Genomic DNA, 54,418 nt, shown 5'->3' on the forward strand with positions numbered 1-54,418 from the left:
GCCCGGGGTGCGGGACGGCGCGGTGGTCTGCGCCGAGCTCGCGGGGCAGAGCACGCATCTGATCGCCTTCTACACGGGCGAGGAGCGGGACGCGCACACGCTGCGCGAGGAGCTGGCCGATGTCCTGCCCGCGTACATGGTCCCCTCGGCGTTCCACTGGCGGCCCGAGCTGCCGCTGACCGGCAACGGCAAGATCGACCGCAAGGCGCTCACCCGGCTCGCCGAGGAGACCGCTCGGCCGGTGCGGACGCTGGCGGGGGACGGCGGCGCCGAGCAGGACGGCGGCCCGCTCACGCCGACCGAGCGGAAGCTGGCCGCCGCCTGGGCGCAGGTGCTGGGCGTCCCCGAGGACGGCGTCGGCCGCACGGACCACTTCTTCGACTCCGGTGGCACCTCCCTGTCGGCGGTCAGGCTCACCATCGCCCTGGACCGCGCGGTGTCCCTGAAGGACATCACCCGGCATCCGGTCCTCTCCGACCTGGCCGCCCTCCTCGACGGCACCCGGCGCCAGCCCGCGGAGCTGCTCCAGCCGCTGTCGGCGGCGGGCGACGCGACGGCGTCCGCGCTGGTGTGCTTCCCCTACGCGGGCGGGAACGCCGTCAACTACCAGCCGATGGCGAGCGAGTTGGCGGGCAACGGTCTGACGGTCCTCGCGGTGGACCTGCCCGGTCACGACCTGGCGAGCGACCACGAGCCGTTCGCCTCGATCGAGGAGGTCGCCGGACGGGTCGCCGCCGAGATCGGCGCACGGGGCCTGACCCGGGTGATGCTCTGGGGTCACTCGTCGGGCACCGCCCTGGCCATCGAGACGGCCAGGCGGCTCAAGGACCACGGCGTGGACGTGACGCGGGTGTTCCTCGCCGCGGAACTGCTCGGCACCGCCGCCCAGCGCAGCGCCGCGATCGGCCGGCTGACGAGGCTCGGCAACGCCGAGATCGCGGGGCAGCTGACCGAGGACAGCGGTTACACCGAACTCGCGGAACTGAACGCGGACCACGCCGAGCACATCGGTGCCGCCTACCGGCACGACTGCGTGTCCGCGCACCGCTACCTCCGCGACGTCCTGGAGACCCCGGCGCAGAAGCTGTCCGCGCCGGTCTCGGTGGTCGTCGCCGCCGACGACCCGCACACGGCCGGCCACGCCCAGCGCCACCGCGACTGGCTGCTCCTGACCGACCACGTGGACCTTCACGAACTCCCCGACGGGGGCCACTACTTCACGCGCACCCGCCCGGCCGAGGCAGCACGGGCCGTCCTCGGTGTCGTGGCCCCGCTCGCCTCCTCCTGACCCCCTGACCCTCCTGACCCCCTGACCCCACACCGCCTCCATACGGGCAACCGAAGGGAAACCGAGATGTCCTCCTCACCTCTGGCAGCACCGCTCGACGTGGAGCTGCGGCCGGACAAACCCGCGATCCTGCACGTCGACTCCCCCGGGGACGTGGCGAGTTGGGCGGCCCAGAACCGCGAGTCGCTGCACGCGCGGGTCGCCGAGCACGGGGCGCTGCTGGTCCGCGGCCTGGGCCTGCGGGACGCCGGCCAGATCGGTGCCGTCTTCGCGGGCCTCACCGACACTCTGATGACGGAGCGGGAGGCCTTCGCGCCGCGTCAGGTGTACGGGCCCGGCCTGTACGCCTCCACGCCCTGGCCGGCGAACCAACCGATGTGCATGCACCACGAACTGAGCTACGCGCTGGACGTTCCCGCTCTGATGCTGTTCGCGTGTCCGACCGCGCCCGGCGAGGGCGGCGCGACCGCGCTGGCCGACGCCGAAGAGGTCCTCACGGCGCTGCCCGCGGGGCTGCGGGAGCGGTTCGAGCGCGAGGGCTGGCTGCTGACCCGCAGCTACAACGACGAGATCGGCGCGTCTCTGGAGGAGTCGTTCGGCACCGCCGACCGCGCCGAGATCGAGCGCTACTGCCGCGACCACGCCATCGACTTCACCTGGCGGCCCGACGGCTCGCTGCGCACCGAGCAGCGCCGCAGCGCGGTGGTCCGGCACCCGGTCACCGGCAGGAGCTGCTGGTTCAACCAGATCGCGTTCCTCAACGAGTGGACGCTCGCCCCCGAGGTCCGCGAGTACCTGGTCGACGAGTACGGCCCGGACGGGCTGCCGTTCAACACCCGCTACGGCGACGGCACTCCGATCGGCGAGGACGTCGTACAGCTCCTCAACACGACCTACGAGCAGCACACCCGGCGCGAGCCCTGGCAGTCCGGCGACCTGATGCTCGTCGACAACATCCGTACCGCGCACAGCAGAGAGCCCTTCACCGGAGAACGGCAGGTCCTGGTCGGCATGGCCGAACCGCGCCGGCTGGCCGACCGCCGCCCGAACGACGAGGCAGGCCGGCGATGACCCAGATGCTCTCCACCGCCACGAAGCGGGCCGAGACCGGCGCGGGTTCGGCGCCGACGTTCTCGGTGATCTCCGGCGAACAGGTGCAGAAGGCACTCGGCGGGCACGAGAAGGAGATCGTGGACCTGATCGAGGCGACGTACAAGCTGCACGGCGCCGGGGACACGGTCAACCCGCCCTCGTACTTCCTGCGTTTCCCCGACCGTCCCACCGCGCGGATCATCGCGCTGCCGGCGTCCGTCGGCGGCTCCGACCGGGTGGACGGCCTGAAGTGGATCTCCAGCTTCCCCGAGAACGTGGACTCCGGGCTGCCGCGCGCCTCCGCGGTCCTCATCCTCAACGACCCGGACACCGGCTACCCGTTCGCCTGTCTGGAGAGTTCCATCATCAGCGCGACCAGGACCGCGGCCTCCGCCGCGCTGGCCGCCGACTGGCTCAGCCGGACCCGGACCCGTCCGACCCGCGTCGGTTTCTTCGGCACCGGCCTGATCGCCCGCTACATCCACACCTTCCTGGCCGGCACCGGCTGGACGTTCGACGCGATCGGCGTGCACGACGTGTCCGCCGACAGCACCAGCGGCTTCCGCGGCTACCTGGAGCAGTCCGGCACCGGTGCGAAGGTCACCGTCCACGACACCGCCGAGGACCTGATCCGCTCCAGCGACCTGGTCGTCTTCGCCACCGTCGCCGGCACCCCGCACGTCACGTCCCCGGCCTGGTTCGACCACAACCCCGTGGTCCTGCACATCTCACTGCGCGACCTGTCCCCCGAAGTCCTGCTGCAGGCGGCCAACTTCGTGGACGACGTCGAGCACTGCCTGAAGGCGGACACCTCCCCGCATCTGGTCGAACAGCGCACCGGCAACCGTGACTTCCTCAACGGAACCCTCAACGACGTGATCCTCGGACGCGCCGCCCCCCCGGCCGACCGGCCCGTCGTCTTCTCCCCCTTCGGACTCGGCGTCCTCGACCTCGCCGTCGGCAAGTACGTCTACGACCAGGCGGCCGAGACCGGGAACCTCCGCGTCATCGACGACTTCTTCCACGATCTGCGGCGCTACGGCTGAGACCGCCGAGACCGTCGCCCCGCCCTCGGCCCTGGCACCAGGAGGCCCACCGTGCCTGTCATATCCGCTCCGCATGACTTCAACGAAGGCCGGCTCTTCGTCGACCTGAAGTCGATCTTCGGACACCCCCTCTACCTGAAGTGCGAGGGGTTCAACTTCGCCGGCTCCATCAAGCTGAAGGCCGCGAACGAGATGGTGGAAGCGGCCGAGCGGGACGGGGTCCTCACCAAGGACTCCGTCCTCGTCGAATCCTCGTCCGGGAACCTGGGAGTGGCGCTCAGCATGATCGCCGCCAGCAAGGGCTACCAGTTCCTGTGCGTGACGGACTCCCGTTGCAACCTGTCGACCAGACTCCTGATGGAAGCCCTCGGCAGCCAGGTGCACATCGTCGCCGACCTGGACACCAACGGCGGCTTCCTGGGCACGCGCATCGAATACGTCCGCTCGCTGTGCGAGTCCGACAAGAAGTACGTGTGGCTCAGCCAGTACACCAACGCCGGGAACTGGCGGGCCCACCACCGCACGACGGCCCGGGAGATCGCCCGGCACTTCCCGCGCCTGGACGTGCTGTTCGTCGGCACGGGCACCGCGGGCACCCTGATGGGCTGCGCGCGCTACTTCCGGGAGTGGCACCGCCCGGTGCGGATCGTCGCGGTCGACAGCGTGGGCTCGGTGGCCTTCGGCGGCAAGCCCGGCCGCCGGATGATCCCGGGCCTCGGCATGAGCATGGTGCCGCCGCTGCTCGACCAGTCCTATGTGGACGAGGTGATCCAGGTGGAGGAGGCGGACACCATCCGCACCTGTCACCGCCTGGCCCGCCGCGGCTTCCTGTTCGGCGGCTCCACGGGGACGGTCGTCAGCGGCGCCACGGACTGGCTGGCCCGCCACGACACCCGCGGTCTCACCGCGGTGGCCATCGCGCCCGACCTCGGCGAGCGCTACCTCGACACCATCTACCAGACCAACTGGCTGCAGGATCTGTACGGCGACCAGATCCTCGACCCCGACCGGGTGAGCGCCGCGCCCCGCGAGGAGAAGCCCGGGTCACGGGAGTCCGGGGCACGGGAGCACGCGTCAAGTGAGCACGCGTCGCGTGAGCACGAGTCACGGGAGCACGAGCACCGGCCGGGTTCGTAGCGAGCCGGATCCCTCTCCCCCTCCTCCGGCGCGCCGCGCCCCGGTGCCATGCGCTCCCGACCTGCCCGACAGGGCGGTTCGGGAGCGTCGGCCGTCTACAGGAAGGCGTCGGAGGACCCCTCCTCGATAGGGTCGGGGACCGGAATCAGCCCTGGTGGGGGTCGGGCTTCAGCACGGCGAACAGCGCCTCGTCCGGATCGGCCAGCCACGCCACCCGCCCGCCGTCGGGCACGTCCACGGCCGGCATGACCACCGACCCGCCGTTGCCCTGGACCGAGGCGACGACGGCGTCGACGTCCACGACCGCGAAGTAGGGCACCCAGCGCGCCCCCTCCCGCTCACCCTGCGACGCGCCCACGCCACCGAACGATCCGTCCCCCTGATCGCCGCCCCCGACACTGAGCACCCAGTACGTCATGCCGGGTGCCCGCAGTTCCTCGGAGCGCCAGCCGAAGAGCTGCTCGTAGAAGCGGAGGACCGCCTGCGGCTGCGGGACGTGCAGTTCCACCCACACGAGCGCGCCGTTGTCGGACACCGCCTCCAGGCCCCTCGTGGACTGCAGGACGGCGAACCGGGCGCCCTGGGGATCCGTGAACTGGGCCAGCCGCCCCTCCCCCAGGCTCAGTGGCTCCACGCGCACGCTGCCGCCACCGGCGACCACGTCACGGGCGGTGCGCTCGATGTCGTCGCTGCGGAAGTACGTCATCCAGGCCGGCCGGGCGCCGTCCTCGGTCAGCCGTCCCATCGCGGCGACCGTCCGTCCGCCCTTCTGGAAGAGGCCGTATCCGCCCGCGTCCGGCCCCGCGGACACGAACTCCCATCCGAAGACGGCGCCGTAGAACGCGGCAGCCGCGTCCGTGTCCGGGCTGCCGAGGTCGATCCACATGGGTGACCCGGTCGGGAAGTCGGTGCCGATCATGGGAATCTCCTGCGCGTCCGGTGCGGGGACCGCCACTATGCCGACCCCGCCCCCACGGCCCGGCACACCGCCCCGGCCGGACCGGGGCGTTTCACCCTGGCGGGGACCGCCCTGCTCCGCACGGCGACCCCGGCGTCGGGGCGCGGGCCCTGCCGCACGCGCTTACGATCCAACCGTGGCAGACATACCGGACAGCCTCATCGCCCTGGAACGGTTCGCCGAGCTCGAACGCGCCAAGCTGGCCGGCCTCACCGGCGCCGAGTACGACGCGCAGCGAGGTCGCTGGTGCGCGGCCTACGAGGCCGTACAGACGGCGATCACCGCGCGGGCGGAAGCGACCGGCGAGGACCGGGACGAGGTGCGGCACGCCCTCAAGGACGCGATGCGGTGCGCGGAGGAGGACCCCACCGTGGAGTAACCGGGCATGCGCCCTTCGCCGCCCCGGTCCACGCTCGGCTCATGACCCCTGCGCTGCCCGTCGTGATCTATCCGCCCGCCGCGGACGGCGGCCGACGCGTGCGCGCCGGGGACCGGTTCGTGGGGATGGCGTACACGCTGCTGGACGTCGCCGAGTTCCTGAACCGGGCCGGGATGGAGGGGGTCGAGGCGTCCGACGTCGCCGCCGCGGAGTGGATCGAGTGGCGGGGCGGCGGCCCTCGCGTGTGGGAGCCCTGACGTGCGGGGGACCTGAAGGGATCTCCGGGATCCCCCGTCCGCGCACCGGTCGCCGACCGCACGCGCCCGGCCGCGGCAGGTAGATTGTGCGGCGGCGGAAAGGGGGCACGTGTGCCTGAGCGCACCATCGGGTTCGGCACGTTCGGTGCCCGTGGGATCAAGGGGCACGAGGCGGTCGCTCGCCGGCTCGACTCACTGGCCGGGTTCGTCACCACGCCGGTCACCGCGCGCCGGGGGCTGCTCGCTCGGCTGCACTACCTGACGCGCACCGACCACGCCCGCCACGCGGCACGCGAGGCGGGCCTGACGGTCACCGACCGCACCCTGAAGGCATGGCTGGAGGGCCGGCGCAGCCCCTCACGCAGGAACCTCGAACACGTCGAGACGGCCTACCGCACCGTGCGCCGCCACAACGTCGCCCGCTACCTCCTGGCACGCCTCAACCGCGAAGGCCGCGGCACCCGCGTCGAGTTCCACCCCCTCAACCAGTCCCAGGTCGACCGGCCGCACCAGCGCGTCATCACCTACCGCACGCTGAACGTGAGGCACTGGGACCGCATCGTCGAGGCCTGGTCCACCGGCGACACCCAGGCCCTGGACGACGCCTGGGTCACCGACGCCGTGGTCGACCTCGGATCCGAGTGGGGCCAGTACGAGTACGGCACCACCATCGGCTTCGCCGCCTAGGACACCGCGCGCGGGGCGCGGCCGGCCCATGCGGGGGCCTCGCGTACGACAGCCGTCATGCGAGGGAACCGGCCTCGTCGGCGTCCGGAGCGATGTCGGAGCCGACCGCGTACACGTCCTTCACCTTCACCTCGGTCACGCCACGCCCCTCGGGGAACACGGCACGCCAGTCGCCGACGACGTGCAGTTCGTCGGTTCCCATGGCGCGGACGACCATGAGGCCCTCTCGTAGGCCCGGTGGGCCTTCCACCACAGGTTCACGAAGGCCTGGGAGCGGATGAGGTGCATCCAGTCGGTGCGGTACAGCTCCCGGTTGTAGTTCGACTCCCCCATCGTGGAGACGAACTTGGAGTACATGGCCTTGACGTACTCCAGCGTCACCTCGTCGCCCTCGGCGATCGCCCGGTCGCGGGCATCCTTGAGAGCGACACGGAACTTCTCCAGCAGGCTCTCCGTGGCTCCCGAGGTCCAGGACTCATGGATCTCGGGCGGGTCGCACAGCGCGTACTTCGGGCCCGACACCCGCAGCAGCAGACGCAGCGTCGGCTCGGTCACCCACAGCGGACCCGGCTCGTCCCGGTTGCCGAGAGGGTGGGGCAGGTAGGCGTCGTGGTCCCAGTCGGGCGGGGTGATCAGGTGGACGCCGGCGCGGCGGCGGTCGTGGTGATTACCGGTGGAGTGTTCCAACTGGCCGATCGGCAGATGGGTCTTGAGCGCGGAGAGGTAGGCGCCGTTGACGTCGAGCGCGGTCACCTCGTGGGCGCCGGGCGGAAGCGCGGACCTGGCCCACTTGGGGCGGGCCTCCCAGATCTGGTCGGCGCCGCGGGCGGTCTGCTTGCGCAGGATGTCGGGCAGCCACGGGTGGGCGACGACGTCGTACCGCCCGCCCTTGCGGGTCTCGTCCAGCAGCGCCATCGCGTCCGGGATGGCGCGCTTCACGAGCGCCGCGGTCGCCGCCTCGACGTCGCCGGAGTGCTGAGCGAGGGCGGCGGTGACGGCGGAGCCGATCGGGTCCGGGATGTCGGCGGTCTTCAGCCGGCGGCCGACGGGTACGACCTTCACCCCGGGCGACTCCTGCGGTGCGGGTGCGGGCGCCGGCGTGGGCGCGGCTGTGCCGCACTCGGCCGGGTCCAAGTGCTGTGGGAATCCGGCGACTTGATGACGGGCGGGCTGACCGCACAGCACGCAGGGCCGGGGGGGGCGGGAAGGGCCTCGACGTCGTCCTGGCCGAGGTGATCACCGGGTTCCGCGGGACTGCCGGGCGTGGGACTGCCGGCCGTGACACTGTCGGCCGAGGTTGTTGACGAGGATGTCCACCTGCGGCAGCGCCCTCAGCACCCGCGCCGCGCCCTCCTCGCTCGACACGTCCGCGGCGACCGGTACCAGGTCGGCGCCGGGCGCCTGTTCGGCCAGCAGGCGGACGCTCTCGGCCACTCTCCGCTCGTCGCGCCCGTTGACCGCCACGCGGGCACCGGCGCGGGCGAGCCCGTGGCGATGGCCGCGCCGATTCCCTGGGTCGAACCGGTCACCAGGGCGGTGCGTCCCGTCAGATCGATGTGCATGGGCAAGAACGTTCCCTTCACGTGCGTGCGCATCCGCACGGTCCACTCGTCCGGGCTACACGGGCAGGGCCTGTCTTCCGCCGTCACCGCAGGACCCGCGCGCCGACCGCGGGCGAATGCGTCACCGCACGCATTCGCTTGATTACCCTTTGCGCCCATGAGGGTCGGCCCGGTTCACCGCGACGGCCGCACCGTGTCACGTACCGGTGCGGCGATCCTGGTGCTCCTCGCCGCCCTCTTGCATCTCCTGGCCTGCGCCCACGGCCCGGCACCGGTGTCCGGGGCCGGCTTCGGCACTCTGCCGACCGGCCCCGCGGCCGTGGCCGTCGTCACCGCGGACGCCGGTTCCGGGCACGACCCCGAGCAGCACTGCTGCCACGCGGAAGAGCCGACGGTCCAGGCACCGCGTGACGCGGACCTGGTGCTGCCGTCGGCGCACCTGGCCGCGTCCGGCGACGGTGCCGCAAAGGGCTTCGTACCCGCGCCGGGACCCGGACGCTCACCGGCTCCTGCGGCCCGGGGCCGGTCCGTCGGCCGGTCCTTGGCCCTGCTGGGCGTGTGGCGGACCTGATCGCCGCTCGGCCGCGCCCCTCGGTTCTCCCCAAGCGGGTCCCCCCGGGCCGGTTCTCGCCGTGCCGGTTCTCCCCCGGCGGGTTCTCCCCCGGCGCGGCAACCGGTCGTCACCGCCTTCCTAGCCCACGGCCGGCAGCCGTCCGCTGACCGGTCGCAGGAGAAGCACGCCATGAAGAACGCCATGAAACACCCCTCCGCCCTCCCTCTTTCCGTCACCCCCGACCTTTCCGTCACCCCCGACGCGCCGCCGAACGGCGTCCGGCGGCCGATGCGTACGCCGGCCGGGCTGGTCGGCGACACCCCCGTCCTCTGGATCGGGGAACCCTTCGCGGCCACCGGGCGCGGCTTCTGGGCCAAGCTCGAAGGGCACAACCCCGGCGGTCTCAAGGACCGCGCGGCCCTGCACATGGTGCACGCGGCGCGTGCGCGTGGGCAGTTGCGGCCCGGCGCCCGGATCGTCGAGTCCAGTTCGGGGACGCTCGGCCTCGGTCTGGCCCTGGCCGGGGCCGCGTTCGGTCATCCTGTGACCGTCGTCACCGACCCGGGCATGGAGCCGTTGATGAGCGGCCTGCTGAGCGCCCATGGCGCCGAGGTCGACACGGTCCCCGCGCCGCACCCGGCCGGCGGCTGGCAGCAGGCCCGACGGCAGCGCGTGCGAGAACTCCTCGCCGCGCACCCCGGCGCCTGGCACCCGGACCAGTACGACAACCCCGACAACATCGCCGCGTACGCCCCGCTCGCCCGTGAGCTGGCCTCTCAACTCGACCGGGTCGACGTCCTCGTGGTCTCCGTCGGCACTGGAGGTCACTCCGCCGGTATCGCCTCCGTCCTGCGCGAACGCTGTCCCCGTCTGCGGGTCGTCGGGGTCGACGCGACCGGCTCGACCATCTTCGGCCAGCCGGCCGCGCCCCGTCTGATGCGCGGACTGGGCAGCAGCATCCACCCCCGCAACGTCGCCTACGACCTCTTCGACGAGGTCCACTGGGTGGCGCCCGCGGAAGCGGTCTGGGCCGCTCGGCGCCTCGCCCGTGACCACTACGCGACCGGCGGCTGGAGCGTCGGGGCCGTCGCCCTCGTCGGGCGCTGGCTGGCCCGCACCCTGCCCGCCGGCGAACGCATCGTCGCCGTCTTCCCGGACGGGCCCCAGCGCTACGTCGGGACGGTCTACGACGACACGTACTGCCGTACGCACGGCCTGCTGGACCACCCGCCCGCCGACGACCCCGACGAGATCGGCTGTCCCGGCGAGCGGACCGTCACCCGCTGGACGCGCTGCCTCCATGTCACCGACCCGCTCGCCCGCGACATCGCGCCGAGGCCGAGGGGCGCGGCCCGGTGACCGGCCTGTGGCGGCAGACCCGCTCCTTCTCCGGACCCGCACGGCTGCTGATGGCCAACCAGTTCGCCATCAACCTCGCGTTCTACATGCTCATGCCCTACCTCGCCGCGCATCTGTCCCGGGGGCTCGGTCTGGCGGCCTGGGCCGTGGGACTGGTGCTCGGCGTACGCACCTTCTCCCAGCAGGGGATGTTCCTCATCGGCGGCACCCTCGCCGACCGCTTCGGCTACAAGGCCCCGATCATGACGGGCTGCCTGCTGCGCACGGCCGGCTTCGCCCTGCTCGGCTGGGTGGACAACCTGCCCGCGCTGATCGTGGCCTCGGCGGCGACGGGCTTCGCGGGTGCGCTGTTCAACCCGTCCGTCCGCGCCTACCTGGCCGAGGCGGCGGGCGAGCGGCGCGTGGACGCCTTCGCCGTGTTCAACGTCCATTACCAGGCGGGCATGTTGCTCGGACCGCTCGTCGGACTCGCCCTGCTGGCGGCCGACTTCCGGCTGGTGTGCACGACGGCGGCGGCCGTGTTCGCCCTCCTCACCCTGCTCCAGTGGCGCGCGCTGCCGGACCGCCACGGCCGGACGCCGGGCGCGGCGGCGGGCGGTGTGGTCGCGCAGTGGCGGACCGTCGTCGCGAACCGGCCCTTCCTGCTGTTCGCCACGGCGATGATCGGCTCGTACGTGCTCACGTTCCAGGTCTATCTGGCGCTGCCGCTGGCCGCGGCCGACGCGCTCGGTGCGCAGGGCACGGCCGTCACCAGCGGGCTGTTCGTGGTGTCGGCCGCGGTCGCCGTCGTGGGTCAACTGCGGCTGACGGGCTGGGCGAAAAAACGGTGGCGCTCCGAGCAGGCGCTGGTGCGGGGCCTGGCCGCGATGGGGTCGGCGTTCCTGCCGCTGGCGCTCGCTCCTCCCGGGTCGCGCCCCTCGGTGCTGTTCTCCCTGGTGGTCGCGGTGGTGCTGCTGGCGGCGGGGTCCGCGGTGGTCTATCCCTTCGAGATGGACACCATCGTCGCGTTGTCCGGCGACCGCCTGGTCGCCACGCACTACGGCCTGTACAACACCGTCTCGGGGCTGGGCATCACCCTCGGCAACCTCGTCATCGGCGCCCTGTGGGACTTCGCGCTGCGGCACGACGCCGTCTGGCTGACCTGGTCGGTGCTCACGGCGACAGGTCTGGGCTGCGCCGCCTCCGTGGCCGTACTCGCGCAGCGGGGGCGCCTGGCCGTCCGCCGGCCGCAGCCCGTGGCGACGTAGGCCCGCGGCAGTGCTCACTCCTCGCCGAGTGACATCCCGCGCGCCCGGCGCGCTGTAAGGGATGGCCTCCCGACGAGGTCCGCGGCTCCCCCTGTCGCCCTGGTTTCCGGGCGGGGCGCCGCGTGCCGGGGCAGGCAGGTTCACTCCCCCGTCACCTGCCTGCCCCGTGCCCTTCTCCTCTTCGCCACCTTCTCTTTCGCGCGACCGACTAGCTACACCAGCTCCGGGCGCCTCGTGGAGTTGCGCTCGCGCGTATACGGCACGCTGGGGCAAAAAGTCCGCGCCCACAGATCAGAGCCGTCGGCGCGGCTCGCCTACGTTGGCGGCTGAGCCCTGGTGTCTCAGGGCAGGTCAGAGAGGTGGGCCCGCAGTGGACGACACTGATCTCATGGGCCGGCAGGACCTCAGGTCCCTGCTGCGCGACGCGCTCGACCGTGCGCTCGGGGAGGGCCCCGGGGACAGCGTGGGGACGGCTGTCCTCCTGCGCGGCGAAGCCGGCGTCGGCAAGACGGCGTTGCTGGGGTGGATGGCGGCCGAGGCGCGGGGTCGGGGGTGTCTCGTCCTGCGTGTATCGGGGGCGGAGTCCGAGGAGAAGTTGGCCTTCGGGGCGTTGCACCAGGTGTTCGGGCCGCTGCTGCGACAGTTGCCCGACGCTCTGGCACCGCACCAGCGGCAGACTCTGGAGTCGGCCCTCGGACTGCGTGACGCACGGCCGCAGGGCGACTTCCTGATCGGTGCGGCGGCGCTGACCCTGCTGGCCGCGGCGGCGCGGAAGCGGCCTGTGGTGATGCTTCTGGACGATGTGCAGTGGATGGACCCGTCCAGTGCGGCCGTCCTCGGCTTTCTGCACCGGCGGTTGTCCGGGCTGCCGGTGCTGATCGTGAGTGGGGGCAGGCCGCGCGGAGCGGCCACCGACGGATGGACCGCCCGCTGGGTGGACGTGCCGCCGCTGTGCCCCGACGAGGCCGCCGCGCTGCTGCGCCGGCACCATCCCGGGCTGGCGCCGCCGGCACAGCAGCGCGTGCTGGCGCAGGCGGACGGCAACCCGCTGGCCCTGGTCGAGCTTCCGCGCCATCGCATCGGCGATCCGCTCGACGCCACGGCGGCGTGGGAGACGGCCGCCGATCCGGGCCATCGGCTGGAGCGCCTCTTCGACCAGCGGTTCCGGCGGCTCCCGCCCGCCGCCCTGCGGGTGCTCCTGCTGGTCGCGCTGGGCGGTGAGGCCGCCGCGTGGAACGCCACTGTGTGGCTCTGGCGTGAAGCCGGAGCCGGGGGCGCGGCCGGGGACGCGGCCTGGGACGGAACCGAGGGTGTGCTCGACGCGATCGAGTCCAGCGGGCTCGCGCACCTGGATTCCACGGGCAGGCTGTGTTTCCGGCACCCGCTCGTGCGCAGCGCCGTCATCTCCCGTGCCTCACGCGAGGAGCTGCGCCGGGCGCACATCGACCTGGCGAGGTCGCTGGGCCACGACGACCCGCGCCGGCTTCTGCACGAGGCCGCGGCGGCCAGGGCGACGGACGAGGATCTCGCCGTACGGCTGGAGGCCGCGGGCCAGCGCGTCGCGGGGCGCGGTGGTGACGCCGAGGGTGCCGTGCTGCTGGACCGGGCGGCGGCCCTCAGCGGGGACGCCCGGAGCCGGGCCGGGCGGCTGGCCCGTGCCGCGACGATGGCGGCACGCGGCGGGCGGCTGCAGCACGCGGCCCGGCTGGTGGAGGCGGTGCGCGGCCAGCCCGTCCCGCCCGAGGTCGCGCCGCTGGCCGCCTTCGCGCAGGTGTACGTCGACCAGAGCCACCTGGTCGACTTCGAGTCCTCGTTCACCCTGCTCCCCCGGATCCTGAGCGATCTGGAGAGCGCCGGGGAGGACGCCTGCCCCGGACTTGCCGAGCAGGCGTATTTCAAGCTGGTGCTGGCGACGGCGTACACGGACGACCCACGGGGCCGGGTGGCGCTGGAGCGGCACCGGTCCGCGGCGTCGCCGCTGGCCCGGCTGTGCCATCAGGCGTGGGTGGACCCGGCGCGTACGGCGCACGGCGTGGCGGACCGGCTGCACGAGCTGGTCGCGGGCATGGGCGCGCGGGAGGAGGCCGGGGCGGCCTGGCTCGTGCTGTGGACGGCCGCCGCCGTGGACGTGGCGGACGCGAGGCTGTGGCGGCGCTTCGCGGAGCAGCACGCCTACGCCACCCAGGGCACCATCGCGAAGGCCAGGAGCTACCAGCACTACCTGAAGGGGCGCTGGGACCAGGCCGAGGCCTGTCTGCGGGAGGCCGAGGCGGCGGACGAACTCGGTTACCACAGCAACGCGTTGCTCTTCCGGCACTACTACGCCCACTTCCTGGCCGGGCGCGGCGACGAGGAGGGGCTGCGCGCGGTGGACGCGTCGGTCAGACCGGTGGCGAGCCGGGCGGGGATGACGTTCGTCGAGGGCAATCTGGATCGTCTCGCCGGCCTCGTGGCGCTGGCGCACGGCCGGTCCGAGGAGGCGTACCGGCGGCTCGCGGTGCTCACGCCGCCCGGGGTGCTGCCGCGGGGGACGGCGTCGTTCCATCTGGCGCTCTTCGACTTCGTGGAGGCCGCCGTGCAGACGGGGCGGCTCGCCGAGGCGCGGGCGCATATGGCCGCCGCCCGGTCCGCGCGCATGGCGGAGATCTCGCCGCACCACGCGTTGCTGTTCGCCGCGGCGGCTGCCATGGCGGCGCCGGACGAGGAGGCGGACGCCTTGTTCCAGGCGGCGTGCGGGGTGCCGGGGGCCGAGGAGTGGATGTTCCCGATGGCGCGGTTGCGGCTGGCGCACGGGAGCAGGCTGCGTCTGCGGCGTGCGGCTCAGGCCAGGGACGTGCTGCTCACCGCGCTGCACACCTTCCGTTCGCTGGGCGCCGTGCCGTGGGTGGCGCGGGCGGAGCGGGAGTTGCGGGCGGCGGGGACCTCGGCGGGTTTGCCGGCGGGCGGTGCGGAGGTGCTCACGGCGCAGCAGCTGCGTATCGCGCGGCTCGCCGCGGACGGTCTGACGAACAAGGAGATCGGTGAGGTGCTGCGGGTGTCCTCACGGACGGTCTCCGACCACCTGTACCGGATCTACCCGAAGCTCGGGATCACGTCGCGGGCGGCACTCGCGCGGGTGCTGGGCGCGGCCGGACAGAAGTGAACCGGGGCACCGGCGCCCGCACATGGCGGGTTCCGGTGCCCCGGGGCAGGTCGCTGTGCGCGCCTCGTGGCCGTGTCAGCCGGTGAAGCGCTGGACGAACGTGAGGGCGGTGTCGGCGACTTCGCGCCATCCGCTGTCGATGGTGAGGGCGTGGCCCCGGCCCGGCATCTCGTGGATCTCGGTCACCGCGTGCTCGTTGCGCTCCTGCTTCTTGAAGGAGGCGTTGGCGATCGCCCAGGGCACGGTGTGGTCCTTCTCGCCCGAGATGATCAGGAGGGGACCGCGCTCGGCGGACAGCGTGTCGACCTTCACCTCGCTCCACGGGTTGAAGTTCGCGACCGCGGCCTGGAACAGCGGCTCTCCCGGCGCCGGCACGGCGAACTGCTCGTACAGCTCCTTGGCCTCCTCCTCGCTGACCGCGTTGGCGAAGGAGTAGCGGAACTGCTCGTAGGTGAGCGGGACGGCCCGGTTGAAGTTGGCGGGGTTGCCCAGCACCGGCCTGGCGGCGCGGAGCGAGGAGATCGGCAGCGGCAGCACGCCCTGGAAGGGGGCGGGGTCGATGGCGACGGAGGCGGTGGACAGACCACGGCCGGCGAGCATCTGGGTGATCAGGCCTCCGAAGGAGTGCCCGATGACGATCGGCTTGCGCTTGAGCCGCCCGATGATGTCGGCGAAGTGGTCCGCCACCTGACCCACGCTCTTGCCCGCGAACACCTCGGGGTGGGCGTTGGCCTCGGCGACGGTCTCCGGGTCGTCCGGCCAGCCGGGCGTGAGGGAGGCGAATCCCGCCTCGTCGAAGACCGACGCCCACCGGTCCCAGCTGCTGGGCAGCAGCCACAGACCGTGGACGAACACGACGGGGGTGCGGTCGTCCGCGTTGATGCGGGCGATGTTCTCGAGTTCTGCTTCAGTTGCCATGACGAAGTCCTTGTCGGCAGGGGCGGGGTGGTTCGGTGACGTAGGGGTGGACGGCCGGCGGTTCAGCGCCCGACGCTGCGGGCGGCGGCCTTGATGAGGTCGCTGACGGCACCGGGGTGGCTGTACAGGGCCAGGTGCGAGCTCGCGACCTCGACCGTGCGGGAACCCGCCCGCTGGGCCTGGAAGCGCTGCAGCTCCGGCGGGATGACCTGGTCGCGGGTCGACACGAGGTTCCAGGACGGGATGGTCCGCCAGGCCGCCGCGGGGGCCGTGTCGGTGAACGACGAGGCGCTCAGGGGCCGCTGGACGGACGCCAGCGTCCGGGCGGTGGCGGCGGGCACGTCCTGCGCGAAGACACCCGGGAAGAGGTCGTCCCTGATGTACAGGTCGAGGCCCTGGGAGCCGTCGGCCGCGGGGGCGGGTATGGCGGTCAGGGCGGGCTGCAGCTGCGAACCGGGGTAACGGGCCGACAGTTCGCCCAGCACCTCGCCCTCGTCGGGGACGAAGGCGGCCACGTACACCAGGGCCTTGACCTGGGGGATCCCGGCCGCCGCCGCGGTGATCACGGCACCGCCGTAGGAGTGTCCGGCGAGGACGACGGGCCCGGTGATCGAGGTGAGGACACTGCGCACGTAGGCGGCGTCCGTCGTGAGGCCCCGCAGCGGGTTGGCCACGGACCGCACCGTGTACCCGGCGCACTGCAGTCGCTCGATGACCGGCGACCAGCTGGAACCGTCGGCGAACGCGCCGTGCACCAGGACGATGGTGGGCTTGGCGGCGCTGTCGCCGGCCGTGGTCGTGTTCGAGGCGGCGTGCGCGGGAATTCCGGTGACGCCTGCGGCGACGACGGCGGCGGCGCCGGCCGCCACCAGTCTGCGGCGGCTCATCGGCCGGGGAGCGCTCATGAGGTGTTCCTCCTGGGGAGAGTCTGTTCGCCTGGACCGTACGGCCGCCGTCACCGCCGTACATGACCGCGCGCGCACGCCGATGTGCCGCGCACGCACGGCCCTGGGGCCCGGGTCAGCCGGGCCAGGGATGGAGCGCCACGTGGAGGGTGTCCATGGCCTGGGTGCGCGCGGCCCTGGAGGTGTCGGTGCCGCGCAGCGCGTCGAAGAGGACGAAGCCGTGGACGGTGCCGTGGTAGCGGACGGACACGACGGAGACCCCGGCGCGGCGCAGCCGGGCCGCGTAGTTCTCGCCCTCGTCGCGGAGCACGTCGGCCTCCGCGGTGATGATGAGCGCACGGGGCAGCCCGGCGAGGTCCGCGTCGGTGGCGCGCAGCGGGGACACGGTGGCCCTGCGCCGGTCCTCGGGGTCGGGCACGTACTGGTCCCAGAAGTGCCGCATGGCCTCCCGGCCGAGGAAGAAGCCCTCGCCGAAGTCCCGGTAGCTCGGGGTGTCCATGGCGGCGTCCGTGACGGGACACAGCAGGACCTGGTGGACGAAGCGCACTCCGCCGCGTTCCTTCGCCAGCAAGGTGAGCGCGGCGGCCAGATTGGCCCCGGCGGCCGCGCCGACGACGGCTATCCGCTCCCCGTCCAGTCGCTGCTCGGCCCCGTGCTCGGCGACCCACCGCGCGACCGTGTACGCCTGTTCGACGGCCACCGGATAGCGCGCCTCGGGAACCCTGTCGTACTCCGGCACGACGACGGCGGCGTCCGCGCCGAGGGCGAAGTCGGCGAGCAGCAGGTCGTGTTCGGACGCGTCGGTGAGCATCCAGCCGAGCCCGTGCAGGAAGAGGACGACGGGCAGGGGTTCACGGGCGCCGGCGGGGCGCAGGATCCGGACCCTGATCCGGCTGTCCCCGTATCCGGGCAGGGCGAGCCACTCCTCGTCGAGGTCCGCGTGCTGTCCGTGCCCCGGGAGCAGGGGCGCGATCCACTTCCGTGCCGGCTCCGGATCCGCGTCCCGGGGCACGACCGGGCACGTGTACCGGTGGACGAACTCTGCGGCCTCCCGCTCCAGTGCGGGCGGCCAGGTCGGTGACGCTTCGTCGGGGCACACGCGATCTCCTGCTGAGTGGGGGTGATCGTGCCCGCGACTCTAGAGGGAAGCGCGCCACCGGGTGCGCGAACGCGCGCACGGCACGATGCGCATCCGTGCACGATGTATGACCGGCTCTGCACAAGCGGCATATTGCGGTTCGGAACCCGTCAGATGACCTAACCGCCCTGGCCTGCGCGGTCACAGAATCGGCGTGCGGGAAGGCGTCGCCTCGGCCCGTCCGCCCCGCCGATTGGCAGCCCGGACCCAGGAGTTGATGTGCGCCCCGTGATGATGACGGCGTCAGTGCCGGACGCGGACAGGAACAGGGTGTGGGAGAACGGCGTGCGGCAGTGGCTGTCCCCACTGCGGGTCGTCCCGCAGCAGCCGGAGGAGCCCTACGACGGGACGATGTGGGCCCGCGACCTCGGGTACGTGCGTGTGCTCTCCGTGGAAGCGGATCCGCTGCGGCTCAGCCGCACCCCGAGACTGGCCGCGTCGGCTCCCGACCCGCGCCTGGCGCTGGCCCTCCAGATCTCCGGTACCGCGGCGTTCCACCAGGACGGCCGCAGCGCCAGTCTGCAGCCGGGTGAGCTGGCGGTGATCGACCTGCGACGCCCCTTCTCGCTGGAGCAGCGAAGACGGTTCCGGATGCACTTGGTCCGGGTGCCCTCCAGGGCGCTCGGCCCGTCCTGGGCGCGCGTCGGACAGGTGACGGGGCGCGCGCTGCGCACCGAGAGCGGGGTGGCGGCGCTCCTGGGCCCGGTTCTGCTCGGGCTGGCGCGCGAGGGTGATCCGGCGCCGGCCCGGGTCGGGGACCGGCTGGCCGGGAACGTCGCCGACCTCCTCGCCACCCTCATCGACGAGCAGGCCATGGGTACCCCCGCGGGGCCGGTCGACGCCCGCGGCGAGCTGATCACGCGGATCCGCAGCCACATCGACGACAACCTGCGCGATCCCGACCTGTCCCCGACGGGGATCGCCGAGGCACACCGTGTCTCGCTGCGCTATCTGCACCTTCTCTTCGAGGCCGAGGACACGACGGTCCGCAAGCTGATCCAGCGGCGTCGTGTCGAGGAGTGCGCCCGCGAACTCGCCCGGCGTCGCAGCGTGGCCCCGACGATCTCGGCCGTCGCGCGCGGCTGGGGATTTCGCAACGCGGCCCACTTCAGCCGCTCGTTCAAGTCGGTGTTCGGCCAGTCGCCCCGCGACTGGCGCGCCGCCGGCGGTCACGGCGCGGGCGGTCACGGCGCAGGTCACAGCGCGGGCGGTCACAGCGCGGCTCCTGGGGCGTTCGGTCCGTCGCCGGACCCGTCCTCGGTCGTACCTGCCTGACCGGCCTGCGGCCCACGCAGGGCGTCGTCGCCCGACGCCGTACGGATGCGGTGCCATTCACTGGGCGACATGCCGTACGCGGCGCGGAAACTGCGGCTGAAGTGCGCGGAGTTGGCGAATCCCCAGCGTCGTGCCACCGCCGCGAAGGAAGGTGCGGGATCGGTGGGGCCGAGGCGGGCCAGCTCGCGCCGGCACTCCTCCAGCCGACGCCGGCGGATCCACCGGCTGAGCGTCGTGCCCTCGTCGGCGAAGACCTTGTGCACGTACCGCACGGAGACGTGGTGCCGGGCGGCGATCAGCTCGGGACTCAGCTCGGGGTCGTCGAGGTTCTCGTTCACGAAGTGCCTGATCCGCCAGAGCATCGCACGCCGTCCACCGCTCTCATCCGGTTCGGCAGCCGGTTGCCCGGCGGCGGACGCGGCCAGGGTGCCGAGCAGGTCGGCGACATGTCCGGCGAGGTCCCGGGCGACCCGTTCGGGGTATGCGGCGGCGGAGTCGGCGATCGTCGTGAGGAACGGCGCCAGGATCCGTGTGACCGAGTCGTCGGTGTGCCCGTGCACGCCCTGCGCGGCGCGCAGTTCGTCCGCGGACGCGCTGACCGCCCGCCGGGGGATCCGGAAGAGGTGGAGCCGGTAGGGGTCCGACTGGCGCAGCTCCCACGGCTCGGCCATGTCCACGAGGAACACGTCGCCGGTCGCGCAGGGCATGCTGCGACGCGGGTCCGTGAGGACGGCCGTGCCCCGGCTCTGGGTGCCGACGGCGACGAACGCCTCGTGGAGCGCCTCATGGTCGGCATCTAAAGCCGGATCATGGCGCAGCAGACTGCCGGCCGCGCCCCGGTACGTGGACACCGTCGCGGCACCGAGGGGTGTCGACGTGGCGTGGGGGGCCGAAGTGGCTCGCGGATCGGCGGAGTCGGCGAGGTTGATCACGCGCTCCGGGCCGCCGCCGGTCGGCGTCATGTCGTCCGTCCAGGGTGCAGGGCGCGGGCGACCCCGGCTCGCGTCGTCACGTTCAGTTTCGGGTAGATCCGGTAGAGGTGGCCCGCGACGGTCCTCGGTGACAGCCCCAGCCGGGCTCCGATGTCCCGGTTGGTGAGCCCGGCGGCCACCAGTTCGGCGATCCGCTGCTCCTGCGGGGTCAGCCGTGCCCCGGATCCGTCCTGTGGGACGCTCGGCCCTGGTTCGTCACAGACCCGCAGCTCCTGGAGTGTCCGCTGCCGCCAGGGTTCGGCCTCCAGCACGGCGAACGCGCGCTGCGCGGACTCCAGTTGGCAGCGTGCCTCGACACGGCGCCCGCGCCGGCGCAGCCAGGCTCCGTGGTGGCGTCGTACCCGTGCCAGTTCGAAGGGCCACGCGCCGGCGTGGGGCGAGGTGTGTACGGACGCGTACGCCGTGTCGGCGTCGTCGCTGGTCATCGCCTCGGCGGCGAGCAGCAGGAAGGTGTGACGGGGCGAGATGCGGTGCATGCCCGCCGCCCGGCCGGCGGTGACGTGGTGGCGGGCCTCGGTGGTGCGGCCGGTGTGCAGGGCCGACTCGACGAGGTCGAGGAAGACCAGGTGGAACTGGCCGGCGGTGGCGGGCAGGACGCCCGGGGGCGTGAGCATGGTGGCGTGTCTGTAGGCGCTCTCGTAGTCGCCGACGGCGAGGGCGGAGGCGGCCTGCAGCGCGTCGAGACGGTGGACGAGGAAGGTGAGTCCACGCGCGACCGCCCAGGGGCGCAGCCTGTCGACGAGTTCCGCCACGGCTTCCCGCTCGCCGCGAGCGGCACTGACGTAGGCCGCGGTGCACGCGTACACGGCCGCGTCGAGATCGCTGCCCCGGGCCCGTGCGAGGGCCTCCGCCGACTTCATGCGCGCGAGGCAGCGGCCCCAGTGACCGCGCAGATTGTCGTCGTGGGCGAGGGCCGCGTCGGCCAGGGCCTGTGTGGCGGTCGGGTACCGGTCGGCCATCCGGTGCCACCGCTGCGCGTGGTCTCCTACGGCGTCGAGGCCCGCGGCCGCCCACAGTTCCACCCGTGCCTCGGCCGTCCGGGCGTCGCCGGGCGCCAGGCGCAGCGCCGCGGCCAGCCGTTCGTGTCCGCCCTTGGCGTGGCGGATCGGGGCGTTCCAGGCGTCGAGGCCCACGCGGTAGATCTCCGGGGTTCCCGCCATGTGACACTCCACCGCCTTCCACGCCTCCGGTTCCGCGGTGAGGCCGGCGGCCAGCATGAGCAGGAACAGCGCCGGGAGGCGCAGTCCGCGCTCCTCGGCCGGCAGGCGGTCGAGGAGTGCGGGCAGCAGGTCGACGGCGGGACCGGGGTCGCCGTCGGCGTGCAGGCGTACGAGGGCCCGGGTGTAGTCGAGGACGTTGCGGCTGTATGCGGGCACTCCGTGCGCGATCGCCTGGTCGAGCAGTCGGGCCGCGAGTGCGATGTGGTGGCCGCGGGCGGCGGCGCGGGCCGCCGTGACGAGACGTGTGCCCCGCTGCTCGGCGCCGCCGCTGAACGCGGCGGCGCGGGCGAGGAGGCAGGCCGCGTCGACGTCGTGGCCGCGCGTCTGCGCCACCCAGGCCGCTGCCACGAGCGCGGCGGCGACCGCCTCGTCGGGGGCGTGGGCGGCCTCGGCACGGTGGGTGACCTGGCGCGGCTCGCCCTGCGGCAGCACGCCGGCCCAGGCCGCGTGGGCGCGGCGGCGTTCGCCGGCCTCCGCCGTCTGGACGAGGCAGGAGGCGATCAGCGGATGCCGGAACCGTACCCGGTGGCGGTCGTCGACGTGGATCAGGCCGTGCTCGCGGGCCGCCCGCAGATGGCTCCCGGCCTCGGTGACGCCCGCCTCGCGGGCGGCGTCGGCGACGTGACGGATCTGATCACCGGCGTCGGCGATGTTCCGGACCTGATCACCGGCGTCGTCGTCCGTGTCCGCGTCGGCATGGGCGCCGGCGTCCGCGTCGGCCAGCGCGCACAGCAGCAGCGTGAACCTCGCCTCGGGGCCGAGTGCCTCGAAGTGCCGTGAGAAGGAACGCTCCAGCCTCTCCCCCAGCGGCAGGTGGTCGGGAAGCGGCAGCCGGCCCTGTCGTTCCGGTTCGCAGAGCTCGGCCGGCAGTTCGACGAGGGCGAGAGGGTTGCCGGCGGCCTCGCGGAGCACGCGCGCGCGTGTCGTGGCGGACAGGCCGGGCCACGACTCGGTCAGGAGCAGCTCCGCGTACTCGTCGGACAGCGGGTCGATGGCGAGGACCTGCGGGCCGGCGAGGTCGATCGCGGTGAGCGCCTCGTCCCCCACCGTGGCCACCAGGAGCAGCGGGGCCGCGCCGGCGCGCCGGCGCAGGAAGCACAGGACCGCCACACTGGCGGCGTCCACCCGGTGCAGGTCATCGATCGCGACGAGCAGCGGGCGGTCCCGGGCCACCTTGTCGAGCAGTTCCATGGTGGCCGCGGTGACCGTGGGGGCGAGCGGCGGCCCGCTCTGCTCGGTCTCCAGCACCCGGCGGAGCACGGCACGCGCCACGGCGGAGATCCTGTGCATGTGGTCGCTCAGGGGCCACAGCAGTTGGTGCAGTGCCGCGTAGGGGATGGCGCTCTCGGCCCGCGCGCCGTTCACCCTGAGGACGCGAAGGCCCCGCCCCTCGGCGAACTGGTGTGCCTGATCCAGCAGCACCGTCTTGCCGGTGCCCGGTTCGCCGCGGAGCCAGAGGGCACCGCCCGCCTCGGCCACGTTCTCGATCGCCGTGCGCAGGAACGCCCACTGGGTGCCACGACCGAGTCGCTCCGCGTCGAGCAGAACGGGCGTCACCGACGTCCCGTGCTCCATGAACCGCCCTCCCCTTTCTGACCGCCGCCCGGACGACGGCGTCGTCCGGCCCCCACCATGCTGAGCGGTCGCGGCGGTGCGTCCGGCGTGCTGACGTGGTCACTGCACGCTTGGGCAAGATTTCCTCGCGAGGGGTCAACTGCCTGAACGGCTCGTGTCGGATGGGGTCTGCCCCAGCCAGGGCACCTCCATGTGCGCGCGCCGCCGCCAGTCCCGCGGGGTGAGCCCGTAGGCCTCGTGGAAGCGGCGGCTGAAGTGGCTGGCGCTGCTGAAGCCGCACTGCGCGGCGACGGCGGCCACCGTGAACCCCTGGTGGGACGGCGCGGCGAGCATCGTGCGGGCCACTTCGAGCCGCTCGCTGATGAGCCACTGCTCCAGGCTGACCCCGGCCCGGCCGAGCACCGTGTAGAGCTGGCGTTTGGAGATGGCGTGGTGTGCGGCGATCCGTTCGGGGGTCAGGTCGCGGTCGGTCAGGTGGTGCCGCAGGTACGACAGGATCCGGGTGACGAGGGTGTCGTCCAGGGCCGCCCGGACCTGCGGTTCTCCCGCGTCGTGGGCGGCCGAGACGAGCAGTGCGCGCACGAGGTCGGTCGTCGCGTTCGCCAGGGCGGTCGCGCCGGGGTCGATCTCGATACGGGCCGGGGCACGCCACAGTTCGCGCAGGTGCGTGAGCACGAGGTCGTACAGCGGGCTGGCCCGGAGCCGGCAGGACGCGGTCAGCACGGTCTCGACCGGCAGGGCGAGGCGTTCCGCGTCGATGATGACGGCCTGGGAGGCGCCCACACCGGACCAGCCGTAGGTCCGCGCGGACACTTCGTGCAGCACGGATATGTCGTCGGCGCGGAAGAGCTGCTGACGCTGTCCGGCCACTTCGACGCGCCCGGTGGACCGGGTCTGCAACGTCACGGAGACGACGGGCCGTTCGCGCAGCTGCCGCAGGTGTTTCTCGGTGCGGCGGACCTGGAACCCGGTGCTGTGCACCTCGAAGAGCTCCAGGGCGCCGACCCGCCACAGTTCGAAACGGGCCCTGACGCCTGCTTCCACGTCCTCGTGGGCGACGTCGTTGGGCACCGAGAAGTCCAGCGCGTGCTGGAAGGCGTCCACACGCTCGTTCGGTGCGAACATATCGAGATCCAACAGCAACACAACAACCCCCTGTCCGAATCCCAGGTGCACATCTTGCACCAGCTTTCCGGGATCCGGGCACCGGCCGGGCATCGAACTCGGCCGGTCAGGAGGGGGGTTGCGTCACCGTGCGCCTGCCGGGCCGTGCCCGCGTGCGGCGTGCGCGGGGGGGGTGCCCGGCGGCGGTCAGTGCACCGGGGCCGAGATCTCCCGCTTGAGGATCTTCCCGCTCGGGCCCAGGGGAAGGGCGTCCATCAGCCAGACGTGGCGCGGGTACTTGTAGGCGGCGACCCGCTCGCGCACGTACTCCTGGAGTTCCCCGGCGCTCACCTCGGCGCCCGGACGCAGGACGACGGCGGCCGCCACCTCCTCGCCGAGCCTCTCGTCGGGGATGCCGAGGACGGCGGCGAGGGCGACGGCGGGGTGCTCGTGCAGGACCTCCTCGATCTCGCGCGGGTAGACGTTGTAGCCGCCGCGGATGACGAGGTCCTTCTTCCGGTCGACGATGTACAGGTAGCCGTCCTCGTCCCGGCGGGCCAGGTCGCCGCTGCGCAGCCAGCCGTCGGGGATGGCGGCGGCGGTCTCCTCCGGGCGGTTCCAGTAGCCCTTCATCACGTTCGGTCCGCGTACCGCGAGCTCACCGACCTCGCCCTCGGCCACGTCCTTGCCGTCGTCGTCGAGCAGGCGCACCTCGACGTCCCGGATCGGGGTGCCGATGGAGCCCGCCTTGCGCGGCCGGTCGGGGTGGTTGAAGGAGACGACGGGGCTGGTCTCGGACATGCCGAAGCCTTCGAGCACCATGCAGCCGAAGCGCGACTCGAACCCGTGCAGGACCTCCACGGGCAGGGACGCGCCGCCGGAGGCGCACATGCGCAGCGTGGACACGTCGGCGTCCTCGGCACCCGGGTGCTGGAGCAGTGCCGCGTACATGGTGGGCACGCCCTCGAAGATGGTGGCGCGCTCGCGGGCGATGGCGTCGAGCACGGTCCGCGGGTCGAAGCGGGGCACCAGGACGAGCGTGGCACCGCCGCGCACGGCGGCGTTCATCGTGCACGTCTGCCCGAAGATGTGGAACAGCGGGAGACAGCCCACGATGACGTCCTCGGACGTCATCCGCAGCACATGGTGCGCGGTGACCTCCGTGTTGTGGCGCAGTCCGGCGTGGGTGAGCGCGGCGCCCTTGGGGTGGCCGGTGGTGCCGGAGGTGTAGAGCAGCACGGCGACATCGTCGTGGGCGACGGGGGCGATCTCCCGGTACGGCTCCAGCCGGGCCAGCTCGGCGGCGAAGGCGGCGGGCTCGACCGGGATGTGCCGCACCCCGGCCGCGGTCGCGCCCTGGGCGCCCCCGCCGGGTGCCTGGTGCCATTCGAAGAGCAGCACCGCCCCGGAGTCCCGCAGGTGGTACTCGGTCTCCCGCTCCTTGAGCAGCGGGTTCATCGGTACGACGATGCCGCCGGCGCGCAGGATGCCGTAGTACAGGACGACGAACTCGGGCGTGTTCGGCAGCATCAGGGCGACCCGGTCACCGGCGCGCAGGCCCTCGGTGCGCAGGAGTGCGGCGGCCTGGGCGCTCAGCCGGTCCAGATCGGCGTAGGTGAAGGTCGCCGGGCCCAGCCGCAGCGCGGCGCTCTCGGGCCGGTCGGCCGCCGCCCGCGCCAGGAAATCCGCCAGGTTGGCCATGATGCCTCCTTGCATGCATGATCGCTGCGCCGGACGCCCCTGCCGACGCTCTCCGCATGTTCACCTCCTGGCCGCGGGGGATCCATGGCCGGGCGAACAGCACACGCGCCCGTGGATTGTTTCCGGGAACAAAGACCACGCCGTACGCTGCGGGAATGAGTCTCTCCGATGTGAGCGCGGCCCTGCGGGTACGGCTGCCGGACCTGGGTGAGCGGATGGCGCGGCGCATCCGCGCCGAGGTCGAGTCCTACGCCGACGAGTCACTGATCCCCTTCGCGTCGCTGGACGAGTCCTGTACGGCCAACGCCGAGCATCTGCTCGGGCGCTTCGCGATCGACGCGGAGCCCGATGTGCGGCCGGCGGAGGAGACCGGCCGGCTGCGGGCCGAACAGGGGGTGCCGCTCGCGGACACGCTGCGCGCCTACCGGATCGGCTTCGAGTACCTGTGGTCGCAGCTGGTCGACGAGGCCCAGCGGCATCCGGAGGTGACGGACGCCCACCTGGTGGCGGGGTCCTCGGAGATCTGGGCGCAGTTCGGCCGCTACGCGGAGGCCGTCGCCGCCGCCTACCGCGAGGCCAGCGCCGAGCTGGCCCTGCAGCGTGAGGTGCGGCGCTCGGCCCTGGTGGAGGCGCTGTTCACGGGCGCCCTCGCGGACCGGACGACACTGTGGGAGACGGCACGCCAGCTCGGCCTGCCGGAGCGGGGCCCGTACGCGGTCGTGGCCGCCTCCGTACCGGATCCGGGAAGCGAGCCGCTGCCCGGCATCGAGGCGGACCTGCGCCGTACGGGTGTCCCGTCGGCCTGGCGGCTGCTGCCCGACCAGCAGATCGGGCTGCTCGCGCTGACCCGTCCCGACGCCGAGACGGTGAGCCAGCGGGCGCTGCTGCCCCATCGGGCCCGGGTGGGCGTCAGCCCCCGCTTCGAGTCGCTGCGCGACACACCGCAGGCGCTGCGCTTCGCCCGGCTGGCGCTGAGCGGGCTGCCGGGCGACGGTCCCGGCGTGGCGCTCTTCGACGACAGCCCCCTGGCCATGCTGGTCGCCGCCGCCCCCACCGAGGCGGCTCGCCTGGTCGAGGTCGTGCTGGGCCCGGTCCTTCAACTCCCGGCGCCCGAGCGGGCCCGGCTGCTGCAGACGCTCGGGCACTGGTTCACCGCGAAGGGCGTCGCCGCCGACGCGGCCCGCCAGCTGTACATCCACCCGAACACCGTCCGCTACCGGCTGCGCCGGATCGAGGAACTGACGGAACGCTCCCTGACCGACCCCACCGCCGTCGCGGACCTCGGCACGGCGCTGCACGCGTTGCGGCTGGGCAGGAAACGGTCGTAGATTCGCAGAGCGGATTCACGGCGCCGGATCCGCAGCGCTGGATTCACGGCGCCGGATCCGCAGCGCTGAGCTCACATCCACAGATTCACAGCCACAGGTTCTCAACGGCCAACCACACATCGAGACTTCTGCCCGGTGACGGAGTCGGTGCGGAGCGCGTGTCCCCTCTCCGCGCCAGCACTGGACGGTTCCAGGCGGCAACCACAGGTCGGTACGTCCGGGCACCGACGACCGAGGTGGCCCGCCCCGCCGGGCGGCGAAATGGACTCGCCGTGCCCTCGGCGAACTACCGTGCCCTGCTGCGTACTCCGGGCGCGGCGGCCTTCTTCCTTCCGGCGTCGCTCGGACGCGTCGGCATCGCGATGACCGGCCTCGGCATCGTCTGGCTCGTGCACAGCCGGACCGGCACCTTCGCCGCGGCCGGCCTGGTCACCGGCGCGTTCGCGGTGACCGAGGCGCTGGTGGCGCCACAACTGGCCCGGCTCGTGGACCGGTTCGGGCAGACCCGCGTCCTGCCGCCCTCCCTGCTGGCCCACGCCGTCGCGGTCGCCGTCCTGCTGTCCCTGACCGCCACCGACGCCCCCGATCCGCTGCTCGCCCTGGGCGGTGCGCTGGTCGGGGCGAGCGTTCCCCAGCTCGGTGCGATGTCCGCGGCGCGCTGGGCGGGGCTGCTGCGCACTGGCCGGTCAGCGGAACTGCCCACCGCGTTCGCGCTGGAGTCCCTCGGCAACGCGGTGGGCTACCTCGTGGGCCCGGCGTCGGTCAGCGCACTGGCCGCGGCCGGACATCCCGTGGCCGGCACGGTGCTGGCCGCTTCCTTGACGGTGACCGGCGGTCTGCTCCTCGCGGCGCAGCGCGGCAGCGCGCCGCCGCCGGCGGTCACGGGCTCCCTGCACGTCCGTGCGGACCGGTTGTTGCTGCGCGGTGACGTCCTCGTGCTGATGGGCCTCAATCTCGCCCTCGGCGTCTTCTTCGGAGCGATGCAGGTGTCGGTGACCGCGTTCGTGGTGGAACACGGCGCACCCGATGCCGGGGGCCCGGTCTTCGCCGTCTCCAACTGCGGCGGCCTGCTGGCCGGATGGCTGTACGGGCTGCGCCGGTGGCGGACCGCACCCCCAGTGCAACTGTTGACGGCGACCAGTGCGCTGACGCTCGGCACGCTGCTGCTCTTCGAGGTCGGTTCCCCCCTCGGGCTCGGACTGGTCGTCATCCTGACCGGCGTCACGATCCCGCCCCTCCTGGTGCTCCTCTCCGTCCTCACCGAGTCGACCGTCCACCGGGCCGTCCTGACCCAGACGTTCTCCTGGCTCGGCTCGGCGAGCGCGGCAGGCTCAGCGGCGGCAACGGCGCTCTCCGGCTGGGCGATCGACTCCCTCGGCCCACACGGCGGCTTCACCGTCACCACCACGGCAGCCGCAGCAATGACCCTCCAGAGCCTCGCCGGCCTCCGTGTGCTGCGCACACCAAAGGGACGGTCGAACCGGACGGAACCCACGCGAAATTGACGCCTGGCCGGCAACGCCCCAAAGGGGCGCGGGGAACTGCGCGACCAACCACGACGAACCCGCAGGCATCGCACTGGCCACCCAGCGGAGCGCCAACGTGTCGCCGAACAGCCGGAAACGCGGCCCACAAACGCACACCAAACGGCACGTGAACCAGACCGATCCCACACGCAATTGACGCCTGACAGGCAACACCCCCAAGGGGCGCGAGGAACTGCGCGAACAGCCACGACGGACCCGCAGACATTGCACCTGCCGCCCAGCGGAGCGATTACGTGTCGCTGAGCAGCCGCTGCATCGTCGCCAAGTCATCCTCGCCCACCTCGTGCCGGGTGCGTGGGCCGCAGGCGCGCAGGAGGCGGGCGAAGTCGGCAGCGGCGGAGTTGATGCGTTCTGCGAGGGCCGAGCCGGTCCGGGTGCCGAAGTCGCTGGTCGCGGCGTAGACGGGCCGTGGGGAGACGATCGCGTGCAGGTAGGAAAACATCGGTCGCAGTGCGTGTTCCAGGACGAGGGAGTGGCGTTCGGTCCCGCCGGTCGCGCCGATGAGGACGGGCATGTCGGCGAGGGTCTGTTCCGGCAGGACGTCGAAGAACGACTTGAACAGTCCACTGAAGGAGGCGTTGAAGGCGGGGGTGACGGCGATGACGCCGTCCGCGCTCGCGACCTCCTCGAACGCCTTCTCCAGTGCCTCCCCGGTGAACCCGGTCAGCATCGTGTCCATGATGGGGTGGGCCAGTGGGCGCAGTTCCACGACGGACGGGACGGCCGGATCGCCGAGTTGGTCGAATTCCCGGGTCACGGCCGCTGCCAGCCGGTCGGCGAGGAGGCGTGTCGAGGACGGCTCGCGCAGGCCGCCGCTGATGATGGTGAGTTTCATCGTTCTCCCGGATCCTCTTCGTTCTCGCCCGTGGAGTCCGCCTTCGCGTGCTCCGTCCGGGCGCGCAGCAGCGACTGGTGGGTCGGCGCCGCCGGGACGTCGGCCGGCCTGCCGACGGCGAACTCCCTGCGGAGCACCGGTACGACCTCCTCGCCGAGCAGGTCGAGTTGTTCCAGTACGGTCTTGACCGGGAGCCCCGCGTGGTCCATCAGGAACAGCTGCCGCTGGTAGTCACCGGCGTAGGCGCGGAAGTTCAGGGTCTTCTCGATGACCTGGGCCGGTGATCCGACGGTCAGCGGGGTCAGTTCGGTGAACTCCTCCAGCGAGGGGCCGTGTCCGTAGACCGGGGCGTTGTCGAAGTAGGGGCGGAACTCGTCCACGGCGTCCTGGCTGTTGGGCCGGATGAACACCTGTCCGCCCAGGCCCACGACGGCCTGTTCCGGCGTGCCGTGGCCGTAGTGCGCGAACCTGCGGCGGTACAGCTGCACCATCCGCTGTGTGTGGGTGGCGGGCCAGAAGATGTGGTTGGCGAAGAACCCGTCCCCGAAGTAGGCCGCCAGTTCGGCCACTTCGGGTGTACGGATGGAGGCGTGCCACACGTAGGGTGGGATGTCGTCCAGGGGGCGCGGCGCGAGGGTGAAACCCTGCAGCGCGGAACGGAACTTGCCCTCCCAGTCCACCGTCTCCTCGCGCCACAGGCGGCGCAGCAGGTCGTAGTGCTCGACGGTCAGCGGGATCGCCTCGCGGATGTCCTGTCCGAACCACGGATAGACGGGGCCGGTGTTCCCACGCCCGAGCATGACGTCGCTGCGCCCGCCGGACAGGTGCTGCAGCACGCTGAAGTCCTCGGCGATCTTGACCGGGTCGTTGGTCGTGATCAGGGTGGTCGAGGTCGACAGGATGATCCGCCGGGTCTGCGCGGCGATGTAGGCGAGCAGGGTGGTCGGCGAGGACGGCACGAAGGGCGGGTTGTGGTGCTCACCGGTGGCGAAGACGTCAAGGCCGACCTCCTCGGCCTTGCGCGCGATGGCCACGGTGTCGCGGATACGCTCCGCCTCGGTGGGTGTACGCCCCGTGGTGGGATCGGTGGTGACGTCACCGACGGTGAAGATGCCGAACTGCATCCCGGACATCCCAGACATACCGGACCCGCCGCCGGGTCCGTCCGTGCCGGTGGTTTCGGGCGACGCCATGCTGAGCCCCTTCCGCCCGGGGGGAGTTCGCGCCGGCGGGCACCCTGAGGCACGGGCCGCCGTACCGCTTCGAAGGCTTCGTACCGCCCCGTACCGCCTCGTACCGCTCCGTACCTCTTCGCGGGACACGCCCCAGCCGCTGATACGGATTCTCACCAGGTACCGGCACCGCTCGCGGCGCCTTCGCACCATCGTTCCACGGGCGCCGCGATCCGGCAGAACATGCCCTCCCACGGGCCCCGGGCGAGAATGAGGAGGCGGTCGCACGTCGCGGCCGAGGCCGATCCGTCGCCGCCCGGTCTCCGGGACGAGGCGCGGGCCTCCCGCTCACGCCGCTGCGGCCGGTCCCTCGACACACTGGGAGGCTTTCCGTGAGCGAACGTCTGGACGTGTGGCCGGCACTGGTCCACGACGACCTGGCTCCCATGGTCGACTACGTGAACCGCGTGGTACAGGTCGCGGGCAAGTACACCCTCGACGCACCCTTCGAGGCGGGGTGGGGAAACATCGTCCTGGAGGTGACGCCCCGAGGGCTGAGCACGCCCACGTTCCGGCAGCGGGGCACGGCCTTCCGGGTGCACTACCGCCTGCTCGACGGCGACGTCGTCATCGAGACCGACAGCGAGACGCGGACGCTGCCCCTGACCGGGCAGTCGGTCGCCTCGTTCTTCTCGGCGTTCTGCGCGGCGGTGTCCGACCTCGGCATCCGCCGCCCGCGCACCTCGCTGATCTGCGAGATCCCGGGCGCCCCGGCGACCTTCGAGGACGACCGGGCCGTCCGCACGTGGGACGCCCCGGCGGCCCGGCTGATGTGGGAGGCGATGAGCCGCGCCGCCGACGGGCTCGAAGCGTGGCAGGCACCCTTCCTCGGACACCGGCCCCGGGTCGGGGTGATGTGGGGCGGGTTCGACCTGTCCGCCACCCGGCACCGGGCACTGCACACCGCGCCGCCGCCGCACGGCCCGCCGTTCATGCAGAACGCCCAGCTCAACGCGTATGTCTCGGTGGGGTTCTCCTTCGACAACACGAAGATGAACAACGCCCCGGTGCCCCCCATCGGCATGTACGCGTACATCTGGCCCCAGCCGGAGGGCCTGGAGGGCCGGTCGTACGGTGTCGAGGGTGCGGACTGGTATCCGCAGGCCGGTCTGATGCTGCTGCCGTGGGACTCGCTGAGGCGGCTGCCGGACCCGCGGCAGGCCATCGTGAAGTTCGGCGACGCCGTGTACCAGGCCGCCGTCGAGACGGCGGGCTGGCCGGCCGACGTGTTCGTGCCCCGGGCCGACGGGTGGTACGTGAGCAGGACCCCGGCCTCCGCCCTCGAGCAACAGGAGGCCTGACCCCGGGGACAGGAGGTCCGGTCTCAGGGACAGGAGGTCCGGCCCCAGGGACAGGAGGTCCGGTCTCAGGAACTGGAGGTCTGATCTCAGGAACAGCACGCCTGGTCCGGAACCGGAACGGACCGAGATTCTTCGCGGGCGCAATCATTGCGCCCGCACCCATGGCCGCGTCAGCGAGCCGCCCGCCCGCTCGTCGGCCGCGCCAGGCCTCTCAAACCCTCAGACCTCTCAAACCCTCAGGCCCCTCAAACCCCTCAGGCCCCCAGCCCTCTCAGTCCTCGATCTCGTCCCTCCGGCGTTTGCGCCGGCTGATGACGTACAGAGCGAGGGGCCCGGTGATCATCGAGACGACCGGGACCAGGGCCCACCACGCCATGGATCCTCCACTGAGTGTGCTGGTGCGGGACATGCCGACGTACTTCACCGGGAGCGTAGGGCCCCGGCGTCCCGCGCGCCAACACCGCACCCTCGCCGGGCTCCGGTGATCCAACACGTAACTCGTTGTTTCACGCCAACCTCTGGACGCCACGGCCCGATCGAATCTAAGTTCCCCTCTCGGTAGCGGACATGTGCACACGCCACACACACGGCGTGCACAACACCGTTGCTGGGTACGGCAGTTGATGCACCACCTCGTGCGACACCCCACCGTGCGATGCGAAAGGCTGTGGTGAAGACCGGTGCTCCCGCGCCCGACGGCGCCCTCCCCGAGACGTTACCCGTCGCAGCAGCCGCCGGCCGCCCCCGGTTCCTGGTTCTCGGCCTGCTCGCCATCACCGACGGCAGCGAGACCGTGGTGCTGCAGCCCTCACGACCCACCTCCCTGCTCGCCGCCCTGCTGCTCCACCCCGGCGCCGTCGTCTCCGCCGACCTGCTCCAGCGCGTGGTCTGGGGCAACCGGCCCCCGGCGGGCGGGCGTTCGGCGCTGCACACCTGCGTCCTGCGGTTGCGCAGGCTCTTCTCGAAGTACGGCGTCGCCGACCGGGCGATCGAGGCCGTACCCGGGGGCTACCGGCTGCACGCCGACGCCGACACCCTCGACCTGCTCCAGTTCCGCGGCCTGCTCACCCGCGCGGGCGCCAGCGACGACCCCGAGTCCGCGCTCCACCTGGGCCGGGCCGCTCTGCGGCTGTGGAAGGGCCCGCTGCTCGGCAACGTCCACTCCGACGAACTGCACCGCGACCACGTCCCGCGCCTTGCCGAGGAACGGCTCCTCGCCGTCGAGCGGGTCTTCCACGGCGAACTGCGCCTGGGCCGGCACCGCGAGATGATCGCCGAGGCCCGTGAGGCGGTGCACGCCGACCCCGGGCACGAAGGGCTCTCGGCCCTGCTCATCGAGGCGTTGTACCGCTCCGGGCGGCGCGCCGAGGCGCTCGCCGAGTACCGCAGGATCCACGCCCACCTCACGACCGAACTCGGTGTCGAGCCCGGCCCCGCGTTGCGCGACCTCCAACTCGCCGTGCTGCGCGGCGAACCGCCCGGCGGTGCGGCCGCACTGCCCGGCGGTACGGCCGCACTGCCCCGCGGCGGCATCCCGCCGCCCGCGATCCCCGAGCAGCAGAACGGCCTCGGCAGGGCCTCTCCGCTCGCTCCGGGCGCGCTGGTCCTGCGCACGCTCGTGGAGGCCGGGCTGCTGGAGGAGGGTCCGTCCGGCCGCTACCGCGTCCACGACCTGCTGCGGCTCTTCGTCCAGGCGGCCGGCACCAGCCTCCCGGCCTCCGCCCCGCACGACCCGACGGACCTCCCCCCGTCGGCCGCCGGCTGACCGTCCCGCTGATTCCCGGAGGTTTCGCACGCCATGGCCCACGCTCCCGCCTCCTACGAGGAGATCGTCCAGTCGCGGCCCCGCATCCGCAGGGACGTGCTCTACACCCAGACCCCGGACGGCGTGCTCTTCCACAACGCTCACGGCGGCTTCAACGTCGCCACACAGTCCGCGTACCGCTTCGCCACGCTGATCGTGCCGCACCTGGACGGCGAGCGGCGGGTCGAGGAGCTGTGCGCCGGTCTGGGGGACCTGCACCGCGACATGGTGGTCAAACTCGTGCGCGCACTCTACGCGCGTGGTTTCGCCCGGGACGCCGGGCCGAGACCCCCGGCGGACGCGCTCGCGCCGCAGGTCGCCGCGCGTTTCGCCCACCAGCTCGACTACCTCGACCACTACGCGGACGACGCGCCCGGACGGTTCCACCGCTTCCGCTCCACCCGGGTCGCGGTCCTCGGTGACGACGCCCTGGCCCGCTGGGCCGCCCTCGGTCTGCTCCGCAACGGCTGCGCCGCCGTGGCCGTCACCGGAGCCGCGCCGTCGGACGGCTCGCTGCGCCGTGAACTCCACGGCGTGGAGGGCGTCGCCGACCTCGACGCGGAGGCCGCGGACCTCGCCGAGTCGGGCTGTGCCCCGACCCTCGCACGGCTGCCCGAGCCCGTCGGCGGCGCGTACGGCTGGGAGGACCTGGAGGGCTGGGACACCGTCCTGGTCACCGGGCCGGAGGCGCCCCGCCAGACGCTGCGGCTGCTCACCGAGGGCGTGCCCGCCGGGCGGCGGCTGCTCGCCGCCTGGACGTTCGGCAACCGTGCCGTCGTCGGCCCGGTGATGACCGCCGGCACCCCCGGCTGCTGGTGCTGCGCCGCCCTGCGGCTCGGCGCGGGAGCGGAGGCAGCCGACAGCGCCGATCTGTGGGCCGCCGTAGGTCCCGCCGCACCACTCGGCGCGCCCGCGCCCGACGTGTCGGGACCGCTCGCCGGGATGCTCGGCAACCTCCTCGCCTTCGAGGTGTTCCGCCTGGTCACCGGGGCGCTGCCCGCCGAGACCCGGAGCCGGGTCGTCGTCCAGGACCTCGACTCCCTCGACGTGCTGACCGAGCCGCTGCTGCCGCACCCGCGCTGCCGGTTCTGCGCCACCGTGGACGAGCCGGACGCGGCCGGCCTCGCGGCGCCCACCGGCGACGCGCTGCGCGCGCCCCACGCCGATGACACCCTGCGCACACCTCACGCCTACGACACCCTGCGCACACCTCACGCCGACGACGCGCCCGGCACGCTCCCGGCCGACGGCGCCGCCGACGAGGACGCCGCCACGGCCGCCCTCACGGAGCTCGAACTGCGTGACGTCCTCGTCCACGAGGCCGCCGGCGTCTTCACCGCGTACGCCGACGACGACTGGGAGCAGACCCCGCTGAAGGTCAGCACCGTCCGCCTCGGCCTCGCGCCCGGCCGGGTGCGCGAGGTGTCCGCGGCCGACGTCCATCACGTCGCCGGTGCGCGTCTCGCCGCGCTCTTCCGCGCCGCCGAGGTGTACGCCGAACACGTCGTACCGCCACGGGTGCTGGAGGGGCCGGCGCTGGAGGCGGCCGTCTCCAAGTGGAGCCGGGTGGCTCCCGCCGCACTCGCCGTCTCCAGCGGTCTCGACGTGCCCGCCGACCGGGTCGCCCACTGGAGCGAGGCCGTCTCGCTGCTCGACGGCCGGACCGTACTGGTGCCCGCCGGCGCGCTCCGCACCCTCGGCGGCTGGAACGACCAGGGCCTGTTCGAGCGCACCTCGGCCGGCACCGGCGCGGCCGGCAGCCCGCGCGCCGCGCTCGTCCGGGCCCTGCGCACCGCCCTCGCCCACGACGCGCTGCACCAGGCGCTGCGCCGCACCGCCCCGCTGCCCGTCGTGGACCCCGACTCCCTGACCGGCGACCCCGAACTCCTCTTCCTGCTGCGCTCGGCGGACAACCTGGGCGTCTCGGCGGAGGTCCTCGACCTCACCGCCGCGGGCGGCCACGGCCTGCCCGTCGCCCTGGCCCGCCTCACCGACGTCGAGACCGGCGAGGTGCGCTGGAGGGCGGGCAGCGGTCTGCGCCCGCGCGAGGCGGTGCTGGAGGCGCTGCGCGATCTGCTCGGCGCCGAGCAACTGCGCCGCGCCGGGGGCGCACCCGACACCGGCGACCCACTGTGGGCCGACCTGGAGGCCGCCACCCTGGTCGCCGCCGAAGCCGACGCCGACGCCGACACGCTGCCGGAGAGCGCCACCAGCTGGGCCGCCGTGCTGGACAGCCTCGCCGGCGCGGGCCGGGACACGTTCGCGGCCGAGGTCACCGCGCCCGACCTCGCCGCTGGCCAGGTCCACGCGGTGCGGGTCCTGCTGACAGGACACGAGCGCCGTGCCCACTGAGGCTGTGCCCACTGAGGCTGTGTCCACGCGGGCCTTGCGCACAGAGGCCGGGCCCACGGAGACCTTGCCCACAGAGGCCGAGACCACAGAGGTCGGGCCCACGCAGGCCTTGCCCGCAGCGACGGTGCGGAGGGCGACTGTGTCCGCGGAGTCCGCGGAGTCCACGGAGTCCACAGTGGCGCCGCCCGCTGTCGCGGCCCGCGAACCGTGGGACGCGGTGTGCGCCGCCCTCACCACGGCCCTCGCGGACCGCGCCGGTCGCCGTCCCGGGACGCCCCCCGCCGTGGTGGCCCCGCTCGGCGTACGCGACGAACTGACCGCCAGGCCAAAGGAGTTCACTCCCGGTGTCGTGCCGGTGGGCCTGTACGGGCACCACGCCGTGGTCGGCCCCGTCCCCCGGGCCGGCGCCGCGGGCTGCCCGCAGTGTCTGGCCCGGCGCTGGCAGGCGGTGCGAGCCGGGTTCCTGCGGGACGCCCTGGAGCGGGGCGGCCGGACCCACGCCACCGGCAGCCCGCCCTGGGTGGCCGGCTTCGCGGTGGACGCCCTCGCCGCGCTCGTCGCCGCGGCGGGCCGGCAGCGGCCTGCCGCCCGCCATCCGTGGGTGTGGCTGCTGGATCTGGAGACCCTGCACGTCGCCCGGTTCCCGCTGGTGCCCGACGGCGAGTGCCCGTCCTGCGCGGCGCGCCCCGACGACAGCGCGGACGCCGCCCGGATCACCCTCGAACCCACCCCCAAGCACGCCCCGGACAGCTTCCGGCTGCGCCCGCTGGAGGCGTACGACCTCTCCCTGGAGGCGTTCGCGAACCCGGTCACCGGGATGCTCGGCCCGTCCGTCGCCCCCGACCTGACCTCCGCGTCCACCTCCTCCACGGTCGGCGCGTTCACCACCCGCTCCGGCGCCTACCTGCGGGAGTGCTACTGGGGCGGCCACACCGGCGCCTACGGTACGAGCGTGCGCGTCGGCCTGCTGGAGGGCCTGGAGCGCTACGCCGGAATGCGGGCCCGTGGCAGGAACACCGTGGTCACGGCCGCCCTCGACGAACTCGGGGACGCGGCGCTCGACCCGCGCGTCACCGGCCTGTACTCCGACGCCTTCCACGAGGCCGATCCCGAGGCGCCCCGGTTCGCACCGGACCGTCCGGTGGCCTGGGTGTGGGGCTGGTCGCTGCGCGACGCCCGGCCCGTCCTCGTACCGGAGGTGGTGGCGTACTACCACGCCCCCGGCGGCATCCGGCGGCGCTTCGTGCAGGAGAGTTCCAACGGCTGTGCCTCCGGCGGCAGTCTGGTCGAGGCCGTCCACCACGGGCTGATGGAGACCGTCGAGCGCGACGCCTTCCTGCTGGCCTGGTTCGGGCGCGCCCGGCTGCCCGAGATCGACCCGGCGAGCAGCACCCGGCCCGCGACCCGTGCCATGGTCGACCGGCTGGCGATGTACGGCTACCGGGCCCGGTTCTTCGACACGCGGGTCACCTTCCCGGTGCCGGTGGTGACCGCCGTCGCCGAACGCGTCGACGGAGGGCCGGGTTTGCTGTGCTTCGGCGCGGGCGCCTCCCTCGATCCCGAGGCGGCGCTGGCCGCCGGGCTGTGCGAGATCGCCACGGACTCGGTCAACCTCCGCCGCCGCACGGCCCGCGAGGAGCGTCGACTGCGCCGTATGGCGGGCGACTTCGGCGAGGTGCGCGTCCTGCACGACCATCCGCTGCTGTACGGGCTGCCCGAGATGGGCCGGTACACCGACTTCCTGCTGCGCGGCCGGGACGAGGCGGACCGGGTGCCGCTGGCCTCGCTCGGCTCCGGGCCCGACGCGCCGCACCCCTCGCCCGACCTGCGCGACGACGTGGAGGCGTGCGTCGCCGCCGTCACCGCGCGGGGCTTCGACGTGGTGGTCGTCGACCAGACGGCCCCCGAACAGCGGCCGTTGGGCTTCCGGACGGTCAAGGTCCTGGTCCCGGGGCTGATTCCGATCGACTTCGGGTGGAGCCGCCAGCGCGGCCCGCTGATGCCCCGCACCCGTACCGCCCTGCGCGAGGCCGGACTGCGCGAGGACGACCTGTCACCGCACGACCTCAACCCGGCCCCGCATCCCTTCCCCTGACCACCCGCGCCAGCCCCCCACCCCGGCACCAGCCCCACCCCCGGCATCGGCCCTCACAGGCCGGTGCCCACCCCACAGACGAGCACAAGCGTCCACCACAGACGAGCAGGAGAGGGAGTGACCATGGGATACGCCCATGAGTACGCGACCGCGGTGATGCGGCGGGGCAGGACCCCCATGGAGCCGGCCGACTTCGTGCCCGACTGGGCCGACCGCCCGCGCAAGGGCAAGCACTTCCCCGGCGCCCCGTCCTTCCCGCTGCCCGACGGCGGCTGCGCGGCGGACGCCCGTGTCGGCCGGGGCCTGTTCGGGCCGCGCGGCACCGGGGAGTTCACGCTGCCGCTGCTCGGCGCGATGCTCCGCGACTCCTACGGTCTGACCGGTCGCCGCCTTGCCGTCCAGGCCAACTCCGACCTGGGCTCCCTGCCGTTGCACAGCCAGGCCAACTGGTCGCGGGGCACCTCGTCCGGCGGCGGTCTCTACCCGATCGGCATCCACTGGGTCAGCGGTGCGAGCGGCCCGCTCGCGCCGGGCGTCTACTACTACGACACCCCCCACCACCGGCTCGCCCGGCTGCTGTCGGGCGACGTCACCGGTGAAGTCCGCGCCGCCCTCGGTGACTTGGCGGGGACGGCGGGGGTGGCGGAGGTGGCGGACACCGACCAGTTCCTCGTCCTGGGCGTGACGTTCTGGCAGAACTCCTTCAAGTACAACAGCTTCTCCTACCACGCCATCACGATGGACATCGGTGCCCTCCTGGAGACCTGGCGCATCTGGGCCCGCGCCCACGGCCTGCACCTCGGCAGCGCCCTCTGGTTCGACGAGCCGCGCCTCGGCCGGCTGCTCGGTCTGGACCCCGAGGAGGACGGGGTGTTCGCCGTCGTACCGCTGCGCTGGGCCGGCCGCGCACCGGCCGCACCCGCCCCGGAGACACCTGGTGCCCGCGTGCGCCGCTCGCCCTCCGAGAAGTCCCGCCGCGTCCTGACCTTCCCGACCCTGCGCCAGGTCCACGCCGCCACCGTGGAAGGCGCCTCCGACCGGCCGGCACCCGGCGCCCTCGCCCCCGCCCTCGCCCGGCCCGCGCCCGCGCCCGCCGGTGACCGTGTCCCGCTGCCCGAACCGGCCCCGCTGGACGCCACCGTGCGCCGGGCATTGCGGCAACGCCGCAGCAGCTTCGGCCGGTTCACCTCCGCCGACCCGCTCGACCCGGCCCGGCTGTCCGCCGCGCTCGCCGCGGCCGTCTCCGCCGGCACCCTGGACAGCGACGCCGAGACGCCCGGTGCGGCACCGCTCACCCGGCTGTTCGTCTTCGTCAACCACGTACGCGGGGTGCCCGCGGGCCTGTACGCGTACGACCGGGACACCGGCGAACTGGTGCCGATACGCACCGGCGACCACGGGCTCTTCCTCCAGGAGAACTACTTCCTCGCCAACTACAACCTGGAGCAGGCCGCCGCCGTGCTGGTGCCGGTCGTGCGTACGCACACGGTGCTGGACGCCGTCGGCGACCGCGGGCTGCGCCTCGTCAACGCCGTCGTCGGCGCCACCGCCCAGGCCGTCTACACCGCCGCGTCCGCCGCGGGGACCGGCTGCGGGGTGGCACTCGGCTTCGACTGCGTCTCCTACGCCGAGGAGTTCGGGGGGAGCGACCAGGGCGAGATCCCGCTGCTGATCATGATGATCGGCAACGAGCGGCCCCGGCCCGCCGAGTACCGCTACGACATCGTCGCCCCCTGACCCTCAATCCCCACTCCGCCCCGGCACACCCGAGACGAAAGGGGCACGGTATGAGCCCGACCGCCGGCACCGCACCGCACACCAGCGGCACCGATACCGATACCGATACTGACACTGACAGCGATGCCGATGCCGGAACCGATTCCGGCCCCGCCACCACCGTCACTGCCATCGCCACCGCCACCGCCACCGCCACCGCCAGCGCCAGCGCCAGCGCCAGCGCCAGCGCCGGTGGGGCCCTCGCCCTGCACCGCCGCTTCATGCTGCGCGTCGCCGGGCTCCCGGTCGATACCGTCGAGGTGCTGCGTGCCCCCGAGGCCGCCGACTGGGCCGCGCGCACCGCCGCCGAGGAGGACACGCTCCGCGCGCTCGGCGCCCGCCTGAGCGACCCGCTCTCCGCCGCGGTCGGCGCCACCGACGACGCCACGCTGCGCCGCCGTCTGCTCGCCGTGCGCCGGCAGGTCTTCAACAACCGCCTGCCCCAGGACCTTTCCGCGGCCCGCGCCCTCGCCGCCGGCCTCGGCGGCGGCACGGGTGCCGACCTCGCCGCCTGGCTCGACGCCCGCGTGCTGTGGGAGGAACTGCGCACCGAGGGCGACGCGGTCCTGCGAGCCTCCTTCGCCCGCACCCGCGCCGCCCTGCGCGACCTGACCCGGGACGAACGGCTGCGCCAGGGCCTGCTGCTCGCCTCCCCCACCCTGGAGGAACGGCTCGACGCCTTCGCCGCCGACCCGGCGCCCGTACCCGGCAAGCGAGCCCGCAAGATGGAGCGCTCGCTGCTGTCCTACCTCTACCGCACCGCGTGCAAGACGAGCCCGTTCAGTACGCTCACGGGGGTGGCGCTCGGGCACTTCGAGAGGACCGACGAGGCCGGGACGAGCAAGGCAGACAAGCCAGACAAGTCAGACATGGCCGATAGGGCTGGCAAAGTCGACAAGGTGAGCGATTCCGGCAGCGGTTCCGCTCCGACCGCCGTCGGCGACGACTGGCGCGGCCACGCCCGGCTCAACGTCGTCGTCCTCACCCGTCTCGCCGAACTCGTCGCCGCCGACCCGGAACGCCGCGCCGACCTCCCCGTCACTCTCGCCTCCGGCTGGAAGCTCGACGAAGACCGCGTCCGCTACGTCCAGCGCGCCGTCACCGCCGGCGACGACAGCGCCCCGGTCAGCTTCGACGCCGCTCAGGACCGGCTGTTCTTCCTGCGCCGCCAGGGCGCCCTGGACGGGATGCTCACCCTGCTGCGGGACCACGACGGCCCCCTGCGCCACGGCGATCTGGCCCGCTGGCTGGCCGGCACCACCGGCGCCGGGGACGAGGAGGCCGGGCACTATCTGAACGCTCTGCGCGCCCTCGGGATGCTCCAACTCCCCTCTCTGGCCACGAGCGTGCACGGCGGTGACCCGCTGCGCGCCTTCCAGCGGTCACTGCTCGCCGTGGACCGGGCCTGGGCCGACGACCTCGCCGCACGTCTGGACGGCCCGGCCGAGGCCCTCGCGCGCTACCCGGAGGCGGACGTGCCCACCCGCCGCGCCCTGCTCGCCGCGCTCCGCGCCGACCTGCTCGCCCTGCAGACCGAACTCGGTGCCGCGCGCCCCGTGTTGCCGCAGACCCTGCTCTACGAGGACGTGTCCGCCGGCACCACCTCGGCCGACCTGGACGAGTGGGCCGCGCTGGCCGCCGCTCCGCTGCGCTCGGTGGGCCGCGTGCTGCCCGCCTTCGACGTGGCCCTGCCCCAACGACTCACCCTCAAGGGCTTCTTCCTCGCCCGCTTCGGACGCGGCGGGCGCTGCGAGGACCTGCTGCGGCTGGTCCACGACTTCCACGAGGACATCTTCCGCCAGTACCTCCAGTTCACGGCCGGCGCCGACACCTACCTGCCGGACGGCAGCCATGCCCCCGAGGAGAACTGGCTCGGCATGCCGGAGATCACGGCGGTCGACCGGGCCCGCGCCACCCTCACCGCCCGGGTGCGCCAGGCATGGACCGAACTGCCGTACGGTGCCGAGGAGTTCATTCTTGATGACGCGGTCCTGGACGAGGTGGCCGACGCGCTCGCCGGTGCCGCCCCCGCATTCCGGCCGCAGAGCCACTTCCTCCAACTGGCCCGCCGCGACGGCGCCCCGCTCGCGGTGCTCAACAACTCCTACGGGGGGCTCTGCTTCCCCTTCACCCGGTTCACCCACTGCTTCGACGACGAGCGCTTCGCGGGGCTGACCGGCGCGCTGCGCGAGGAGTTGCGCGGCGTGCTGCCGCCCGGCGCCGTCTTCGCCGAGGTGACGGCGGGCGCCGCCACGTCCAACCTCAACCTCCACGGCCGGCTGACCGACTACGAGATCGTCTGCCCCGGCGAGAGCAGCTCGGCGCCCGAGGAGGCCCGGCTCCAGCTGGACGACCTCTACGCCGTGCACGACCCGGACACCGACCGGCTGCTGCTGCGCTCGCGTCGCCTGGACCGCGAGGTCGTACCGCTCTATCTCGGCTATCTCGTCCCGATGGTGCTGCCCGAGATCCCGCGCACCCTGCTGCTGTTCTCGCCGACCTCCCGCTCGGTGCTGGACGTGTGGCGCGGGGTGCCCGCCGGGCCGGCCGAGTCGGGCGTCACGTGCCGGCCCCGGGTCCGCCACCACTCGCTCGTCCTGCAACGGCGTTCCTGGACCGCCGCCCCCGGCCGGCTCCCGCAGCGCGCCCCCGGCGACACCGACGCGGACTGGTACCTCGCCTGGCACCGCTGGCGCGTCCGGCACGGGCTGCCCGCGCGGGTCTTCGCGACCGTGCACGAGGAGGCGGCCACGGGCGGCTCGGGCGACACCGAGGGCACGGGCGCGGGCACCGGCGGTGGCACCGGCGGTGGCGGTGGTGTCGGCGGTGGCTGGCTCGGCAAGTCGAAGCCCCAGTACGTCGACTTCGACAGTCCGCTCTCCCTCACGGCCCTCGACGGGCTCCTCGCCGGGAAGCGTGCGCGCACCGTCTTCGAGGAGATGCTCCCCGGCGAGGACGAACTCCACGTCACCTCCCCGCGCGGGCGGCACGTCGCCGAACTCGCCGTAGAACTGCTGCCCGGCCCGGCCGGTCGCCCCGAAGAGGACGGAACCCGATGACCGCACCTTCCGCACCCTCCGCCCCCTCTGCATCCACAGCGCCCTCTGCCGCTGCCGACCCCGCCGGAGGCGCACGTGCCGCCGACGCCCCCGGCGAGTGGCTGGCCGTGCACGTCTTCTACGCGGCCAGCCCCCGCCCGCTTCTCCTGCAGTGCGTCCGGCCGCTGGTCGACGCGCTGACCGAAGAGGGGCTGCTCGCCGGGTACTTCTTCATCAACTACTGGCTGGAGGGCCCCCATTTGCGGCTGCGCCTCAAGCCCGCCCGCGCCGCCGACGCCCCGGTCGTACGCGAGCGGGCGCACACCGCGCTCGCCGCGTTCCTGCGCGAGCGCCCCGCGCTGTACGAGGTCAAGGACGGCTTCTTCGCGGACCTCTACGAGACCCTGTTCACGCTGGAGTTCGGCGACGAGGATCGCTCGGAGTTCCTCGGCCCGGACGGGCGGATGCTGCTGCGGCCCAACAACACCTTCGAGGACCGCCCGTACGAGCCCGAGTTCGGCAAGTACGGCGGCTCCGCCGGGATCGCGCTCGCCGAATGGCACTTCCAGCACTCCAGCGACCTGGTCATCGAGGCCGCGCGCAGCATGAACCTGCATCTGCGGACGGTGGCTCTCGGGCTGTCCGCCCAGTTGATGATGGTCATGGCCGGGACGTTCCTCGCGGACGACGAGGCCCTGCTGACCTTCCTGGACCGCTACCACACCTTCTGGAACAAGGCGTTCAGCAGCACGAACTACACCGCGGCCGACGGCTACGACCGCGCCTACACCGCGATGGGCGCGAGCCTGCCCGAGCGGTTCCGGCACATCCGCGACGCGCTGCGCGAGGGCGAACCGGATCGGCTTCCGGCGTTCCTGCGCGGCTGGGCCGGGCACAGCGCCGAACTCCGCGACAGGGCCGCCGAGTCGGCGCGCGCCGGTGAGCTGGTGTTCCGTTCCTGGGACGGCACGCGCGACCTTCGTCCCACGGACCCCGCGCAGGTGCTGCCGATGCTCCTCTCGCCGTACCTGCACATGACCAACAACCGGCTGAGCATGACGGTCCGCGACGAGGCGTTCCTCTCGTACGTCCTCGCCCGCGCCCTGCGCGTCGGCGACGCGAAGGCCGGGACGACGTCGCCCGGCCACGGCGGCGCGGCCCACGGCAGAGATCCGGGGGGTGCGCGGTGACCACCGACACCTTCCTCGCGTCCCGGCCACGGGTACGCCCCGATCTCGTCGACGGCCCCAGCCTCGTGCGCGGTGCGGCCCGCATCCATCTGCTGAAGGACCCGCGCACCGGGCGGCGTCTGGAGGTCGGCCCCAAGGAGCACTTCCTCATCACCCGTCTCGACGGCACCCGTTCCCTCGACGAGATCGGCCAGGAGTACACGGGCGAGTTCGGCACCCGGCTCGGGGAGGCGAACTGGGGGCAGTTGCTGAGGCTGTTGCACGGCCGGGGTCTGCTCGACGGGTCTCCCGTGCCGCCGGCCCCCGCGCCGCCGACCGCTCCCGAGCGGCGGCCCAACGGCATCCTGGCCGGCCGGACCCGGATGGTCGCCGACGCGCCCGCCCTCATGGACCGGCTGCACCAGGTCACCGCGCCCGCCCGGCGGCCCGCCGTTCTCGCGGTCCTCACCGTGCTGGCCGTCGCGGTGTTCGCGGCCGTCGCCGTGCAGGCGGGCACGCTGTGGCGGCAGACCGGGGAGACCGCACGGCAACCGGTGCTGCTGTTCGCCATCGGCTGTGTGCTGTGGTGCGGTCTCGCCCTGCACGAGCTGGCCCACGGCGTGTTCGCGCGCGCTTGGGGCGGCCGGGTCACCGAGGTCGGGCTGCGCTGGATCCTCGGCGCCACCTACCTGTACTGCGAGGTGGAGGACGTCCAGTTCCTCGGCAGCCGCGCCCGCAAGGTCGCCACCGCCTGCGCCGGGGTCTTCGCCAATCTCCTCTTCCTCGTGCCGTTCTACCCGGTGTGGGCGCTGCTGCCGCAGGGCGCCCAGGCCCGGCCCGCGCTCGGCGCGCTGCTGCTGCTCGGCACCGTCCTCGCCGTCGCCAACCTCCTGCCGCTGCCTCCCCTGGACGGCTACAAGGCCCTGGGGCACGCCCTCGGCGTCACCGGACTCTCCGAGGGCAGCCGCACGTTCACCGTGCTCGCCGTGCGGGCGGCGTTCCGCCGCGGCCCGGGTGTCGGGGCGTACTCCTGGCGCCTGCGGTTCCTCTACGGCGGTCTCGCGCTGCTCATCGCGGTGCAGAGCGCCGCGCTGCTCCTGCTGTGCGGAGCGGTGCTGCGGTCCGTGCTGCCGGACGGCCTGGCGGTCCTCGCCTGGTCGCTGCCGCCCGCCCTGCTCGCCGCCGCCCTGCTGCTGTGGGCCCTGGGCGGGCTCGGCCGCGCGCTCCGGGAGCGTCGCACCCCGCACCCGACGACGGGGACGCAGACGGAGACGGAGACGGAGACGGCCCGAGCAGGCCGCGACGGGAAGCCGCCTCGGCCCGTCGCACCCACCGATCCTCCGCCGAGGCACTCCGCCCCGGCGGACGCGGGCTCCGGGCGCGCCCCGGCCCCACGGCACCAGGCAAGGAAAGGCGAGATGAGCGCACCCGACAGCAAGCCCGAGACCGAGGCAGAGGCCAAGGCCAAGACCGAGGTAGGGGCCAAGACCGAGATCGAGCCCGGGGCCAATACCGCGATCGAGACCGCGTTCAAGACCGACCGCGTCAGGGCCGTGTCCGCCGAGAAGGTCGTCGTCCTGGAGGGCGTGACCAAGCGGTACGGGGAGGTGACGGCACTCGACGGCGTGTCCTTCGACGTCCGGCACGGCGAGTTCTTCGGCGTCCTCGGCCCCAACGGCGCCGGCAAGACCACCCTGGTGGAGATCGTCGAGGGCATGCGGGAGCCCGATTCCGGCACGGTGACGCTCTTCGGCCGCTCCCCCTGGCCGCGCGACACCGCGCTGCTGGCCCGGATCGGCGTGCAGACGCAGGCGTCGGCGTTCTTCGCCCGCCTCACCGCAGGCGAGCATCTGCGCACGGTCGCCGCGCTCTACGGGATGGACCCGGCCACCGCCCGCACCGCGCTGGAACGGGTCGGCCTCACCGAGAAGGAGCACGCCCGGGTCGACCACCTCTCCGGGGGCCAGCGGCAGCGGCTGGCCGTCGCCACCGCCCTGCTCCACGAGCCCGAGCTGATCTTCCTCGACGAACCGACCGCCGCCCTCGACCCGGAGGCCCGGCGCGAACTGTGGGACCTGCTGCGCTCGTTGCGCTCGGAGGGCCGCACCATCATCTGCACCACCCACTACCTGGACGAGGCCGAGGCACTGTGCGATCGGGTGGCGATCATCTCCGGCGGCCGGCTTGTCGCGCTCGACAGCCCCCGCAACCTGATCCGTTCCCTCGACGCGCCGGCCCGGCTGCTCGTCCCGGCCGGCCGGCTCTCCCCGCAGGCGGCGCTCGCGCTGCACGGCGTGGACCGGGCCACCGTCGAGGGCGAGGACCTCACCATCGAGACGACCGTCCCGAACCGGGTCCTGACCGCTCTCGGCGACCTTGTGGACATCGACTCGGTCACGGTCCGCACCCCCACCCTCGAAGACGCCTACCTGACGCTGACCGGCACCGGATCGGAGCACCACCGTTGAGCGCCTACGCCGCCCTGACCAGGGCCACCTACGTCGCGAGCGTGCGCGACAAGACGACCCTCTTCTTCACCTTCGCCTTCCCCCTCGCCTTCCTCGTCCTGTTCGGCCTCATCTTCCACGGCCAGCACGTCGAGGGCGGGCTGGCGTCCATCAACTACATCGCGCCGGGTGTGCTGTCCTGGGGCGTGGGCAACGCGGCCGTGTTCTCCGTCGGTTTCGCCCTCATGCAGTGGCGCCGGGACGACCTGCTCCGCCTCATCTGGCGCTCCCCGACCCCGCTGCGCACGCTCCTCGCCTCCCGCTGGACGATCGCGCTGGCCGTCGCCGGTGCGCAGACCGTGCTGTTCACCGCGGTCGCGCTGCTGCCGTTCTTCGGGCTGCGGCTCAATGGCCCCTGGTGGGCGGCGTTCCCGCTGCTGGTGCTGGGGGTCACCGCGTTCCTCGCGATGGGCCTGGTCGTGGGCAGCCTCGCCGACACGCCGGAGGCGGTCGCGGCCATCGCCAACCTCGTCATGGTGCCGATGGCGTTCCTGTCCGGTTCGTTCTTCCCGGACGACCTGATGCCCGGCTGGCTGCGGACGGCCGCGAAGGTGCTGCCGCTGCACTACCTCAACGACGGGCTCACCGACGCCATGGGCGGCCGCGGTGACCTCGGCGACATCGCCGTGGACTGCGCGGGGCTCGTCGTCTTCGCCCTGGTCTTCGGGTTCGTCGCCACCCGGATCTTCCGCTGGAGCAACCGGACATGACCACTGTCACCGCGCCCGCACCGCCGTCCGCCTCGCCCCTGGAGGCCGCCCGCGCGGACCTCCAGTCCCGGCTGGCCGCCCGCGCCGCGGCCACCGGTGTGCCCGCACCGGCCGTGTCCCGCATCGGCGACGCCGATGTCCTCGGGGAGAGGTCCCGGCAGTCCCTGCCGCCGAACCCGGCGAGCGTCCATCTCACCGCTCAGGCCGTGCTGCTCGGCCCGTGGGGCGGCACGCCGGACACCGGTCCGGCCTGCGGCACGTGCCTCGCCATGCGCCGGCAGCGGCTGCGTACCCGCACCGAGCGCGAGGCGCTGGAGACCGGCACCGGGACCACCGCGGCCGGCCCCTGGCCGGTGCTGCCCGACCACGCGGTGGACGCCGTGTGGTCCCTGCACCGCCTGATCGCCTCCGGCGCCGCCCGGCACACCGCGCCCGGTGCGGACGCCGCACTGCCCCGGGTCACCGAACTCGACCTGGAGACCCTGCGGGTGCGCACCTTCCCGCTGGTGCCCGAGCCGATGTGCCCGCACTGCCGGCCCTACACCTCCGAGGCCGTCCGACAGGCCGCCGGGCAGGCCGAGTTGGCACCTCCGGCCGCCCTCTGGAAGCCGAGCCCGGACAGGTACCGGCTGCGCGGTCCCGCCGACTACCCGCTGCCGGTCAGGGGGCTGGCCAATCCGGTGTGCGGGGTGCTCGGCGGCGGCACCTGGATCGACGTCACCTCGCCCACCACCGCGCCGGTCGCGGGCAGTGTCTTCATGCGGGGCTACGCCGGACTGACCGACGTGACGTGGAGCGGCCAGGCCAACTCCTTCGCTCGCAGCCGCGATCTGGCCTTCCTGGAGGGCCTTGAGCGCTACGCGGGCACCCACCGCCGCCACCGGGCCCCGGTGCGCACCGCTTCCCTGGACGAACTGCACGAACGCGGCGAACGGGCCCTCGACCCGCGCGTCTGCGGACTGTACGGGCCGCGTACCTACGCCGAGGACCCGATGGTCGAGCCCTTCGACCCCGCCCGGCCCCTGCCCTGGGTCACCGGCTGGTCCCTGCGTGACGCGCGCCCGGTGCTCGTCCCGGCCCGGCTGGTCTACTACAGCGCGGGCACCCGCGAGGACAACTTCGTCTTCGAGTGCTCCAACGGCTGTGCCACCGGCGGAACATGGGAGGAAGCGGTCTTCTTCGGGCTGCTCGAACTGATCGAGCGGGACGCCTTCCTGCTCGGCTGGTACGGCGATCTGCCGCTGCCGGAGATCGATCTGGACTCGGTCGGCGGAGCGCAGGTCAGGTCCATGGTGGCGCGGGCCGTGCTCCAGGGCTACGACGTCCATGTGTACGACAACCGGGTGGACCTGCCGGTACCGGTCGTCACCGGTCTCGCGGTGCGCCGGGACGACGGCCCGGGGACGCTGGCGTTCGCGGCGGGCGCGTCGTTCTCCCCGGAGGAGGCGGTGGAGTCAGCCGTGTCCGAGATCCTCACCTACATCCCGCACCTGCCCGGTCAGGTCGCCGAGCGGCCCGCCGAACTCACCGCCATGGCCGAGGACTTCGACCTGGTCAAGCGGCTGCCCGACCACGCCGCCCTGTTCGGGCTGCCCGAGATGCGCCGGCATGCCCGCGGCTATCTCACCCCGCCCCGCGTCGCCCCGCTCGCCGCTCTGTTCGCCGGATGGGAGGAGCGACGGCCGCGCACCGGGGACCTCCGGGACGATCTGCTGCTCCTGTGCGACCTGATCGCGGGCGCCGGGTGTGACGTCGTCGCCGTCGACCAGACCACGCCTGAACAGCGGCGGATGGGGCTGCGCACGGTGGCGGCCCTCGCGCCCGGACTGCTGCCGATCGACTTCGGCTGGCCGCGGCAGCGGGCCCTCCACATGCCGCGCCTGCGGACGGCGCCGTACCGCGCCGGTCTGGTCCCGGCACCGCTCGGCGAGGAGGACCTGCGGCTCGTGCCGCACCCGTTCCCGTGACCGGAGTACCCGTGACCGGAGTTCCCGTGACCGGAAAGGGTGCTCGTGGCCGGAAAGGGTGCTACGGGGGTGGGGCCGTTCACGCCGACGGTCCCCGGCGCATGTCGGCGCGCCGGGGACCGTCGGGACCGACGACGGACGTCAGGCGGTGCAGGAGGTGGTGCTGGTGGTGCTGGAGCAGGTGCTGGTGGAGGAACAGCTCGTGGACGAGCCGAGCATGACCTCACTGGCGTCCGAGTAGTCGGTGATCTCGAAGGTCTCGGACTCGAGGTCCAGGATCTCCTGGGCGAGGGAGGCGAGGGTGTTGTCGGCCATGGTGGCTCCTTCAGGGTCAGGGGACCTGCTGCCGGACGGGACGGTCCCGGTCGGTCGTGCGCCGAACCTGCCGGAGGCCGCGGCCTTCGGCACCTCCCTTTGTAGGCGGTGCCTTCGTCAACTCCCTTGCGGTCCGCTGTCACCCCACTGACACTCCACCGCTGCACCGCTGCACCGCTGCACCGCTGCACCGCTCCACAGCTCCACCGCCCAGCTGCCCTTCCACCCGAGACACCCCTCCAGGAGCCACGACCCGTGAGCAGCCACCGCGACAGACCCCGCTCGGCCGAGGACCGCGACCGGACCCGGACGGGCCTTCCGGACGGCCTGGACACCCTGCTCGCACCGACCACCGAGCTGTACCTCGATCTGCACCGGCATCCCGAGCTCTCCGGCGCCGAACGCCGTACCGCCGCGCGCTTCGCGGACCGGCTGGAGGACGACGGGTTCCGTGTCCTGCGCGGTGTCGGCGGTCACGGTGTCGCCGCCGAACTGTGCAACGGCGACGGCCCCGCCGTGCTCCTGCGCGCCGAACTCGACGCGCTGCCCGTGGCCGAGGACACGAACGTCCCCTACGCGAGCACCACCGTCACCGAGGGACCCGACGGGCGGCCCGTGCCCGTGATGCACGCGTGCGGCCACGACGCCCACCTGGCCTGCGCGGCGGCCGCCGCCCGCTGGCTGGCCACGCGGCGGGACCGCTGGCGCGGCACGCTCCTCGTCGTCGGGCAGCCCGCCGAGGAGACCCTCAGCGGCGCGCGGGCCATGCTGGAGGACGGCCTCTACGACCGGATCACCGTGCCCGACGTGGTCCTCGCGCAGCACACCGCGCCGTTCCCGGCGGGGATGGTGGCGCACGCGGACGGCCCGGTGATGGCCGCGAGCCTCACTCTGGAGGTGCTGTTCGAGGGGGACGGCGGCCATGCGGCCACCCCGCACCTGAGCGCCGATCCGCTGCTCGTGGCCGCGGGCACGGTCGTACGGCTCCCCGTCGTCGCCGCCCGTGAGACCGACCCCGCCGAGCGGCTGGTCGTCACCGCGTCCTCGCTGGGGACCGGCGCCGCGGGGCACGCCGGGAACGTGATCGCCTCCCGCGCCGTGCTGTGCGTCACCGTCCGCGCCTTCTCCGAGGCCGCCCTCGACCGTGCCGCCGCCGCCGTGGAGCGCGTGGCCCGCGCCGAGGCCGCTGCCGCCGCCCTCGCCCCCCGGGTCACCGTCACCGAGGTCTCCCGCTCCGGCGTCACCGTGTCCGACCCGGATGTCACGGCCGCCGTCCGCACCGCCCACCGCGAGGCGTTCGGCGCGGCCCGGGTCACCGGCTGGCCGGCCACCTCGGCCACCGAGGACTTCCCGCTGCTGACCGGCGCGGGCGCCCCCCTCCACGGACGGCCCGGCATCCAGGGCTGCTACTGGATGCTCGGCACTGTGGGCCCCGCGCAGTGGGCCGCCACCCCCGGCGCCGGGCCCGCCGAGAAGTTCCGGAGCCTGCCCGGCAACCACTCGCCCCGCTATCTGCCCAGCGTCCGCCTCACCCTGGAGACCGGAACGGCCGCGCTCGTGACGGCCGCGCTGGCCCGGCTGGCCGATCAGAAGTCGTCGGCGCCGTTGCGCAGTTCGGGCGTCCAGTAGCCGGTGAGCGCCTTCGCCGGGTCGACGGCGATGCCACCGCTGCCCGGGGCCTGGACGGTGATCACGGTGGAGTCGCCCGCCAGCATGACGGAGAACGCGGACACGGGCTCGTTCGACTCGTGGACACCACCGTCGGACAGCTTGACCAGCGCGTACGCGGGGTCGCCCGCGGCGAGCACGACCGGGGCCCCGGGCTTGCTCTTGGCGACGGCCGGCACGTCCTGCTTGTGGCTCTCCAGGAACTGGATCCGCGGGAAGCCGTCGATGCGGCAGCTGTGGCCCGAGGTGTTCTTCGCCGTCAGGACGATGTGGGTGTAGGGCGGGCCGTCCTGCCGGGCGGCGGTGACCTTGACGTCCTTCGCCGCGCACACGGGAGCGGAGGCGGAACCGCCGGACGAGGAGGACGAGGAGGACTCGGCGGGCGAGGAGTTCGTACCCGTGGAGCCGGTCGAACCCGACGAGCCGGTCGAGCCGGACGCGTCCGACGAGCCCGTGGAGCCGCCCGTGCCCTGCCCCTTCTGCGAGGTGCCGACCGCGGAGCCCTTGCCGCCGCCCGAGCCGGACCCCTGCGCGGACGCCGAGACCGAGCTGTCGCCGGACCCCTCGGAGCGGGTGCCCGTGCCGTCCTGGCAGGCGGTGAGTGCCAGGGCGAGGGCCGCGGTGGTGACGGCGAGGAAGGTGGCGCGGTGACGTGCTGCGTTCATGGAGATGTCCCCCGTTGATGATGTGCGGCGACGATCGGTCGGAGCGTCGGCCGTCGTGCTGACCTGCTGACATGTCCAGTCTCGGCCGTGCCGCTCACGTTCCGGTGACGTCCCGCTGATGTTCCCCTGACGTCGCGCGGGGGTGCGGGGTCATGCGTCGTCGGCGGCGAGTCGCCGTACCGCCTCGTCGTGGCGACGGCGGTGGTCGGCGCGCCCGGTCACCCGCAGCAGTGCCTCCAGGGCCCGTACGGCGCCCTCGTCGTACCCGGCGCTCTCCGCCTCACCGGCCGCGCGGTCCAGCAGCCGGATGCCCTCGGCCTCCTCCCCGAGCGCCAGGTGGGCCTCGCCGCAGACGGTGAGCAGCAGGACCCGGCGTGCGGCCTCCTCGTGCTCGGGGCCGAGGTCGAGCGCGCTGCGGGCGACCTGGAGGGCCTCTTGGGGGCGGCCGACGCTGAGTTGGATGCGGGCGAGGTGCTGCAGCGCGAGCATCTCCGTGTGCGCGTCCTTCTCCGCGCGGGCGAGGCCGACGGCGCGGGTGCAGCCGTCCAGGGCGGAGTCGAGTGCGCCCTGGGCGGCCTGGACGACGGCGAGGTTGATCAGTGCGGTGGCCTCGCCGAGCGGGTCACCGGCCCGCCGGGCCAGGGCGGGTGACGGTTCCAGCAGGTCGACGGCGTCGGTGAGTCTGCCCTCCTCGCTCAGCACCCAGCCGAGCAGGGTGCGCACCCGGGACTCCGCGTACGGGTCCTGCTCGGCGTGGGCGCAGTCGAGGGCGGTGCGCAGCAGCGGCACCCAGTTGTCCCGCACCCGCCACACCACCTGCGGCCACTGGAGCAGGATGATCCGCCAGGCCCGGTCGTCGTGGCCGGCGGCGCGCGCCGCCGCCACGGCCCGTGCCAGGTCCTCCCGTTCGCCGGCCAGCCAGCCCATCGCCTGTGCCCGGTCCGTGAAGTCCCGTACGGCGGCGGGTCGTCGGTAGTGCTCGGGCAGAAAGAAGCAGGGTTCTCCGCCGGGTTCGGCGGTGTCGGCGGCGGCGAGGGCGGTGGCGATGTAGTGGTCGAGGACGCCGAGGAGGGCCTCGGGGCCGGAGTCCGGGTCGATGCCGCGGGCGTAGAGGCGTACGAGATCGTGCAGTTCCCAGCGGCCGGGTGCGGTCTCGGTGACGAGGTGGGCGGCACCGAGGCGTTCCAGGGCACTCGCGGCGGCCACCGGGTCGGTGCCGGCGAGCGCGGCGGCGGTGAAGGGGTCGAAGTGGGTGCCGGGGTGGTGGCCGAGCCTGCCGAAGTGGTGGCCGGCGTCGGGCGGCAACTGCTGCACGGTCAGTCGCAGCGCGGCCGGCACCCCGGTGTCGTCGACGTCGAGATAGGCCAACCGGCCACGTTCGTCGGCGAGTTCGTCGGCGAGTCCGGCGAGCGTCCACTGCGGCCGGCCAGGCGGGCCGCGGTGACCCGCAGGGCGAGCGGCAGGCCGCCGCACAGTTCGGCGAGCCTGCGCGCCGCGACCGGCTCGCCGAGCACCCGGTCCTCGCCGAGCACACCGGCGAGCAGCGCCGTGCCGTCCTGTGCGTCGAGCGTGCCGAGCGGCACGGGGCGGGCCGCGTCGGAGGCGATCAGGCCTTCCAGCCGGTGCCTGCTGGTGACGACGGTGACGCAGTCGGCGCCGCCGGGCAGCAGGGCGCGGACGGTGGCCGAGTCGCGGGCGTTGTCGAGGACGACCAGCAGCCGCAGCCGGGCGGTGATGCCGCGGAACAGCGCGGCAGCGGCGGAGGCCGACTCGGGGATCCGGCGCGGCTGCACACCGAGAGCCAGCAGGAACTCGCGCAGGACCTCGGTCACCGCGGGCTCGCCGGTGTCGCTGAACCCGTGCAGGTCGGCGAAGAGCCGCCCGTCCGGGAACGCGTCGGCGTTGCGGTGCGCCCACCACAGCGCCAGCGCGGTCTTGCCCACCCCGGCAGGCCCGGTCACCAGACACACCGGCGCCTCCCCGGCAGCCGCCCTGCCCAGCGCGGCCAGTTCACCCACCCGCCCATGAAACCCACGCGGCGCGCGCGGCAGCAGATCGGTGGGGTGCGCCTCACCGGCGACGAGGGCGGGGAGGGGGACGGGACGCGGGGGCGTGACGGGGACGGCAGGAGCGGCTGGCGCGACGGAGGGGACGGGCACGGCGGAGGGGACGGACACGGCGGAGGGGACGGGCACGGCGGAGGGGACGGGCACGGCAGGGGCGACGGACACAGCCGGGGCGACGGACACAGCCGGGGCGACGGACACAGCGGGGGCGACAGGCACGGCAGGGGCGCCGGGCACAGCAGAGGCGTGCGGGTCGGTGCCGGGGGCTTCGGCGTCGGGTGCCACGGAAGCGGAGGCCACGGAAGCGGAGGCCGCGGATGCGGGGAGCGCGGACGCGGAGGCCACGGGCGCGGAGGCCGCGGAAGCGGGGAGCGCGGACGCGGGAAGCGCGGAAGCGGGAAGCGCGGAAGCGGGAAGCGCGGAAGCGGGAAGCGCGGAAGCGGGAAGCGCGGAAGCGGGAAGCGCGGAAGCGGGAAGCGCGGAAGCGAAGGCCACGGGCGCGGGGAGC

At 73.4% G+C, this 54,418-nt stretch carries 37 protein-coding genes and 3 pseudogenes (1 of these 40 only partly in view); 25 read left to right on the forward strand and 15 right to left on the reverse strand.

Annotated features, from left to right (window positions below; translation table 11 throughout):
• The 4 genes from ACGFYV_RS02300 to sbnA all read left to right on the forward strand — a co-directional run.
• Positions 1-1,288 carry the end of an amino acid adenylation domain-containing protein gene (locus ACGFYV_RS02300; RefSeq protein ID WP_393876437.1) on the forward strand. Its footprint begins 1,982 nt before the window's first position, so 1,288 of the gene's 3,270 nt are visible here — the last part of the coding sequence; its start codon lies beyond the left edge, outside the window; the stop codon is at positions 1,286-1,288.
• Positions 1,289-1,354: 66 nt separating this feature from the next.
• Positions 1,355-2,359 carry a TauD/TfdA family dioxygenase gene (locus ACGFYV_RS02305; protein WP_393876438.1) on the forward strand — a complete coding sequence of 335 codons (1,005 nt, stop codon included), beginning with the start codon at positions 1,355-1,357 and terminating at the stop codon, positions 2,357-2,359.
• Positions 2,356-3,426 (forward strand): 2,3-diaminopropionate biosynthesis protein SbnB, encoded by a 1,071-nt coding sequence (gene sbnB, locus ACGFYV_RS02310; RefSeq protein ID WP_393876439.1) that lies wholly within the window; start codon positions 2,356-2,358, stop codon positions 3,424-3,426. The genes ACGFYV_RS02305 and sbnB overlap by 4 nt, the downstream gene beginning before the upstream one ends.
• Before the next feature lie 51 nt (positions 3,427-3,477).
• Entirely contained in the window at positions 3,478-4,563 is a 1,086-nt protein-coding gene (gene sbnA, locus ACGFYV_RS02315) for a 2,3-diaminopropionate biosynthesis protein SbnA (protein ID WP_393876440.1), read from the forward strand.
• Positions 4,564-4,708: 145 nt separating this feature from the next.
• On the opposite strand, the gene ACGFYV_RS02320 is transcribed toward sbnA, so the two are convergent.
• Complete coding sequence (locus ACGFYV_RS02320; protein ID WP_393876441.1) at positions 4,709-5,482, reverse strand: VOC family protein; 774 nt, start codon at positions 5,480-5,482, stop codon at positions 4,709-4,711.
• A 175-nt stretch (positions 5,483-5,657) separates the two neighbouring features.
• On the opposite strand from ACGFYV_RS02320, the gene ACGFYV_RS02325 reads away from it, so the two are divergent.
• The 3 genes from ACGFYV_RS02325 (at position 5,658) to ACGFYV_RS02335 (ending at position 6,844) form a co-directional block, all read left to right on the forward strand.
• Positions 5,658-5,900, forward strand: a complete 243-nt coding sequence (locus tag ACGFYV_RS02325) for a hypothetical protein (RefSeq protein WP_393876442.1) — start codon at positions 5,658-5,660, stop codon at positions 5,898-5,900.
• Between the two features lie 41 nt (positions 5,901-5,941).
• Entirely contained in the window at positions 5,942-6,157 is a 216-nt protein-coding gene (locus ACGFYV_RS02330; RefSeq protein WP_393876443.1) for a hypothetical protein, read from the forward strand.
• Between the two features lie 111 nt (positions 6,158-6,268).
• Entirely contained in the window at positions 6,269-6,844 is a 576-nt protein-coding gene (locus tag ACGFYV_RS02335; protein ID WP_393876444.1) for a transcriptional regulator, read from the forward strand.
• Between the two features lie 55 nt (positions 6,845-6,899).
• On the opposite strand, the pseudogene ACGFYV_RS02340 reads toward ACGFYV_RS02335, so the two are convergent.
• A pseudogene (locus ACGFYV_RS02340) lies at positions 6,900-8,073 on the reverse strand (transcriptional regulator); the annotation flags it as partial.
• Positions 8,074-8,134: 61 nt separating this feature from the next.
• Positions 8,135-8,406 (reverse strand): annotated as a pseudogene (locus ACGFYV_RS02345) (SDR family NAD(P)-dependent oxidoreductase); the annotation flags it as partial.
• A 193-nt stretch (positions 8,407-8,599) separates the two neighbouring features.
• Here ACGFYV_RS02345 and ACGFYV_RS02350 point away from each other — a divergent pair.
• The 4 genes from ACGFYV_RS02350 to ACGFYV_RS02365 all read left to right on the forward strand — a co-directional run bounded on the left by ACGFYV_RS02350 (position 8,600) and on the right by ACGFYV_RS02365 (position 14,707).
• Positions 8,600-8,977 (forward strand): hypothetical protein, encoded by a 378-nt coding sequence (locus ACGFYV_RS02350; RefSeq protein WP_393876445.1) that lies wholly within the window; start codon positions 8,600-8,602, stop codon positions 8,975-8,977.
• A 171-nt stretch (positions 8,978-9,148) separates the two neighbouring features.
• Positions 9,149-10,318, forward strand: a complete 1,170-nt coding sequence (locus ACGFYV_RS02355) for a PLP-dependent cysteine synthase family protein (RefSeq protein WP_393876446.1) — start codon at positions 9,149-9,151, stop codon at positions 10,316-10,318.
• Positions 10,315-11,565: an MFS transporter gene (locus ACGFYV_RS02360; RefSeq protein WP_393876447.1), complete on the forward strand. Its 1,251-nt coding sequence runs from the start codon at positions 10,315-10,317 to the stop codon at positions 11,563-11,565. The genes ACGFYV_RS02355 and ACGFYV_RS02360 overlap by 4 nt, the downstream gene beginning before the upstream one ends.
• 370 nt (positions 11,566-11,935) lie before the next feature.
• A complete protein-coding gene (locus ACGFYV_RS02365) occupies positions 11,936-14,707 on the forward strand; it encodes an AAA family ATPase (RefSeq protein ID WP_393876448.1) in 2,772 nt (923 codons plus the stop codon).
• Between the two features lie 75 nt (positions 14,708-14,782).
• Here ACGFYV_RS02365 and ACGFYV_RS02370 read toward each other — a convergent pair whose 3' ends face one another.
• From ACGFYV_RS02370 to ACGFYV_RS02380, 3 genes are all read right to left on the reverse strand, one after another.
• Positions 14,783-15,625, reverse strand: a complete 843-nt coding sequence (locus ACGFYV_RS02370) for an alpha/beta hydrolase (protein WP_393876449.1) — start codon at positions 15,623-15,625, stop codon at positions 14,783-14,785.
• A gap of 62 nt (positions 15,626-15,687) precedes the next feature.
• Positions 15,688-16,530, reverse strand: coding sequence for an alpha/beta fold hydrolase (locus tag ACGFYV_RS02375; protein ID WP_393876450.1), 843 nt, complete (start codon positions 16,528-16,530; stop codon positions 15,688-15,690).
• Positions 16,531-16,645: 115 nt separating this feature from the next.
• On the reverse strand, positions 16,646-17,629 hold the full coding sequence (locus ACGFYV_RS02380) for an alpha/beta hydrolase (protein WP_393876451.1): 984 nt from the start codon (positions 17,627-17,629) through the stop codon (positions 16,646-16,648).
• A 270-nt stretch (positions 17,630-17,899) separates the two neighbouring features.
• Between ACGFYV_RS02380 and ACGFYV_RS02385 the strand changes: the two genes are divergently transcribed.
• Positions 17,900-18,943, forward strand: coding sequence for a helix-turn-helix domain-containing protein (locus ACGFYV_RS02385; RefSeq protein ID WP_393876452.1), 1,044 nt, complete (start codon positions 17,900-17,902; stop codon positions 18,941-18,943).
• On the opposite strand, the gene ACGFYV_RS02390 is transcribed toward ACGFYV_RS02385, so the two are convergent.
• From ACGFYV_RS02390 to ACGFYV_RS02405, 4 genes are all read right to left on the reverse strand, one after another.
• Positions 18,880-19,905 (reverse strand): helix-turn-helix domain-containing protein, encoded by a 1,026-nt coding sequence (locus tag ACGFYV_RS02390; RefSeq protein ID WP_393876453.1) that lies wholly within the window; start codon positions 19,903-19,905, stop codon positions 18,880-18,882. The genes ACGFYV_RS02385 and ACGFYV_RS02390 overlap by 64 nt on opposite strands.
• Positions 19,902-22,730, reverse strand: coding sequence for an AAA family ATPase (locus tag ACGFYV_RS02395; RefSeq protein ID WP_393876454.1), 2,829 nt, complete (start codon positions 22,728-22,730; stop codon positions 19,902-19,904). Before ACGFYV_RS02395 ends, ACGFYV_RS02390 begins: the two co-directional genes overlap by 4 nt.
• A gap of 135 nt (positions 22,731-22,865) precedes the next feature.
• On the reverse strand, positions 22,866-23,855 hold the full coding sequence (locus tag ACGFYV_RS02400; RefSeq protein ID WP_393876455.1) for a helix-turn-helix domain-containing protein: 990 nt from the start codon (positions 23,853-23,855) through the stop codon (positions 22,866-22,868).
• Positions 23,856-24,041: 186 nt separating this feature from the next.
• The gene (locus ACGFYV_RS02405; protein ID WP_393876456.1) at positions 24,042-25,535 is read right to left on the reverse strand and encodes a long-chain fatty acid--CoA ligase; all 1,494 of its coding nucleotides are present in this window, start codon (positions 25,533-25,535) and stop codon (positions 24,042-24,044) included.
• A 155-nt stretch (positions 25,536-25,690) separates the two neighbouring features.
• Here ACGFYV_RS02405 and ACGFYV_RS02410 point away from each other — a divergent pair, with 155 nt between their 5' ends.
• On the forward strand, positions 25,691-26,863 hold the full coding sequence (locus ACGFYV_RS02410; RefSeq protein WP_393876457.1) for a PucR family transcriptional regulator: 1,173 nt from the start codon (positions 25,691-25,693) through the stop codon (positions 26,861-26,863).
• 272 nt (positions 26,864-27,135) lie between these two features.
• Positions 27,136-28,368 carry an MFS transporter gene (locus tag ACGFYV_RS02415; RefSeq protein WP_393876458.1) on the forward strand — a complete coding sequence of 411 codons (1,233 nt, stop codon included), beginning with the start codon at positions 27,136-27,138 and terminating at the stop codon, positions 28,366-28,368.
• Between the two features lie 271 nt (positions 28,369-28,639).
• Here ACGFYV_RS02415 and ACGFYV_RS02420 read toward each other — a convergent pair whose 3' ends face one another.
• Both ACGFYV_RS02420 and ACGFYV_RS02425 read right to left on the reverse strand, forming a co-directional pair.
• Entirely contained in the window at positions 28,640-29,245 is a 606-nt protein-coding gene (locus ACGFYV_RS02420) for a CE1759 family FMN reductase (protein WP_393876459.1), read from the reverse strand.
• Positions 29,242-30,369 carry an LLM class flavin-dependent oxidoreductase gene (locus ACGFYV_RS02425; RefSeq protein WP_393876730.1) on the reverse strand — a complete coding sequence of 376 codons (1,128 nt, stop codon included), beginning with the start codon at positions 30,367-30,369 and terminating at the stop codon, positions 29,242-29,244. The genes ACGFYV_RS02420 and ACGFYV_RS02425 overlap by 4 nt, the downstream gene beginning before the upstream one ends.
• A gap of 440 nt (positions 30,370-30,809) precedes the next feature.
• Here ACGFYV_RS02425 and ACGFYV_RS02430 point away from each other — a divergent pair, with 440 nt between their 5' ends.
• From ACGFYV_RS02430 to ACGFYV_RS02475, 10 genes are all read left to right on the forward strand, one after another.
• Complete coding sequence (locus ACGFYV_RS02430) at positions 30,810-31,778, forward strand: DUF5996 family protein (protein ID WP_393876460.1); 969 nt, start codon at positions 30,810-30,812, stop codon at positions 31,776-31,778.
• A 655-nt stretch (positions 31,779-32,433) separates the two neighbouring features.
• Positions 32,434-33,543 carry a BTAD domain-containing putative transcriptional regulator gene (locus ACGFYV_RS02435; RefSeq protein WP_393876461.1) on the forward strand — a complete coding sequence of 370 codons (1,110 nt, stop codon included), beginning with the start codon at positions 32,434-32,436 and terminating at the stop codon, positions 33,541-33,543.
• 33 nt (positions 33,544-33,576) lie between these two features.
• Complete coding sequence (locus tag ACGFYV_RS02440; RefSeq protein ID WP_393876462.1) at positions 33,577-35,934, forward strand: TOMM precursor leader peptide-binding protein; 2,358 nt, start codon at positions 33,577-33,579, stop codon at positions 35,932-35,934.
• A gap of 139 nt (positions 35,935-36,073) precedes the next feature.
• On the forward strand, positions 36,074-38,029 hold the full coding sequence (locus ACGFYV_RS02445; RefSeq protein ID WP_393876463.1) for a TOMM precursor leader peptide-binding protein: 1,956 nt from the start codon (positions 36,074-36,076) through the stop codon (positions 38,027-38,029).
• 123 nt (positions 38,030-38,152) lie between these two features.
• Positions 38,153-39,766: a nitroreductase family protein gene (locus ACGFYV_RS02450; RefSeq protein WP_393876464.1), complete on the forward strand. Its 1,614-nt coding sequence runs from the start codon at positions 38,153-38,155 to the stop codon at positions 39,764-39,766.
• Positions 39,767-39,816: 50 nt separating this feature from the next.
• A complete protein-coding gene (locus ACGFYV_RS02455) occupies positions 39,817-42,864 on the forward strand; it encodes a lantibiotic dehydratase (protein ID WP_393876465.1) in 3,048 nt (1,015 codons plus the stop codon).
• Complete coding sequence (locus tag ACGFYV_RS02460; RefSeq protein ID WP_393876466.1) at positions 42,861-44,033, forward strand: lantibiotic dehydratase C-terminal domain-containing protein; 1,173 nt, start codon at positions 42,861-42,863, stop codon at positions 44,031-44,033. The genes ACGFYV_RS02455 and ACGFYV_RS02460 overlap by 4 nt, the downstream gene beginning before the upstream one ends.
• A 1,397-nt stretch (positions 44,034-45,430) precedes the next feature.
• Complete coding sequence (locus ACGFYV_RS02465) at positions 45,431-46,480, forward strand: ABC transporter ATP-binding protein (protein ID WP_393876731.1); 1,050 nt, start codon at positions 45,431-45,433, stop codon at positions 46,478-46,480.
• The gene (locus ACGFYV_RS02470; protein ID WP_393876467.1) at positions 46,477-47,229 is read left to right on the forward strand and encodes an ABC transporter permease; all 753 of its coding nucleotides are present in this window, start codon (positions 46,477-46,479) and stop codon (positions 47,227-47,229) included. Before ACGFYV_RS02465 ends, ACGFYV_RS02470 begins: the two co-directional genes overlap by 4 nt.
• Positions 47,226-49,196 (forward strand): TOMM precursor leader peptide-binding protein, encoded by a 1,971-nt coding sequence (locus tag ACGFYV_RS02475; RefSeq protein WP_393876468.1) that lies wholly within the window; start codon positions 47,226-47,228, stop codon positions 49,194-49,196. Before ACGFYV_RS02470 ends, ACGFYV_RS02475 begins: the two co-directional genes overlap by 4 nt.
• Positions 49,197-49,337: 141 nt before the next feature.
• Here ACGFYV_RS02475 and ACGFYV_RS02480 read toward each other — a convergent pair whose 3' ends face one another.
• A complete protein-coding gene (locus ACGFYV_RS02480) occupies positions 49,338-49,511 on the reverse strand; it encodes a thiazolylpeptide-type bacteriocin (protein ID WP_031179489.1) in 174 nt (57 codons plus the stop codon).
• A gap of 255 nt (positions 49,512-49,766) precedes the next feature.
• Here ACGFYV_RS02480 and ACGFYV_RS02485 point away from each other — a divergent pair, with 255 nt between their 5' ends.
• Positions 49,767-51,140, forward strand: a complete 1,374-nt coding sequence (locus ACGFYV_RS02485) for an amidohydrolase (RefSeq protein WP_393876469.1) — start codon at positions 49,767-49,769, stop codon at positions 51,138-51,140.
• On the opposite strand, the gene ACGFYV_RS02490 is transcribed toward ACGFYV_RS02485, so the two are convergent.
• The gene (locus ACGFYV_RS02490) at positions 51,098-51,844 is read right to left on the reverse strand and encodes a DUF4232 domain-containing protein (protein WP_393876470.1); all 747 of its coding nucleotides are present in this window, start codon (positions 51,842-51,844) and stop codon (positions 51,098-51,100) included. The two genes, ACGFYV_RS02485 and ACGFYV_RS02490, sit on opposite strands and share 43 nt — an antisense overlap.
• Positions 51,845-51,994: 150 nt before the next feature.
• Positions 51,995-53,955, reverse strand: a pseudogene (locus ACGFYV_RS02495) (AfsR family transcriptional regulator); the annotation flags it as partial.
• Positions 53,956-54,418 lie beyond the last annotated feature (463 nt).

Origin of the sequence: Streptomyces sp. NPDC048297, from assembly GCF_043201585.1 — a bacterium.
GTDB lineage: Bacteria > Actinomycetota > Actinomycetes > Streptomycetales > Streptomycetaceae > Streptomyces.

Excerpts from the sequence above, each read along its gene's own strand:
- ACGFYV_RS02395 (WP_393876454.1), bottom strand. The coding sequence starts at position 22,730 with ATGGAGCACGGGACGTCGGTGACGCCCGTTCTGCTCGACGCGGAGCGA.
- ACGFYV_RS02400 (WP_393876455.1), bottom strand. The coding sequence starts at position 23,855 with ATGTTCGCACCGAACGAGCGTGTGGACGCCTTCCAGCACGCGCTGGAC.
- ACGFYV_RS02320 (WP_393876441.1), bottom strand. The coding sequence starts at position 5,482 with ATGATCGGCACCGACTTCCCGACCGGGTCACCCATGTGGATCGACCTC.
- ACGFYV_RS02330 (WP_393876443.1), top strand. The coding sequence starts at position 5,942 with ATGACCCCTGCGCTGCCCGTCGTGATCTATCCGCCCGCCGCGGACGGC.
- ACGFYV_RS02435 (WP_393876461.1), top strand. The coding sequence starts at position 32,434 with ATGCGAAAGGCTGTGGTGAAGACCGGTGCTCCCGCGCCCGACGGCGCC.
- ACGFYV_RS02455 (WP_393876465.1), top strand. The coding sequence starts at position 39,817 with ATGAGCCCGACCGCCGGCACCGCACCGCACACCAGCGGCACCGATACC.
- ACGFYV_RS02425 (WP_393876730.1), bottom strand. The coding sequence starts at position 30,369 with ATGCAGTTCGGCATCTTCACCGTCGGTGACGTCACCACCGATCCCACC.
- ACGFYV_RS02460 (WP_393876466.1), top strand. The coding sequence starts at position 42,861 with ATGACCGCACCTTCCGCACCCTCCGCCCCCTCTGCATCCACAGCGCCC.
- ACGFYV_RS02305 (WP_393876438.1), top strand. The coding sequence starts at position 1,355 with ATGTCCTCCTCACCTCTGGCAGCACCGCTCGACGTGGAGCTGCGGCCG.
- ACGFYV_RS02385 (WP_393876452.1), top strand. The coding sequence starts at position 17,900 with ATGATGACGGCGTCAGTGCCGGACGCGGACAGGAACAGGGTGTGGGAG.
- ACGFYV_RS02440 (WP_393876462.1), top strand. The coding sequence starts at position 33,577 with ATGGCCCACGCTCCCGCCTCCTACGAGGAGATCGTCCAGTCGCGGCCC.
- ACGFYV_RS02390 (WP_393876453.1), bottom strand. The coding sequence starts at position 19,905 with ATGACGCCGACCGGCGGCGGCCCGGAGCGCGTGATCAACCTCGCCGAC.
- ACGFYV_RS02355 (WP_393876446.1), top strand. The coding sequence starts at position 9,149 with ATGAAGAACGCCATGAAACACCCCTCCGCCCTCCCTCTTTCCGTCACC.
- ACGFYV_RS02375 (WP_393876450.1), bottom strand. The coding sequence starts at position 16,530 with ATGAGCGCTCCCCGGCCGATGAGCCGCCGCAGACTGGTGGCGGCCGGC.
- ACGFYV_RS02410 (WP_393876457.1), top strand. The coding sequence starts at position 25,691 with ATGAGTCTCTCCGATGTGAGCGCGGCCCTGCGGGTACGGCTGCCGGAC.
- ACGFYV_RS02405 (WP_393876456.1), bottom strand. The coding sequence starts at position 25,535 with ATGGCCAACCTGGCGGATTTCCTGGCGCGGGCGGCGGCCGACCGGCCC.
- ACGFYV_RS02480 (WP_031179489.1), bottom strand. The coding sequence starts at position 49,511 with ATGGCCGACAACACCCTCGCCTCCCTCGCCCAGGAGATCCTGGACCTC.
- ACGFYV_RS02370 (WP_393876449.1), bottom strand. The coding sequence starts at position 15,625 with ATGGCAACTGAAGCAGAACTCGAGAACATCGCCCGCATCAACGCGGAC.
- ACGFYV_RS02420 (WP_393876459.1), bottom strand. The coding sequence starts at position 29,245 with ATGAAACTCACCATCATCAGCGGCGGCCTGCGCGAGCCGTCCTCGACA.
- ACGFYV_RS02490 (WP_393876470.1), bottom strand. The coding sequence starts at position 51,844 with ATGAACGCAGCACGTCACCGCGCCACCTTCCTCGCCGTCACCACCGCG.
- ACGFYV_RS02450 (WP_393876464.1), top strand. The coding sequence starts at position 38,153 with ATGGGATACGCCCATGAGTACGCGACCGCGGTGATGCGGCGGGGCAGG.
- ACGFYV_RS02465 (WP_393876731.1), top strand. The coding sequence starts at position 45,431 with ATGAGCGCACCCGACAGCAAGCCCGAGACCGAGGCAGAGGCCAAGGCC.
- sbnB (WP_393876439.1), top strand. The coding sequence starts at position 2,356 with ATGACCCAGATGCTCTCCACCGCCACGAAGCGGGCCGAGACCGGCGCG.
- ACGFYV_RS02475 (WP_393876468.1), top strand. The coding sequence starts at position 47,226 with ATGACCACTGTCACCGCGCCCGCACCGCCGTCCGCCTCGCCCCTGGAG.